This is a genomic window from Auraticoccus cholistanensis (genome assembly GCF_009742705.1).
Lineage (GTDB): Bacteria > Actinomycetota > Actinomycetes > Propionibacteriales > Propionibacteriaceae > Auraticoccus > Auraticoccus cholistanensis.
Genome location: NZ_WPCU01000004.1, coordinates 218383 through 275776, shown reverse-complemented (window position 1 = coordinate 275776; position 57394 = coordinate 218383). Strand labels below are relative to the sequence as shown.

The window sequence follows — 57394 nt, the reverse complement described above, 5'->3', positions numbered from 1 at the left end:
TGATTGTCTTTCCAGGGAGTGGTCATGGTGGCGTACACGAAGCCCTGGCTCCCCATCGAGGACCAGGCCGCGAAGCTGGCCGCGCGGGGCATCGAACTCGGCTCTCTCGAGAGTGCCCACGCACTCCTGCGGCTGTCGGCTACTACCGGCTGACGGGTTACCTCTACCCGTTCCGCCAGTCGGAGCCCTGCAAGGACGAAGAGGGACGGACCCGCTCGGCGGGTCCTCAGCGACTACCAGTCGGGAACCACGCTGGAGCACGCCCGCCAAGTCATCGACTTCGACCGACGGCTCAGTATGCTCGTCATGGACGGTGTAGAGCGCATCGAGGTCGCTGTGCGAATGCAGGTCGGCTACGTACTTGGCCGCAGCCCGGTATTCGCGCACGAAGACCCTGGTCTTCACCGACACGTTCACCGCACCGCAGGAAGACCCCAGACCGGAGACGCGGCACCCAGCCAACACGCCGAGTGGCTCCGGCGGGTGCTAGAGCGCCGTGACGGCTCCGACGAAGGGTTCGTGGCACACTTCCGCGACAAGCACGACGGCCAGATGCCGATCTGGGCGCTCACCGAGGTCATGGAGATGGAGCACCTCGCGCGCCTCTACCGCGGACTGCACCAGCAGTACGCGGAGGAGATCGCACGCTCATTCGCTGTTCCGACCAAGACGCTAATGGTCAGCTGGCTGGCCAGCCTGAATTACATGCGCCAAGTTGCCGCACACCAAGCCCGGTTGTTCAACCGCAAGCTGCAATACGCCCCAGGACGTCCGAAGAAGGGGCAACTGCCCCTGCTCGACCATCTCCGCGACGAGGCCACGGCCAAAGGCGTCTTCGGCACCTACAACACGCTCGCCGTCATCGCCTACCTGCTGAGGTCGATCGAGGATGACCCCGGGTGGTGTCGGTGGCTCGTCGACCTGATCGAGGAGTTTCCATCGTCCCACGCACTGTCGCCGGCCTCCATGGGTGTCCCAGAAGACTGGGCCGAGTTCGAGCTATGGTCCAGGAGCTGACCCAGCGCCGATCCGAGACATCGGTCTGCGACCGTACTCGTCCGTGACCTGCGATCTCCAAGCGAGCGAAGTCTCGCGCGGGTCCATACTTTGACGGATTCTGCAGATCGGGGCGGCTTCGTCAAAGTTCCACGCCTGCGGTTCGGCAATCTTGGCTGCATCTCGACAGCCGGGCCGTCGGCGCGTCTTGACCCTGTGGTGGGAACAGGGTCTGGGATGGCTCCGTCCCGGGAACCGGCCGGGAGAGGAGGCGCGCGATGGTCTGGAGCACGCGGGAGCTGGCCGACCTCGCCGGCACGACGGTGAACACGGTGCGCCACTACCACCGGGTGGATCTGCTCGAGGAGCCCGGGCGGATGACCAACGGCTACAAGCAGTACGAGGTCCGCCACCTGGTCCGGCTGCTGCAGATCCGCCGGCTGCGCGACCTCGGGGTGCCGCTGGACCAGATCGAGCAGGTGGGTTCGAGCGGCGACACCGCCACGGCGGCGCTGCGGGCCGTCGACGCCGACCTGGCCGCCAGCATCGAGCGGCTGCAGCGCGCCCGCGCCGAGATCCAGGCCATCCTGCAGGGGTCCACGGTGACCGACCTGCCCGCCGGTTTCGAGGCGCTCGCCTCGCGGCTGTCGCCGTCGGAGCGGTCGCTGATGCTGATCTACTCCCAGCTCTACGACGAGTCGGCCATGGCCGACCTGCGTCAGATGCTGGAGTCCGAGCCCGACGACGTGAGCCAGGAGTTCGACGGGCTCGCCGCCGACGCCGACGAGGCGACGCGGCAGGCGCTCGCCGAGCGGTACGCGGTGACCCTGGCCCAGCACCTGGCCGACTACCCGTGGCTGAGGGACCCGGGCGAGCACCCGTCCAAGGGCGAGCGGGTCACCCGGGAGACCTTCCTGGAGTCGGTGGTCGCGCTGTACAACCCCGCCCAGCTCGACGTGCTGGGCCGGGCCAGCGTGATCGCCAGCGGGCTCGTCGACGGGGACCCGGCACCGCCGGAGCCCGGACGCCGGTGAGCGGTCCGACGCCCGCCGAGGACGTCCTGCTGCTGCTCGCCCACCTCCGGTCGCGATGAGCCCGGGCTGCCGGCCTGGTCCACACGGCTGACACCCTCGGCACGACGAGATCCCGGGGACGAGGAGAGGACACCCGCGTGGCAGCACCGGACCCGACCACCGACGGCGACCTGCCGCCCGCCATGGGCCGACCCGCGCTCGGCGCCCTCCGGGCGGCCGGCATCCGCAGCCTGGACGAGGCCGCGGGCTGGTCCGACGCCGACCTGCTCCGGCTCCACGGCCTCGGGCCCAAGGCGCTGCGCGTGCTCCGCGACGCCCTCGCCGCCCGCGGCGCTCCTCCCCGCTGACCGACCCTCCCCGCTGATCGGCCCTCCCGGCTGACCGACCCTTCCAACTGACCGGCCCCGCGCCGGGACGCTCCCCGTGGGCGCGCGGCGGGTGCGAGCATGAGCCGGTGATCAGCACCGTCCTGCTCGACCTCGACGACACCCTGGTCGACCAGGTCCGCGCCGCCGACGCGGCGGTGGTGGCCTGGGCACCGACCCTCGGCGTGACGGGTGAGCCCGCCGAGCTGGCCCGCCGGTGGGCCGAGCTGAGCGAACCCCACTACCGGCGCTACCAGGCCCGGGAGATCAGCTTCGCCGAGCAGCGCCGGGCCCGGGTCCGTGAGCTGGCCCCGCACCTGGACCTCAGCGACGACGCCGAGGCCGACCGGCGGTTCGCCGGCTACCTGGAGCACTACCGGGCCGGCTGGTGCTGCTTCGACGACGCCGTGCCCACGCTGAGACGGCTGCGGCGGCAGGGGCTGCGGGTCGGCGTGCTCACCAACGGCGACGAGGCGCAGCAGCGGGACAAGCTGGACGTCGTCGGGCTCACCGCCGAGATCGACGTGCTCATCGCCTCCTCCACCCTGCCCTTCGGCAAGCCGCACCCGCTCGCCTTCGCCGCGGCCGTCGAGCGGCTGGGCGTCCGGGCCGAGGAGGTGCTGATGGTGGGCGACTCGCTGGAGAACGACGTCCGCGGGGCGCTGGCCGCCGGGATGTCGGCGGTGCTGCTGGACCGCACCGACGCCCACGCCGGGGTCGACGTCCCCCGCATCCGCGGCCTCGACGAGCTCGAGCTGCCCGAGCAGGGTCCGGCGCGCCGCTGAGACGGTGGGCCGCGGCCGGAACTCCGTCGCGGTGCGGTTCGTGCACTGGATGTTGAAGCATCAACTTCCGAGGAGCCCGCCGTGAGAACCCCCCGCCCCCGCACCCTGCTCGTCGTCGCCGCCGTGGCCGTCGTGGTCGTGCTGGCCGTCGTGCTCGGTCCGATCCTGTACGCCCGCAGCCAGGACGCCGCGCCCGCACCGCTGTCGGTCGACGACCTCGCCACCTCCCCGTCCGCCCCGGAGAGCGTTGATCCGCCGACGCCGGGGAGCGAAACCGCCGGCACCGGGACATCCGACCCGCAGAACCCGGGCACCGGCGACCTGGACGGCCGCTGGACCGTCTCCGACGGCTCCCAGGCCGGGTACCGGGTCGACGAGGTGCTCAACGGCGAGGACGTCACCGTGGTGGGCCGGACCGACGACGTCACCGGCACCGCGGAGGTGGCCGACGGCGCCCTGACCAGCGCCGTGGTCGAGGTGGACGTCGCCACCGTGGCCACCGACTCCGACCGCCGCGACAGCTACTTCACCGGCACCGCGATGCGGGTCTCGGAGCACCCCACCGCCACCTTCAGGCTCACCGAGCCGGTGAGCGTGCCGGCGCTGGGCGAGGAGCCGGTCGAGGTGCAGGCCCGCGGCGAGCTGGAGCTGGTCGGGGTGTCCCGCGAGGTGGTCGCCGACATCCAGGTGGTGCGCGACGGGGAGGCGGTGGCCGCCTCCGGCAGCGTGGACGTCACCTTCGCCAACTGGGGCATCGACGCACCCGACCTGGGCTTCGTCCAGGTCGAGGAGTCCGGCCAGGTCGAGTTCCTGGTCCGGCTGACCCGCTGACCCCTGCGAGCACCGGTGTGCACTTCTGTTCACCTTCTCGCCCCCCTCGCGCAGCCCTCCCTAGCCTCGGCCGCACCCCCACCACCTCCCCAGCGGTGGTGGGGCCCGACGGACGGAGGACCATGCGACACCGCACCACCAGCCCAGCAGCACCACGACGGGCGCGTCGCCTGCCGGTGGTGCTGCTGGCGGCCCTGCTCGCCCTGGCCTCCCTCACCGTGGCCGTGCCGGCCGCGGCCGCGGTCCCGGCGCTGACCAACCCCACCTTCGCCCAGGTCGACGCGAACGGCTTCCCCGTCGGGTGGTCCCGCTGGGCCCCGGCGGGCACGGCGCGGGTGACGGTCCACCAGACGGGTGGGCCCGACGGCGGCCCGGCGCTGGCCATCAGCTCGGTGTCCGGCGCCGACGCCCGGCTGGCGCTCACCCAGCGCCTGCCGGTGGCCGCCGGCACGCCGCGGGAGCTGACCGTCACCGCCCGGGTCCGCGGCGACGGGCTCAGCGGCGGGTTCAGCATGATCCGGGTGCAGGCCTGGGCCGCGGACGGCCGCAACGTGCTGCCGGCGGCCCGCGGGCCCTACCTGAGCGGCACCTTCGACTGGCGCACCTACTCGGCCTCGGTCGTGCTACCCGCCGAGGCGACCCAGATCTCGGTGGAGCCGATGCTGGACCGCGCCGCCGGCACCCTGTGGTTCGCCGACCTGGAGCTGGCCGAGACCGTCGAGGGCCCCACCCTCACCGCCTCGGCCACCGGCACCGGCACCACCGAGCTGTTCTGGTCGCTCGGCGAGCGGGCGCCCCGGGTGGCCCGCTACGCCGTGCACCGGGTGCCGGGCTCGGCCGAGGTCGTGCCCGCACCGGCCAACCTGCTCGACCACGCCCAGGCCGCGACGACGGCCGACGAGGACGTCCTGCCGGGCACCACCTACAGCTACCGGGTGGTCGGTCTCGACGCCGCCGGGCAGCCGGTGGCCAGCACGCCGTCGGCCACGGTCACCACCCCGGAGCAGTTCACCATCCAGCAGCGGGTGGTCACGCTGACCGCCCTGCAGCGCGACGACGGCGCCCACGTCTCCTGGTCGCTGCCGCCGCAGCTGGACCACGGCGGCCTCAGCCTGGTCGTCGGGTCGAGCACCACGCCGCTGCCCGGACGCCGAGGAGCCACCACGCTCGCCGCCGGCCCGGGCACGCTGGTGCGGATGGTCCGCGGCGAGGAGCTGCTGGCCAGCGCGGTGGTCGGTCGTTCGGAGCACCCCCGCGCGGTGATGGACACCGACACCGTGCAGGACGTCCGCGACCGGCTGGCCGCCGGCGACCCCACCGCCACCGGCGCCTGGCAGGCGCTGCTCGACCGGCTGGCGCGCGGTGACGCCGCCTACCCGACCAACGGCAGCGCCGGGCTGTACCGGGGACGCGACGCCGCCTTCGCCTACGTCGTCACCGGGGACCGCGGGTACGCCCAGCAGGCGCACGCGGCGGTGATGTCGGCCGAGGGCTTCGTGGTCGCCCGCGAGATCAACACCGGGCTCGAGCTGGGCCGGGCCAACCTGCTGCTCGCGCCGGTGTACGACTGGGCCTACCAGGGCTGGGACGAGGAGCAGCGCCGGCAGGTGCGCGACCTGATGACCCGTTCGGTCGACCTGCTCTCCACCTACCACCACGACGGCCTCGACGACGTCGAGAAGACCAGCAACTGGGTCGGCGTGGCCCGCACCACCGAGCTGGCGCTGCTGCTGTCGGCCCGCGGCGACGGCGATTTCGGCCTGCACGACCGCCGGATCGCCTACCTGACCGACCAGGTGGCCCAGCACCTCGACCAGGGCTACTCCGGCACCGGCTGGACGCAGGAGGGCTGGGACTACCTGCACTACACCGCGCTGTACATGCTGCCCTCGCTCTACTTCGCCCAGGGGACCGGGCTGCAGGTGCTGGACGAGCACCTGGCCCGGCCCCGGTTCTGGGAGCTGGCGCTGCACGTGGCCTCCAGCCGCGAGGACGGCGACGTGGCCCAGTTCGGGGTCAGCGGCCCCTCCGGCCAGGTCAGCGGCATCTTCCCGCTGCTGTTCCCCCTGACCCCCGGTGGTGCGCTGCCCGCCCTCCAGCACACCTACGACGCCGTGCAGGGGACGGCCGCGCCCTCGCCCCGCTTCGACGACGTCCACTCGCTGTGGTCGGTGCTCTACCACCCCGGCGGCAGCGGTGACCCCGACGAGGCGACCGAGCCCTCCCTGGGGCGGGCGCTGCTGGACGACGAGCCCGGCTTCTTCGCCTTCCGCAACCGCATCGCCGACGCCGACGACACCCTGGTCGTCACCTCCAACCGCGGCACCCAGCACCGCGGCTGGTCGGCGGCGGAGACCTTCTCGCTGTCGTGGATGAGCCACGACACCACCTGGGCCCAGCAGGGCGGCAAGGCCAGCACCGACCCGTCGCTGTGGAGCAAGCCGCTGGTGGACGGCCGGCTGGAGCCGTACCGCAACCAGTACGAGACGGTGACCGGCGCCGGCCGGACCCTCTCCTCGACCGCCTTCGCCGGCCAGGGCGGCGGGCACCTGGAGCTCGACGGCTCGGCCAACTTCGGCGTGGACGTCGCCCGCCGCGAGCAGGTGGTGGACCTGGCCGCCGGTCACCGGGCCGACGCCCTGGTGGTGGTCCACGACCGGTTCGCCGACGACACCTCCCACCGCTGGGACTGGCAGCTGCGGCCCGAGCCGGGGGTCGAGATCGGCGTCCCCGCCGAGCCCGGACCCAACCAGCCGGACTTCACCTTCACCTCCGCCGGCGGCGCCGTGCTCAGCGGGTTCGTGGTGAGCCCGGCGGGGCTGCGCCCCCAGGTGGTCGACGGCGCGCTGCGGCTCTCCACCACCGGCACCAGCGCCGACTTCCGCGTCGTGCTGGCGACCTCCGCCGAGGGTCCGCTGACCTCGACCACCACCGCCGGCGGCGAGCTGGTGGTGGACGGGCGGGTGGTCGACTTCGAGGCGCTGGGCACCGGCGACCCGCTGCCGCTGACCGTGCCCGAGGACGACGCCACCGCCGCCCCGGGCGAGGGCCGGCTCTCCGCCGACGAGGGCTGGGACACCGGTCTCTCCGACGGGTCCTACACCGTCACCATGGACCTGTGGCGGGGCGAGCCGGGCAGCCTGCTGCGGCTCTACGAGAACGGTGCGCTGCTGGCGGCCCGGCGGCTGGACCCGGAGCAGGCCGTGCCGCAGCGGGTGCGGGTGGCGGTGGCCGGACGTCCCGACGGCCGCTACACCTACACCGCCGAGCTGGTGAACGGCGCCGGCCGGACGCCCACCCGCCCGGTCACCGTCGAGGTCGCCGACGCCGCCCCCGGGCGCCCGGACCTGCGCACCGACCACCGTCGCGGCGCCAGCTCCCACACCCTCACCGCGGACCTGTGGTGGGGCACCAACGGGGAGGACTGGCGGCTGCGGGAGGACGGGGTGGTGATCCGCAGCGGACGGCTCACCGCCGACAGCCCCCGCGCCCAGCGGGTGCAGGTCGCCCTGGACGGTCTGGCCCCCGGCCGGCACGTGTACCGCTTCGAGCTGCTCAACGCGGCCGGCGTCACCAGCAGCGAGCCGCTGACGGTCGAGGTGGCAGGCTGAGCCGGGCGGCGGCGGACCCCTTCCCCGCGGCGCCGCCGGCTGGCTTGGATGGGCCCATGATCCCCGCCGAGCGGCAGGCCCGCATCCTGCACGAGCTCGAGCTGCGCGGGACGCTGGCGGTGGCCGACTTCGCCCGCCGCTGGCGGGTCTCGGGGATGACGGTGCGCCGCGACCTGGTGCAGCTCGCCGAGCGGGGTCTGCTCGAGCGGGTGCACGGCGGCGCCGTGGCCGTCCGCCCCCGCGAGCCGCGCTCCCGCAGCCGCGAGCCGGTGGCCACCCTGGGGCTCGTGGTCCCCTCGGCCAGCTACTACTACGCCGACGTGGTCCGCGGGGCCCGGGCCGCCGCCGCCGAGCTGGGGGTCCGGCTGGTGCTGGCGATCTCGGAGTACTCCCCGCGGCTGGAGGTCGAGCAGGTCGACCGGCTGGTGGCCTCCGCCGTCGACGGCCTGCTGGTCACCCCCAGCCTCGACCTGGGCCAGGACACCTCGACCTACCGGGTGCTGGAGCAGGCGCCGGTGCCGGTGGTGGTGGTCGAGCGGCGGGTGGAGGAGGGCGGACCCGAGGTGGTGGTGGGCGGTGTCCGCAGCGACCACCAGCACGGCGGGGCGCTCGCGGTGCACCACCTGGCCGACCTCGGCCACCGTCGGCTGGTGCTGGCCTGGCGGGAGAGCACGACCGCCACCCAGGTCCGCGAGGGGGTGGCCCGGGCGATGGCCGCGCGGTGCCCCGAGGGGCTGCTGGTGGAGGTGCCGATCGCGCTGGCCGGGGTGGCGCCGGAGGAGTCGGCGGCCCGGCTGCAGGCCGTCCTGGACACCGCGCGGGACGTCGCCGCGCAGGCGGTGATGGTGCTCCCCGACGAGGCGGCGATCAGCCTGGTCGGGCTCGCCCAGGACCGGGGCCTGCGGGTGCCGGAGGACCTGTCGGTGGTGGCCTACGACGACGAGGTGGCCGCCCTGGCCGCGATCCCGCTCACGGCCGTCTGCCCGCCGAAGAGCGACGTCGGGGCAGCAGCCGTGCGCGCCTGCCTGGACCTGGTGCGCCACGCCGGCCGGCCCGGCACCACCCTGACCCGCACCACGCTGCTGCCCCGGCTGAACGTCCGCGCCTCCACGGCCCCGCCGTCCCGCTGAGCGCCCCGCGGCCTTCCCGTCGGTGTCCGGGCGGTGACCGGCAGCACCGGTGTGCCGTCGCCTCGGGGGTAGCGACGGCACACCGGGCGCGGCGCACCTCGCGGGTGCGCCGGTCGACGGACCTCCCCCGGCCGGGTCAGCCCGTCGACGTCCTCGGCGACCGGCACCGCCCCGGCGCCGGCACGCCCACGTGCCGGGCCCGGAGGCTGCGCGTCGTGGCAGCAGCCTCCGGGGTCACAGCGACGCGCTGCACGGGCGTGTCCGGCCACCCTGGTGGCTCGGCGTCCGTGCGCGCCCGTACCCGGCCCGGTCGCCCGGGACGGGGGCCTGCTGCCGCGGGGCGGGCCGGCGCGGGCGGGCCGGGCGGCGGCGTCCTGCGCCCCTGGCCGGCTGGCCCGCTCATCGGCAACCCCTCTCCCCACGGTGGTTGGGAAGGACGGTAGCCACGCGACGTTGCAACGACGTTGCGGACGAGCGGGATCAGCCGAGCTCGGCGTCCAGTGCGGCGACGTGGGCCGCGACCTCCGCGGCACGCGGGGAACCGGCGGGCAGGCACTCCAGCGCGCGCTGCCACACCTCCAGGTCGTCGCGGCCGTGCTCGGTGTCGGCGAAGGACAGCAGCGCGTCGGGGTCGTCGCCGGCGAGCAGGGCCGATCGCAGCTGGCGGTGCAGGTCGCGCCGCAGCCGCACCACCGCGGGAGCCTCGGAGTCGGGCAGCACGGGCCCCCGGTAGGCGGCGACGGCGCGCCGCAGCGCGCCGGCGGCCAGGTGCCGGCGCACCCGGCGGACGTCCAGCTCCAGCGACCCCGCCAGCCGGTAGGGCCGCGACCGCAGGGCCAGGTCGCCCAGCACGGTCCGCAGCCGCGACATCTCGGCGCGGATGGTGACGTCGGCCTGCTCCTCCTCGCTGAGCGCCACCGCGAGCTGGCTGGCGGTGAGCCCCTCCGGCGCGGTGGCCACCAGCAGCAGCAGCTCGGAGTGGCGCAGGCTGAGCCGGGTGGTGCTGCTGCCGTGGTGCAGGGTGGCGGCACGGCAGCCCAGGACGTCCAGCCGCGCCGGCCGCGGGCCGGGCCGCGCGGGCGGGCGGCGACCCGGCGGGCTGAGCCGCTCGATCCGCAGCTCCGCCTCCACCGCGGCCACGGTGGCCCACACCAGGCCCAGGCTCTGCGCGCTGGCGACCTCCGGCCCGCCCGTGACGTCCAGCACGCCGAGCACCGCGCCGGTGTCGGGGTCGTGGATCGGGGCCGCCGAGCAGCTCCACGGGGTGACCGGGCGCACCAGGTGCTCGGGCCCCAGCAGCTGCACCGGACGCCCCAGCGCCAGCGCCGTGCCCGGAGCGTTGGTGCCGGCGCTGCACTCGGACCAGTCCGCCCCCGCGACGAAGTTCACCCGCTCGGCCCGCGAGCGCAGGTGCGGGGCGCCCTCGACCCACAGCAGCTGCCCGACGGCGTCGCTCACCGCCACCAGCAGCCCGGCCTCGGTGGCGCTGTCGACCAGCAGCCGGCGGATCACCGGCATCGCGGTGCGCAGCGGGTGGGCGGCCCGGATCTCGGCCAGGGCGTCCTCGTCCAGGCGCAGCGGGGGCAGGTCGCGCTCGGGGTCGAGCCCCTCGGCGATGCTGCGGCGCCACGAGTCCAGCACCACCGGGCGGATCGTCGGGCAGACGGCGCCGGTGGCCAGGAACGCGTCGTGGGCGTCCAGCAGCGCCCGCGCCAGACGCGCGGCGTCCACTCCGGCGGGGACCGCGACGTCGTGACCCATGGGCGCAGGGTACGCGCCCTCTGCGGACTCCGGGCAGGCTGTCTAGACTCCCGGCATGGAGCTGCGGTGTCCCAAGTGCGAGTCCCCGATGCGCCAGTACGAGCGGAGCGGGGTCACCATCGACCAGTGCACCGGCTGCCGCGGGGTGTTCCTCGACCGCGGTGAGCTGGAGCGGCTGGCGGACGCGGAGAGCGCGTACTACGCCGGGCAGGCGACCTACTCCGGGCAGGCGACGCCGCCGCCCGCGGCCGGCTACCGCCCGCCCCAGCAGCAGGCGGCGATGCCGCCGCACGGGCGCTGGGGCAGCCCCGGGTCACCCGACTCCCCCGACCGGTACGGCTCCCCGAACCGGTACGGGCACTCCCGGCACCGCCGCGGCGGCTTCCTGGGCGAGCTCTTCGGCTGAGCCCGGGTCGGCCCGGCCGGTTCAGGCGGGCGCGGCCTCGACGTGGTCGCGCCAGCTGTGCCGGGGCTCGTAGCCCAGCAGCCGGCGTGCCTTGTCGATCGAGAGCAGGGTGTCGTTCGGTCCGGCCGTGGGCCGGTACTCCACCCCCGGGAAGACCTCCTGCACGAGCTCGGCGTTGGGCCGGCTCATCACCGTGTCGGCGTTGGCGACGACGTAGCGCTCGAACCCCTGCGGCGCACGCCGCAGCGCGCACTCCACGGCGTGCGCGCCGTCCCGGGCGTCGATGTAGCCCCACAGGTTCCAGCTGCGGGCCCGGGCGTCGGCGTCGAAGGCCGGGAAGGCGGCGTAGTCCGCCGGCTCCATCACGTTGGAGAAGCGGAAGGCGCTGATCGAGAGCTCGGGGTACCACCGGCAGAGCTCCACCGCCATGGTCTCCTCCAGGTGCTTGACCAGCGAGTACACCGACTCGGGCCGGGCCGGGTACTCCTCGTCGACCGGGATGTAGGGCGGCGGCGTGTCGAAGGGCAGCCCCAGCACCGTCTCGCTGGAGGCGTAGACGATCTTCGTGATGCCCAGCCGGACGGCGGCCCAGAACACGTTGAAGGTGCCCACCAGGTTGTGGCTGAAGGTGGCGGCGTCGGTGGCCAGCCCGGGCGCGGGGATGGCTGCCAGGTGCACCAGCGCCTCCACCGGCTCGCTCCGGTTCACCCCGGCCAGCGCGTCCACCACCTGCCCGAGGTCGGTGATGTCGACCGGCAGGTAGCCGGGCCCGCGGGCGCCCTGGCGGTCGAGGTTGACCACCTCGTGCCCGTTCCGCTGCAGCTCGCGGACGACCGTCCGCCCGAGCTTGCCCGACCCTCCGGTGACCGCGATGCGCATGCCAGGAGTCTGCCCCACCCCGGCGGGGCGCCCGACCCCGACCGTGATCAACCAGACGGTTGACAACCAGGCGATGTGGTGGTGTGATCAACCCATCGGTTGATCACGACGGAGGAGCAGGGTGGACGAGACGGCGGATCAGCAGCTCGACCGGGCCTTCCTGGCCCTGGCCGACCCGGTGCGCCGGGCGGTGGTGGCCCGCCTGAGCAGGGGCCCGGCCACGGTCAACGAGCTGGCCGAGCTGTTCCCGATCACCAAGCAGGCGACGTCGAAGCACATCGCCGTGCTCGAGCGGGCGGGGCTGGTGACCCGCACCCGCGAGGCGCAACGACGTCCGGTCCACCTCGCGCCCGCCCGGCTCGAGCAGCTCACCGCCTGGATCGACCGCTACCGCCTCGTCGCCGAGGCCCGCTACCGCTCGCTCGACGACGTCCTGGCCTCGATGGCCGAGGAGGACCGGGACGGGCCGGCACAGCACCCCCCGCACGACGACACGCAGCACGACGACACGCAGCACGACGACACGCAGCACGACGACAGCGACCACAACCACACCGAGCAGGAGGACCAGACATGACCAACCCCGTGACCATCTCCGCCCCCGAGGGCCTGCCCTTCATCGACATCGTGCGCGAGTTCGAGGCGCCGGTGGAGAAGGTGTTCCAGGCCCACGCCGACCCCGAGCTGTACGCCCGCTGGATCGGCCCCCACGGCTACGAGACGGACCTGCAGCGCCACGACTTCACCACCGGGGGCGGCTACCGCTTCGTCCAGCGCACCCCGACGGGCGAGGAGTACGCCTTCAACGGCGTCTTCCACGTCGTCCGCCGCGACGAGCTGGCCGTGCAGACCTTCGAGTTCGAGGGCGCTCCCGACCAGATCAGCCTGGAGTACCTCACCTTCGAGCGGCTCGAGGGAGGGCGGACCCGTCTCGTCGGCCACGCCGTCTACCCCAGCGTCGAGACCCGCGACGCGATGGTGGCCAGCGGCATGCAGACCGGTGTCGAGGAGGGCTACCAGCGCCTGGACGACATCCTCGACGCCGGCTGACCACGCACCGGACGACCACACCACAAGGAAGGAGACTCCCGTGGACTGGACCCTCGAGGTCGTCGTCGTCCCCGTCAGCGACGTGGACCGGGCGATCGAGTTCTACCGCGACCGGGTCGGGTTCGCTCTCGACCACGACACCCGGGCCGGGGAGCACCGCTTCGCCCAGCTGACGCCCACCGGCTCCGGCTGCTCGATCGTCGTCGGCACCCTGCCCGCCCAGCAGGAGATGGCTCCGGGCTCGCTGCGCGGGCTGCAGCTCTGCGTGGCCGACGCCGGGGCCGCGCGCGCCGAGCTGCTGTCCCGCGGCGTCGAGGCGGGCGAGGTCGTCGTCCTCGACGAGCGCGACGGCGGCACCTTCTTCGGCTTCAGCGACCCCGACGGCAACACCTGGGCCGTGCAGCAGCTGCGGGTCCGGGGCGAGAAGCCGCTGATCCCGCACGAGCACCGCATCGGCTCCGGAGGGAGCTGAGCCAGCAGCACAGGGGGCGGACCGGGCACCCACCAGGGCTCTCCCTGGCGGGTGCCCGGCCGGGCCCGCCCCGGTCCTAGGGTGGGCCGTGTGTGGATCGGCTGGATCGAGTTCGACCTGCTGCTCGGCGACGTGCACTCCCTGAAGGAGAAGCGCTCGGTGGTGCGGCCGCTGGTGGCCGAGCTCCGGCGGCGCTTCGAGCTGTCGGTGGCCGAGTGCGGCCACCTGGACCTGCACCGGCGGGCCGCGGTGGGGGCCAGCGTGGTCGCCGCCGACCGGGCCCACGTGGTGGACGTGCTGGACCGGGTCGAGCGGGCGGTGGCCGGACGTCCGGAGGTCGAGCTGCTGTCGGCCCACCGCGGGCTGCACTCCAGCGACGACTGAGGCCGCTTAGGTGAGCCTGCGCTCAGGCTTCTGAGTCTTCCCTGACCGCGGGGGTGCGGTCGTAGCGTGGCGAGCAGGACGCACCACGACCAGGAGGCACCATGACCGTCACCGACCTCCCACCCGTGCACGAGTGCACCGTGGAGGGCTGCTCCTACAACCACGACACCGCCTGCCACGCCGGTGCCATCAGCGTCACCGGGGCCAACGCCGGCTGCGGGACCTTCATCCAGCTCGGCACCGACGGCGGGCTCACCCAGAACGTGGCCTTCGTCGGGGCCTGCCACCGCGCCGACTGCATCCACAACCAGGACCTGGAGTGCCACGCGGAGTTCATCCGGGTGGGCGCCGGGGCCGACCCGGCCGACTGCCTCACCTTCCAGCGCGCCTGACCGGACCGGGAACCGTCGGACGCGGGGCCCGTCCGCCGGGCCGGACCCGGTCGCGCCCTGGATAGGGTGAGGGCGTGCGCACCCCGTCCAGTCCGGCGGAGGTCTTCCCCGGCCACGCCCTGCCGGGCCGGCGCCGGTGAGCCCGCTGCTGCTGGTCCTGGACCTGGCCGGCATCTTCGTGTTCTCGCTGTCCGGCGGGCTGGCCGGCGTGCGGAACCGGCTGGACGTCTTCGGGGTGCTGGTGCTGGCCGCCCTCACCGGGCTGGGCGGCGGGATCCTGCGCGACCTGCTGATCGGCGCGGTGCCGCCGGCGTCGCTGGCCGACTGGCGCTACCTGGTGGTGCCCGTCGTGGCCGGGCTGGTCGCCTTCCGCTTCCACCCGCGGCTGAGCCGCATCGAGCGGCACATCGCCCGCTTCGACGCCCTCGGGCTCGGGCTGTTCTGCGTCACCGGGGCGGTCAAGGCGCTGCAGTTCGGCCTCAACCCCTTCGCCGCCGCCCTGCTGGGGATGCTGACCGGGGTGGGCGGGGGCGTGCTGCGTGACCTGATGGCCGGGCGCACCCCGCTGGTGCTCCGCGAGGAGATCTACGCCCTGGCGGCGCTGGCCGGCGCGAGCGTCGCCGTGGTCGCCTGGGCGGGCGGCTGGTACGCCCCCTGGGTGGCGGTGCTGGCCGCCGCGGTGTGCATCGTCATCCGGCTGCTGGCCCTCCACCACCACTGGCAGATGCCGCACGCGGGCAACCTCGACTGACGCGCCCCGGGCAGCCGCGTGGCCTAGCGTGGACGGCATGGACACCGACGTGCTGGTGGTGGGCGCCGGCCCCACCGGTCTGGCGCTCGCGACCTGGCTGGCCCGGCTCGGGGTGGACCACCTGCTGGTCGACGACGGGGACGGCCCCACCCGGGAGTCGCGGGCCATCGTCGTGCAGGCGCGCTCGATGGAGCACTACGCCCAGCTGGGCATGATCGACGCCGTCCGGGACCGGACGACGTGGGTGTCGGGTCTGCGTCCCGGGTGGGGTCGCCGCCCCGCCCCGGGGGTGGTGCCGCTGGCGCGGCTGATGCGCTCGCAGTCCCCGTTCCCGGGCGCGCACGTGCTCGAGCAGTCGGCGAACGAGGCGCTGCTGGTGCAGCGGCTGACCGAGCTGGGATCGGGGGTGCGCTGGGGCCACCGGCTGCTGTCGCTGACCGACCGCGGCGACGCGGTGACCGCGGAGCTGGCCGGACCCGACGGGCCGCGGAGCGTCACCGCGCGCTGGTGCGTGGGCGCCGACGGCAGCGGGTCGCTGGTGCGGCGGGAGGCCGGGATCGAGTTCGTCGGGCACACCGCACCGCAGACCTTCTTCGTGGCCGACGCCGACGTGGTGACCGGGCTGGAGGACGGCCGGATCACGTTGCGCTCGGGCACCGACCGGTTCCTGCTCACCTTCCCGCTGGGACCGGGCCGGCACCGGGTGATCGGGCTGGTCGGCGACGGCGACGAACCGGGACCGGAGCGGGCCCGCGCCGACCTGGCCGAGCACTTCGCCGTCGAGCTCGGCGAGGTTCGCTGGTTCTCCTCCTACCGGGTGCACCACCGGCTGGCCGAGCGGTTCCGCGCGGGCCGGGTGCTGCTGGCCGGGGACGCCGCGCACGTGCACTCCCCCGTGGGCGGGCAGGGCATGAACACCGGGCTGCAGGACGCCGCCAACCTGGCGGTGAAGCTCGCCGCCGTGCTCCGCGGGGACGCCGGCGAGGAGCACCTCGACCACTACGAGCAGGAGCGCCGGCCGGTCGCGCAGCGGCTGGTCCGCACCACCGACGCCGTCTTCAGCCGGGTGGTCTCGCAGACGCCGGCCGCGGTGCTGACCCGCCGGGTGCTGGTGCCCTGGCTCGCCCCGGTGGCCTCGGTCGTCGTCGGCCGGCTCCCCCTCGGGCGCCGGATGGCGGGCTACGTCGGCCAGCTGCGCATCCACTACTGGATGTCCCCCCAGGCGCGGGCCCGCAGCGGCGGGCGGCGCGACCCGGTGGTCGGACGTCGGCTGCCCTGGACCGGGGCCAACCACGAGGTGCTGGACCACCTCAGCTGGCAGGTCCACGGGTACGGGCCCGTCCTGCCCGAGCTGACCGGCCTGCCGCGCCTCGTCACCGAGGCGCACCGGTTCGACCCGCGCCCCGACCTGGGTCTGGCACCCGGCCGCTGGTTCCTGGTGCGTCCCGACGGCTTCGTGGCCGCCGCGGCCGAACCGGACCGGGTCGGAGTTCACCCGCACCCTGCGCGAGCTGGGCTTCACCGCGTCCGTCCTCGAACCGCGCTGACCCCCGCCCCCGCCTCCCTCCACCGCCTCACAGCCGTCCCCCACCCTCATAGCCGCCCGCGCCCGACTTCACAGCCGTCCCCTCACCTTCACAGCCGCCCCCGCCCCGCTCCACAGCCACCCGCTCACCTTCACAGCCGTTGCAGCGGCTGTGAGGCGCACATACCGGCTGTGAACCCCCCCGGACCGCACCCAGCCAGGACCGGCGCACACCAGCTCGCCCTCACAGCCGTCCCAGCGACTTCACAGCCGCCCCCGCCCAGCTCCACAGCCGTCCGCTCACCTTCACAGCCGTTGCAGCGGCTGTGAGGCGCACCCACCGGCTGTGAACCCCGACGGACCGGACCCGAGCCAGGACCGGCGCACACCAGCTCGCCTCACAGCCGTCTCAGCGACTTCACAGCCGTTGCAGCGGCTGTGAAGCGTGCGGACGGGCTGTGAAGCGGGGGTGGGGCGGACCCGTGGGGCGGACGGGTCGTGGAGCGGGGGTGGGCCCGTGGGGCGGACGGGCTGTGAAGCGTGCGGACGGGCTCTGAAGCGGGGGTGGGGGCGGGCCGGGTGGGGCGGGCCGGTCGCGGTGGCGCAGCGGCGGCGGAGGTGGGCGGAGGGCGGGGCGTTACGGGCCGGCCGCTACGATCACGCGGCATGGGTGATCCTCCTAGTCCTGACCCCCTGACGGGGGTCCCCCACACCACCGCCCGGCCGCCACGGCGCGCCGGTGCCCGCCCGACCGGGTCGAGGTGACATGACCTTCGACCTGCTGATGCTGGCCGTCGGACTGGTCCTCACCGTCGGCACCGGCGTCTTCGTCGCCTCGGAGTTCTCGCTGGTCAACCTGGACCGCAGCGAGCTCGAGGCCCGCCAGGAGCGCGGCGAGAAGGGCCTCGGCCCGACCATCGGCGCCCTGAAGACCACCTCGACCCACCTCTCCAGCGCCCAGCTCGGCATCACGCTGACCACGCTGCTCACCGGCTACACCTTCGAGCCGGCGTTCAGCCGGCTGCTCGAGGGCCCGCTCGGTGCGCTCGGGCTGCCCTCGGCGCTGGTGAGCGCGGTGGGCACCGTGCTCGGCGTGGCGCTGGCCACCCTGCTGTCGATGCTCATCGGCGAGCTGGTGCCCAAGAACTTCGCGCTGGCCCTGCCGCTGCAGACCGCCCGGGTGGTGGTGCCGCTGCAGGTCGCCTTCACCACGGTGTTCAAGCCGCTGGTGCTGCTGTTCAACAACACCGCCAACGCGGTCATCCGCGCCATGGGAATCGAGCCCAAGGAGGAGCTGTCCGGGGCCCGCAGCGCCGAGGAGCTGTCCTCGCTGGTGCGGCGCTCGGCGATGGAGGGCATCCTCGACGCCGACCACGCCACCCTGCTCAACCGCACGCTGCGCTTCAGCAGCCACTCCGCCGGCGACGTGATGACGCCGCGGGTGAGGATGGCCAAGCTGGACGACGACGACCCGGCCGGGGACATCATCGAGCTGGCCCGCCGCACCGGGTTCTCCCGCTTCCCGGTCACCGGGGAGGACGTCGACGACATCGTGGGCGTGGTGCACGTCAAGGCCGCCTTCGCCCTGGACGCCGAGGAGCTCGCCCGCCGCACGGTGCGCGACCTGATGGTCGAACCGCTGCGGGTGCCGGAGCTGATGGGCGTCGAGCGGCTGCTCGGGCTGCTGCGCACCGCCGGCTTCCAGATCGCGGTGGTGACCGACGAGTACGGCGGCACCGCCGGCATCGTGACCCTGGAGGACCTGGTCGAGGAGCTGGTCGGCGAGCTGGAAGACGAGCACGACCGCTCCCGCGTCGGCCTGGTCCGCCACGGCGACGACTCCATCGTGTTCAACGCCGGGCTGCGTCCCGACGAGCTGCTGGAGCGCACCGGCGTCCGGGTCCCCGACGACGACGAGTACGACACCGTCGGCGGGTTCGTGATCGACCAGCTCGACCGGCTGCCCGAGGTCGGCGACGAGGTCGCCGTCGACCAGGGCGTGCTCCGGGTGGAGCGCATCGACGGCGCCCGGATCGAGCGGCTGCGCTTCACCCCGACCCCGCCCGAGCCCACCGACGAGCAGCTCGCGACAGGAGCCGACCATGGCTGAGTACGTGCCCGGCATCGCGGCCCTGTTCGTGCTGCTGGCCCTCAACGCCTTCTTCGTGGGGGCCGAGTTCGCGGTCATCTCCGCCAAGCGCTCGCAGGTCGAGCCGCGGGCCGAGGCGGGCAGCCGCGCCGCCCAGACCACGCTGTGGGCGATGGAGCACGCCACCTTGATGCTGGCCACCAGCCAGCTGGGCATCACCGTCTGCTCGCTGCTGATCCTCAACGTCTCCGAGCCGGCCATCCACCACCTGCTGGAGTACCCGCTGGAGGCGACGCCGCTGCCGGTGGAGGCCATCGGCGGGGTGGCCTTCGTGATCGCCCTGGTGCTGGTCACCTTCCTGCACGTGGTGTTCGGGGAGATGGTGCCCAAGAACCTGGCCTTCTCGCTGCCCACCCGGGCGGCGCTGCTGCTGGCGCCCCCGCTGGTGATGGTGTCGCGCATCTTCCGGCCGGTGATCTGGACCCTCAACGCCGCCGCGAACGCGGTGCTCCGGCTGTTCAGGGTCGAGCCGAAGGACGAGGCGACCAGCACCTTCACGCTGGACGAGGTGGCCACCATCGTCGAGCAGTCCACCCGCGAGGGCACGCTGAGCGACAACACCGGCGCGCTGACCGCCGCCTTCGAGTTCACCGAGAAGAAGGTGTCCGACGTGGAGGTGCCGCTGGCGGAGATGGTGGTGCTGCCGCACCGCTCCACCCCGGCGCAGGTGCAGCAGGCGGTGGCCGAGCACGGGTTCTCCCGCTACATCCTCACCGGGCCGGACGGCGCCCCGGCCGGCTACCTGCACCTCAAGGACGTCCTCGACGCCACCGGCCCCGACGACCGGGACGAGCCGGTGGCGGCCAAGCGGATCCGCACCCTCAGCTCGGTGTCCCGCGACGCCGACCTGGAGGACGCGCTGGCCTCGATGCGCCAGGCCGGCTCGCACGTGGCCACCAGCTACGACAGCGAGGGCAACCCCACCGGCGTGCTGTTCCTGGAGGACATCATCGAGGAGCTGGTCGGCGAGGTGGAGGACGCCACCAGCGGCGGCCCGACCAGCTGACGGGCCCGGTCTCCCGGTTCCGCCCCGGCGCGGCCCGCCGGCGGGCTAGCGTCCTGCCATGTCGCGGACGTGGCCGGACTGGGCGCTGGCTCTGCACACCTGGGTGGTCGGAGCGGTCGTGCTCGGCACCGTCTGGGGGCTCGGCTCCGCCAGCGTCGTGGCCGGGGTCGTCGGCGGCGTGGTGTTCGGCACCTTCGGCGGGGTCGGCGTGGTCGTGCTCCTGCGGAGCCTGCGCTCCGAGCCGGTGCGCGGCGAGCGGGTGCGGGCGGCGCTGCCCCTGGCCGTGCTGGTCGGGACGCTGGCCGGCGGTGCGGTGATGGCCCTCCTGCTGTGGCTCGCCCTCCGCGGTTGACCCCCGCCCGGGCCGCACGCGCCCCTCAGCGCGCGGCGCCGAACCACCGCGACAGCCGGCTCTCCAGGTCGGGCTGGTCCTCCCCGACCCAGGCGACGTGGCCGTCGGGGCGCAGCAGCGCGGCGGGCAGATCCAGCTCCTCGACGGACCCGACCAGCGGCGCCACGGGCTCGACGACGTGGTCCACCCGGTCGGCCCAGCCCGCCACCGAGAGGTGCCCGGTCGGGTCGAGCAGCAGCCCGCGTCCGCGGTGCATCCGCTCGTAGAGCCGCCCGGACCCCACCGCCAGGTCGGGCAGCCGGCGACCGACCAGCGGGTGCCCGGGGCCGAGGTCGTAGCGGACGCCGGTCGCGATCACCTTCTCGGTCAGGTACCGGTTCACCTCCTCGAAGTCCAGCAGCTGGGCGAGCAGCCGGCGCACCGCCTGCGCCCCGGGTTCGGTGGACAGCAGCTCCATCTGCGCGCGGGTGCTGTCCAGCACGTCCGCCGCGACCGGGTGGCGCTCGGCGCAGTAGCTGTCGAGCAGGTCCGTCGGCGCCCAGCCGGCCACCTCGGCGGCCAGCTTCCAGCCGAGGTTGAACGCGTCCTGGAGGCCCAGGTTGAGCCCCTGCCCGCCCACCGGCGGGTGGACGTGCGCCGCGTCCCCGGCCAGCAGCACCCGCCCGACCCGGTAGCGCTCGACCAGCCGGGTGGCGTCGCCGAAGCGGGACAGCCAGCGCGGTGAGTGGACTCCGAAGTCGGTGCCGGCGGTCGTCTGCAGCTGCTCCCGGAACTCCTCCAGCGTCGGCGGCACCGAGCGGTCCCGGGCCACGCCCGCCGCGGGCACCACCACCCGGTACACCCCGCCGCCCACGGGACCCAGGCCGAAGCGTTTCTCGGTCCGGCGGACCTCGGCCACCACGGCGGCCACCTCCTCGGCCGTCGCCGTCACCTCCATCTCGCCCAGCAGCGTGTCGACCCGGGACGGCTCGCCGGGGAAGCCGACGCCGAGCAGCCGGCGCACGGTGCTCCGGCCGCCGTCGCAGCCGACCAGGTAGCGCGCCCGCACCTGGCTGCCGTCGGCCAGCTCGGCGGTGACCGCGTCCTCGTCCTGGTTGAGCCCGACCAGCGCGCAGCCGCGGCGGATCTCCGTGCCCACCTCGACGGCGTGCTCGACCAGCAGCCGGTCGGTGACCGGCTGCGGCAGGGCGAGGACGTAGGCGTGGGCGCTGTCCAGCCCGGTCGGGGCCGGCTTCTCGATGCCGGCGAAGTAGCCGCCGAGGGGGAAGGTGCGGCCGGCGGCCAGGAAGCGCTCCAGCAGGCCGCGCGAGTCGAGCACCTCGATGCTGCGCGCGTGCAGCCCGAGCGAGCGGACGAAGGTCGGCGGCTCCTCGTCCTTCTCGAGCACCAGCACCGACACCTCGTGCAGCCGCAGCTCGGCGGCGAGCAGGGAGCCGGTGGGGCCGGCGCCCACGATGACCACGTCGTGCACGTCCATCTCCTCGGGGTGTGGTGGCCCCGGGCTGGGGTGGTTGCGGGGCCGAGGCGCCCGATTCTCCGGCAGCACCGGGGCCTTGCCGCAAGAGCGGGGGTGCGCTATAGCTTGGGTGTGGCGAGGGGTTGGTCCCCTCGCCGTCGTCGTCCCCGGGGGACGTCTGGACTCAGGGCTCGACCAGACCGGTGCGGTAGGCGATCACCACGGCCTGGGTGCGGTCCCGCGCGCCGAGCTTGGCCAGCACCGAGGCGACGTGGGTCCGCACGGTCTCGACGCCCAGCACGAGCTCCGCGGCGATCTCGGCGTTGGTCATCCCCTGCCCGACGAGGGCCAGCACCTGCTGCTCCCGCGGCGTCAGCGGCGGCCCGTCGTGGCGGGCGGTGCGCCGGCGGGGACGCAGCAGCGCCCGGACCGCCTCGGGGAACAGCAGGCTCTGCCCCGTCGCGACGGTGCGCACCGCCTGCACCATCTCCTCCGCGCGGGCCCGCTTGAGCAGGAACCCCGATGCCCCTGCGGCGAGCGCGTCGACGACGTGGTCGTCGCTGGCGAAGGTGGTGATCACCAGCACCTTGGGCGGTGCGGGCTGACGCAGCACCAGCTCGGTGGCCCGGATGCCGTCCACCTCGGGCATCCGGACGTCCATGCACACCACGTCGGGGCGGAGCCGGCGCACCAGCGCCACCGCCTCCGCGCCGTCGCCGGCCTCGCCGACCACCTCCAGGTCGGGTTCGGCGTCGAGGATCAGCGCGAGCCCGCGTCGCACCAGCGGCTCGTCGTCGACCAGCACGACCCGGACCGGTCGGCCGGGGACGGGGACGTCAGGCACGGTCGCTCCTCTCCGGCAGCGGCAGCGTGGCCCGCAGCACCCAGTGCTCGCCCTCCGGCCCGGCCTCGACCGTGCCGCCGAAGAGCGCCACCCGCTCGCGGACGCCGGCGAGCCCCCGGCCGCCGCCGCGCCGGGACGTCCGGCCGCCGCGCGGGTTGCTGACCTCGACGGTGAGCACGCCGGCGCCGGCGGACACCACCAGCCGCACCGGGCCGGTGCCGTGGCGGTGGGCGTTGGTGAGCGCCTCGGCGGTGATCCGCTGCACGGTGCGCTGCAGCAGCGGCGGGAGCCCGGCCGGCAGGTCGAGCCGGGCGTCGACCACCAGACCGGCACGGCGGTGGGTCTCGACGACACCGGCCAGGTCGACCGGCGCCACCGCTCCCGGCCGGTCCTCGCGCAGCACGGCGAGCAGCTCGTCGAGCTCGGCCAGGGCGTCGCGGGCGGTGTCCTCGATGGTGGCGAAGGCGGCCGCCGCGGCGGCGGGGTCCTGGCCGCCGACCCGGCGACCGGCCGCGGCCTGCACGCTGACGATGGTCAGCGCGTGCCCGATGCCGTCGTGCAGCTCGCGGGCGAGGCGGGTGTGCTCGGCCTCCCGGGCGGCCCGCGAGGTGGCGAGCTCCAGCCGGTCCGAGGCGGTCGGGCCGAGGAACCGGCCGGCCCAGCGGGCCGCCACCGCACCGACCGGCCAGCAGGCCGCCAGCCCGGCCAGCCCGACGACGACCGCGGCGGCGGCCAGGGCGGCGCGGGCCGCGGGCGCGGCGGGGACGTCGACCACCGTGCCGGCGCGCCCGGTGACGGTCTCGACCAGCACCAGCCCGGCTGCCGGGACGGCCGCGAACAGCCCCACCCCGACCAGCACGCCCGCCAGCTGGTGCAGCACCACCCAGGCCATGGTCTGGCGCCGGTGCGCCCACCGCGGCCTGCGCGGCACCACCAGCTCCGCGTCGGCGTCCAGCATCGTGCGGGCGGCGGTCACCTCCAGCTCCCGCGCGCCGGGGACGAGCCCCAGGCCGGCGCCGGCGAGCACGGTGACGAGCACCACCACCTCCCGCGGCAGCCCGGGCGCGACGACGGCGAGCAGGCTGACCACGAGCAGTGCCGTGGCCAGCCCGATCGCGGCGCCCAGCATGAGCCAGGCGAACCGCCGCAGGAGACGCCGGGTCATGTGCTCATCCTGCCGACACCGCGGTGCTCGTGGTGCCGGCGTCGCCCGCAGGGGCGTCGGGGGCAGCGGGGGTGGATGCGGCGGCGTCCTGGCGGCGGTGCCCGACGTAGCCCCACACCGCGAGCGCCAGCGCCGGACCCCACAGCCAGCAGGGGAACACCAGCGCCAGGGTGGTCACCTGCACGACGGTGCCCTCGGGCAGCCCGAAGAGCATCGGCACGGCGGTGAAGCACAGCACGGCGGCGACGAGCCCGCCGGGGACGGCCGCCGCGGCGACCGGCACGGGCCGGCCGGCCAGCCCGGGCACCCAGCGGGGGAAGACCTCGCCCCACGGCCGGACCAGGCCGAGGGTGAGCACGGACCCGAGCCACGCGCCGCTGGACAGCAGCAGCCCCCAGATCCGCATGGACAGGTCCAGACCCTCGGGCGCGAGCGCCGGCGGCACCAGCGAGGAGGGCAGCAGCCAGCTGAGCCGCAGCACGGCGTAGGGCAGCGGGCCGCAGGCCGCGACGACGGTGAGCACGGTGCGGTGCCGGGTCACCCAGGCGGTGGCGCGGGCGGCACCCGGCGTCCCGGCGAGCGCGGCGGCGACGGCCGCGGCCCAGCTGGTGCCGACCAGCAGGAGCAGCAGGGCGACCAGCATCCGCGGCGCCTGGGCGGCGAGCCCGGCGCCGAGGGTGGCGGCCAGCGCGGCCAGCGCCTCCCGGCCGAGCACCACGCCGACGACGGCCGCGACCAGCGCCGGGACCCCGACCAGCCAGCGGGCGACGGGGTAGCGGCGCACCACCTGCACCAGCAGGACGGCGAGCACCACCGGCATCGCCATCGCCACCAGGTAGCCGGCGATGGACAGCGTCCCCATGCTCTGCAGCAGCACGCCGAAGCACAGCAGCTGCACCACGCCGCCGGCGACGACGACGTGGCGGCGCACCGCGCGGGCCAGCGCGGCGAGCCCCACCGCCACCCCGGTCAGGGCGGCGACGGTGTGGACGACCGTGGTCGGCAGCGGCCCGGCGAGCGCCGACAGCCAGGCGCTGGAGGGCTGGCTGTAGAAGAAGCTCGTGGCCGGCAGCAGCAGCCAGCCCAGCCCGAGCAGGGCGGCGACGGCACTGGTCGCGGTCGCGCCGGCGAGGGCGGTCCGGGAGGTGCCGGTGAGGCGGTTCATGGGTGTCCTTCCGTGGCAGGTTCGCGGTGGTTCCCACGGTTCCGGACGCCGGCCGCCGCCTCCTCCCCCGCGCGGGTGATCCGGGCCGTCGCACGGGTGAGGCGGTCCCGCCGCCCGGGACCTTGACATGCAAGTCGCTACTTGCCTAACGTTCCGGACGTGGCCGACGTCTTCCGTGCGCTGTCCGACCCCACGCGGCGGGCGATCCTCGACGAGCTGTCGGCGCGCGACGGCCAGACGCTGTTCGAGCTGTGCGGCCGGCTGGCGACCAACCACGACCTGACGTCGTCGCGGCAGGCCGTCTCGCAGCACCTGGAGGTGCTGCAGGACGTCGGCCTGGTCCGGGCCCGACGGGACGGCCGCTACAAGATCCACCACCTCGACACGGCTCCGCTGGAGCCGCTCGTCGGACGCTGGCTGGACCGCCCCGCGGCCACCCGCCCGACGGCTGCCGAGGACACCGGCACGAGCGAGGAGAAGGGGTCCGGCTTGCGGATCGCGCTGATGAGCGTGCTCGTCGACGACCAGCAGAAGGCGGTGCGGTTCTACACCGAGGTGCTGGGCTTCCGGGTCAAGCACGACGTGCCGGTCGGCGAGGCCCGGTGGATCACCCTGGTGTCGCCCGCCGACCCGGACGGCACCGAGCTCGTGCTCGAGACCAGCGACCTGCCGGCCGCCGAGGCGTACCGGGACGCGCTGGTGGCCGACGGCATCCCCTTCACCTCCTTCGCCGTCGACGACGTCGACGCCGAGCACCGGCGGCTGCGCGCTCTCGGGGTGCACTTCACCCAGCCGCCCACCGTGATGGGGGACACGACCACGGCCGTGCTCGACGACACCTGCGGCAACCTCGTGCAGATCCACCAGTGGGCACCGCCCGCCGAGCCCGGCCCGGCCCCGTCGCCCACCCCCTGAGGCCCTCCCCCAGCCCCCCGGCCCCTCCCCCGAGCCCACCACCACCCCACCCGAAGCACCCGACGAAGGAGACAGCAGTGGACGAGACCATCCGCGAGGACGAGAGCCTGGCGGCCGTGCAGCGCCGCCTGGTCGACCGCGAGCTCCCCCAGGGCCCCGGCCGGGCGGCCGTGCTGCGGCGCCGCCTGGACGCCCCGGTCGAGCAGGTCTGGTCGGCCCTCACCACCCCCGACAAGATCGACCGGTTCTTCCTGCCGGTCGGCGGCGACCTCCGCGAGGGCGGGTCCTACGCCTTCGAGGGGCAGGCCAGCGGCCGGATCCTGGTCTGCCGCGCCCCCGACCTGCTGCGGGTGGAGTGGCTGCCGCCGGACCGCGACGAGGTGGACCAGGTGGAGCTCCGGCTGAGCGCCGACGGGCCGGACGCCACCTGGCTGGAGCTCGAGCACGCCTCCGTCGCCGACGTCTTCACCACCGACCTCTCCGGCGACAAGTTCAGCCCGGCCATCGGCTGGGAGAGCCCGCTGCACTACCTCGTCGAGTACCTGCGCGGGGCGCTGCCGGACCGGCCCAGCGCCGAGTGGTACGTCTTCGACGAGGCCGAGGAGATCCGCCTGGCCAGGCTCCGCGCGGTGGAGTGGGCCGAGGCCGAGGCGCGCTACGCCGCCTCCCGGTCGGCCGGGCAGGGATGAGCGGGGTCCGGGAGGACGGCGCCCCGCCGCCGTCCGGCGACCGGCCCGTCCCGGAGCGGGGGTTCCGCACCTTCCTGCACGTGCTGGTCAACACCGCGGTGGCCAACGTCACCACGAGCTTCCTCTGGTTCGCGCTGACCTTCTGGATCTACGCCGAGACCCGCAACGTCATCGCCACCGGCGTGATCGGCGGGGTGTACATGCTGTTCGTCTCGCTGTTCAGCATGTTCTTCGGCACGCTCGTCGACCGCTTCCGCAAGAAGTCGGTGATGGTGTGGTCCACCTCGGCCACCCTCGCGGTCTTCCTGGCCGACGCCCTGTTCTTCGTGGTCGTGGGCGAGCAGGCCATCACCGACCTCCGCCAGCCGTGGTTCTGGGTCTTCGCGGTCGTCATGCTCGCGGGGGCCGTGGTCGAGCAGCTGCGCAACATCGCCCTGTCGACCACCGTCACGCTGCTGGTGCCCGAGGAGCGCCACGCCAACGCCAACGGCCTCGTCGGCGCCGTGCAGGGGCTGGCCATGCTGGTCACCAGCGTCTTCAGCGGTCTGTCGGTGGGCTTCCTCGGCATGGGCTGGACGCTCGTGCTGGGCATCACCGCCCTGGCGCTGACCATGGTGCACCTGCTCGCGCTGCGGATCCCCGAGCGTCCCGTCCCCGCGCCGCAGCAGCCCAGCCGCTGGGTCGACCTGCGCGGCGGGTGGGCGGCCGTGCTGGCCGTGCCCGGGCTGCTGGCCCTGGTGGCGTTCACCACGCTCAACAACCTCTTCAGCGGCGCCTCGATGGCCCTGATGGACCCGTACGGCATCGAGCTGTTCGGCGTGCAGGGCTGGGGCATCTGGTTCGCGGTCGCCTCCACCGGCTTCATCGCGGGCGGGGCGCTGGTGGCGAGCACGGGGCTCGGGCGCAACCCCGTCCGCACCATGCTGCTGGTGGCCGGGTGCGTCGGCGTGGTGGGCGCGGTGTTCACGCTGCGCGAGTGGGGGTGGCTGTTCGTCGCGGGCACCTGGCTGACCATGGCGCTGTACCCCGCGATCGAGGCCGCCGAGCAGACCGTCATCCAGCGGGTGGTGCCCTACGAGAAGCAGGGCCGGGTGTTCGGCTTCGCGATGACCTTCGAGGCCGCGGCCGCGCCGGTCACCGCGCTGCTGGTCGCCCCGCTGGCCCAGCTGTGGGTGATCCCGCACCTGCGCTCCGAGGTTGGGCAGCGGCAGTGGCAGTGGCTGCTGGGCACCGGCGACACCCGAGGCATCGCCCTGGTCCTCGTCGTCACCGGGACCTGCTGCGCCCTGCTGGCCGTCGCCGCGCTCTGCAGCCCGCAGTACCGCCGGCTCTCACGCCGGTACCGGGCCACCGCCCCCGACGACACCGCGGACGAGCAGCAGCCCGGCGACCCGGGGACCTCCTCCGCGACCACCCGGCAGCCGCAGCCGGGCACCTCCTCCTAGCCGTGCGCCTCCTGCTGGCCGTGCCCTCCTGCTGGCCGTGCACTCCTGCTGACGGGGCACCTCGTGGCCGACCGCGCCAAGGGGGGAACCCGGGCTCACCGGCGGTGGCGGTCGACGTGCTCCTGGGCGACCTCGCGCAGCTTGACGTTGCGGTGCTGCGACTCCTCGGCCAGCAGCGCGAAGGCGCGCTCGGCGTCCACCCCGAGCCGGACCATGAGCATCCCCACCGCCTGGCCGATCAGCCGCTGCGAGCGCATCGCCACCCGGAAGTGCTCCACGTCCGCGCTGGCGTCCATCCACGCCGCGTGGAGCTCCTGCGCCCGGGCGTACAGGTCGCTGTCGGCCTCGTCGAGGGCGGGTTCGGCCTCCAGCTGACGCTGCGACCGGGCCCTCATCCACTCGGTCACCTCGGTCACCCGGTGCATCAGCAGGACGACCTCGCCGTCCTCGTCGAGGACCGGCACGTTGACCGGGCTCCACCACCGCTCGGTGAAGGTCTCGGTCGCCGGGTCGACCAGGTCGTACTTCTGCACCGGCATGGTGTCGGGCTGCCTGGTCCGCAGCACCCGCTCCAGCGACGCGCGCAGGTTCTGCACGCCGGTGGCGGCCGGGTCGTCGGGGTTGTCGGGGAAGGCCTCGAACAGCGGACGGCCGAGGACGTCCTCGCGGCGGATCCCGGTGGCCTGCTCCCGCGCCCGGTTCACGCCGACGATCACGAGGTCCGGCGTCAGCACCAGGTACGGGGTCGGGGCGGCGTCGAACAACGCCTGGTAGTCCACCGTAAACTCTTCCATGGTCCCTCCTGAGGCCGCCCGCGACACCATCATGGGGCCGGGTCCATCATGGCGGCAGACACGGCGCCGCGCTGCCGTGTCCGCTCAGTCCAACCGCGCCCGCAGGAAGCGCAGCGGGTGACGACGACGCCCGCCCGACTCCGCCGTGTCGGCCAGCACCTCGACCAGCACCTCCGGCTCGGCGTGGGTGATGGCCACCGGGTCGCCGCCGAAGTGGGCCGAGCGGATCCGGTCGGGCCACGGGTGCGGGCTGCGGGGCGCGGAGAGCAGCGGTGCCACCTGCTCGGCCTGGCGGGGCGTCAGCGGGGCGCGGCCCAGGATGGTGAGCTCGCCGTCGTCCCAGCGGCCCACCACCAGCGCCTCCGGCCGCTCGAGCGGGCCGACGACGGCGCCGACCACCCCCTCGAGGGTCTCGCGGTGCTTCACCTTGAGCCAGCTGCCGGCCGCGCCGTAGCGCGCCGCCGCCCGCTTGGCCACCACCCCCTCGATGCCCATCGGCGCCAGCGCCTCCATCCAGGCGGCCGCCTCCTCCACCTCCCGGGCGAAGGGGGTGAGCTGGACCGGTGGCCGCCAGCCGGTCGCCAGCTGCTCCAGCCGCGACCGCCGTCGGGTCCACGGCTCGGCCACGGTGGCGCTGCCGCGCTCGGCGAGCAGGTCGAAGACCATCAGCGTGGCCGGGTCGCTCCTGGCCGAGGCGCCCGCCCGCCGGGGCCCGCCGGCCATCCGCTGCTGCAGGGCGTCGAAGCTGAGCCGCCCGTCGCGGTAGACCACCAGCTCCGCGTCGACCTCGGTGCCGTCGCCGAGCTGCTCGGCCACCGCGCCCGCCACCTCCGGGAACAGCCCGGTCAGCACCGTGCCGCGCCGCGACACCAGCCGGGCGACCCCGCCGGTGACGCCCGCCCGCACCCGGTAGCCGTCGTACTTGGGCTCGAAGACCCAGCCCCCACCGACCGGCAGGCGCTCGGTGGTCTGGGCTCGCATCAGGGGGCCGCTCACCTCGCCAGTCTCACAGCAGGGCCGCGCGCGGCACCGCCGGGCTCCGGCCCGCCGGCCGACACGCCAGGTAACGGCTGTGTCACGAACGGTGACTCCACGCAGCAGGTGCGGCAGGATGCCGGAAAACGCCGGTTCCTCGCACGGAACCGCTGCTACCGGAGGGACACTCGTGAGGATCGCCCGACTCGCCGCAGGATCCGTCGTGCTGGCCCTGGTGGCCACCGGCTGCTCGAGCGGGGGTGACGGCGGGGGCGGCGGCGACCAGGGCGGCGGCGACGCCACGGTCCGGCTGGCGCTGACCCAGGATGTCGACACGCTGCTGCCGATGGACTCCAACGTGGGCGACAACATCGCCGTGCTGGACGTCATCTACGACGGGCTGGTCCGCTACGACCCGCAGACCACCGAGCCGTACAACTACCTGGCCGAGGACATCAGCACCGAGGACAACGTGGTCTGGACGATCGCCATCAAGGAGGGCACCACCTTCCACAACGGCGAGCCGGTGGACGCCGAGGCCTTCGCCCGCGCCTGGAACTACGCCGCCTACGGCCCCAACGCGATGGAGAACAACTACTTCTTCGAGCGCATCGAGGGCTACGACGCGATGCAGGGCGACTACGAGGTGAGCGAGGACGGAGAGGTCACCGTCAACGAGGAGCCGAGCGCCGACACCCTGTCCGGGCTGGAGGTGGTGGACCCCACCACCCTGGAGGTGACCCTCAACGGGCCCTTCGCCGGCTTCGACACGATGCTCGGCTACACCGGCTTCTTCCCCATCGCGCAGGCCTGCCTCGACGACATCGACGCCTGCGCCACCCAGCCGATCGGCAACGGCCCCTTCCAGGTCGAGCAGTGGCAGCAGGGCCAGTCGCTGACCGCCACCAAGTTCGAGGGCTACACCGGCGAGGAGGCCCCGAACTTCGACCGGATCGAGTGGACCGAGTACTCCGGCTCCTCCTCCTGGCCCGACTTCCAGGCCGGCATCCTCGACACCGGCACCCCGCCGCCGGCGGAGTGGCAGCAGGCCAACGCCGACCCCGACCTGTCCACCCGCAAGGTCGAGGTCGCGGGCGCGGCGCTGACCTACCTGGGCTTCCCGCTCTACGAGGGCGAGCCGTGGACCGACGTCGAGTTCCGCAAGGCGATCTCGATGGCCATCGACCGGCAGGCCGTGATCGACGCGGTGCTGCCCGGGCAGGGCGTCCCGGCCGACAGCTGGGTGGTGCCCGAGCGCGTCCCCGGCGGCGTGGCCGGCACCTGCCAGTGGTGCACCTTCGACCCCGACGCCGCCAAGCAGGCCCTGGAGGCCGCCGGCGGCTGGCCCGAGGGCGAGACGCTGACCATCCACCTGGGCACCGACGAGACCCAGCTGGAGTACTTCCAGGCCATCGGCGACCAGATCACCCTCAACCTGGGGATCCCCTACGAGCTGGACCCGAGCCCGGACTACTTCGCCCGCCGCGCCGCCCGCGACTTCAGCGGGCCCTTCCGGGCCAACTGGTTCCCCGACTACCCGCTCAACGAGAACTACCTGGGTCCGGTGTACGGCGGCGGCGAGCCCGACGAGGGCAACACCAGCTTCGGCTACTACAACGAGGAGTTCGAGCAGCTGATCGCCGAGGGCGACCGGGCCGCCGACCTGGACGCCGCCGTGGCCAAGTACGCCGAGGCCGAGAAGGTGCTGGCCGAGGACTTCCCGACCGTGCCGATCAGCTTCAGCCAGGTCACCGTCTTCCACAGCGACCGGGTCTCGAACGTCGTGCTGGACCCGTTCAGCGGCTCGGTGAAGCTGCGTCTGCTCGAGGTGGCCTGAGGACGGCGGGACGGGGAGGGCGAGGACGACCGGGTGGGGCGCTACGTCGCGCGACGGCTGCTGCAGGGCCTGCTGACCCTGTTCCTGGTGATGGTGCTGCTGCACCTGCTGACCACGGCCGCGATCCAGCTCAACGGCAACCCCGCGCTGGCCTTCTTCGGTGACCGGGTGCCGACCGCGGCCCAGCTGCAGGCGGTCTCGGAGCGCTACGGGCTGGGCGACGCCTGCTACAACCAGCTCGGCAACCCCTGCGTGGGGCCGTTCCTGGACCGGCTGGCCGCCTACGCCACCGGCGACTTCGGCACCGACCTGCGCGGCCGCGAGGTGACCGAGATCGTCGCGGTCGCCGCACCCAACACGCTGCGGCTGTTCGCCGTGGTGGGGCTGACCTGGCTGGTGGTCGGGATGACCCTGGGCAGCCTGGCCGCCCGCTACCGCGGCCGGGCCGCCGACCACGGCATCCGGGCCGGGTCGATCCTCGTCGACGCCTTCCCGGTGTTCGTGATGCTGCTGGTCTACAAGTTCGTCGTCACCGTGCCGATGAGCACCTGGGCCCGCGACACCTTCGGCGCGGAGTCGCTGCCCGCGCTGCTGTTCCGCCCGTCCTTCTCCCCCGACCACCCGTGGGCCACCGTGCTGGTGCCGGGGGTGCTGCTCGGGCTGGCCGGGTCGGCGGCCTTCATCCGGCTGGTCCGCGCCGCGCAGCTGGAGAACTACAACGCCGAGCACGTCCGCACCGCCCGCTCCAAGGGCCTGGGCGAGCGGCACGTCACGCTGTTCCACATCGTCCGCAACTCCTCCATCCCGGTGGTGACGGCGATCGGCTTCGTGTTCGCCGAGGCGCTGGCCGGCGCGGTGGTCACCGAGGGCCTGATGAACGTCTACGGGATGGGCGGGGTGCTGTGGAGCGCGGTCCGCGACTCCGACGTCTCCGTGGTGGTCGGCATCGTCACCCTGCTGGCCGTGGTCACGGTCGTGGTGATGATCGTGGTCGACCTGCTCTACGCCGCGCTCGACCCGAGGATCCGCTTTGACTGACCCGACGACCAGCGCCCTGGTGGCCCGCGAGGCCGACGCCTCCGGGCCCGGTGGCCCCGCCCGCCGCGATCCCTCCCGCAGCCTGTGGTCGGAGGCCTTCCGGACCCTGCGGCGGCGCCCGAGCGTCGTCGCGGCCTCCGTGGTGGTGCTGTTCTTCGCCGTGGTGGCCCTCGTCCCCGGGCTGTTCACCGCCAAGGACCCGCGCCGCTGCGACATCGGCGAGTCCCGGCTGACCCCGCAGGGGCTGGGGGCCGAGCACCCGCTGGGCACCAACGTCCGCGGCTGCGACGTCTGGGCGCAGGTGATCCACGGCGCCCAGCCCTCGCTGCTGCTGGCCTTCGTGGTCGTCGGCGCCTCGGTGCTGATCGGGCTCGTGCTGGGCACCCTGTCCGGCTACTACCTGGGCTGGGTCGACGCCCTCACCTCCCGGTTGGTCGAGGTGTTCCTGGTGATCCCGCTGCTGCTGGCGGCGCTGCTGGCCCTGTCGCTGTTCCGCAACGTCGACCTCGGCACCGGGCAGCTGGCCAGCATCCTGCAACCCGCGCTGGTGCTGACCGCCTTCGGCTGGATGGGCTACACCCGCTACGTCCGCGCCAGCGTGCTCGAGGCCAGGAACCTGGACTACGTCACCGCCGCCACCGTCCTCGGCGCCTCCGACCTGCGGGTGATGTTCCGCCACGTGCTGCCCAACGCGATCGGCCCGGTCACCGCGCTGGTCCCCACCGCCATCGCGGGCGTGATCAGCACCGAGGCGGTGCTGGCCTTCCTGGGCATCGGGATCAGCCCGCCGGCGGTGAGCTGGGGGATCATGATCTCCGAGGGCTCGGAGTGGTTCACCCCCGGCACCCGCCACCTGCTGGTGGTGCCGCTGAGCTGCCTGCTGGCCACCGTGCTCTCCTTCGTGGTGCTGGGTGACAGCCTCCGCGACGCCCTCGACCCGAAGCTGAGGTGAGCACCGTGACCGACGACCCGACCGGCGGCGACCGCTCCTCCACCGAGCCGCTGCTCGAGGTGGAGGACCTGGTGGTGGAGTTCGCCACCTCCGACGGGGTGGTGCGCGCCGTCGACGGTCTGTCCTGGAGCGTGTCGGCCGGCGAGACACTGGCCGTGGTGGGCGAGTCCGGCTCGGGCAAGTCGGTCAGCTCGCTGGCCGTGATGGGCCTGCTGCAGACCCCGCCCGCCCGGATCGTCCGCGGCTCCGTGCGCTTCCGCGGCACCGACCTGCTGTCGCTGCCCCGCGCGGAGCACCGCCGCTACTGCGGCGACCACGTGGCCATGGTGTTCCAGGACGCGCTGGCCGCCCTCAACCCCGTCTACACCGTCGGCTTCCAGCTCACCGAGGCGCTGGTGGCCCGCACCGGCACCAGCCGTCGCGAGGCGCGCCGCCGGGCCGTGGAGCTGCTGGACCTGGTCCGGGTGCCGAACGCCGCGCAGCGGGTGCGGGACTACCCGCACCAGTTCTCCGGCGGGATGCGGCAGCGGGTGATGATCGCGATGGCGCTGGCGCTGGACCCGCAGGTGCTGATCGCCGACGAGCCGACCACCGCCCTCGACGTCACCGTGCAGGCCCAGATCATGACCCTGCTGGCCGAGATCCAGGCCGAGCGGCAGATGGCGCTGGTGCTCATCACCCACGACCTGGGCGTGGTGGCCAGCGTGGCCGACCGGGTGACGGTGATGTACGCCGGGCGCGCGGTCGAGCAGGCCCCGGTGCTGGACGCCTTCACCCGCCCGGCCCACCCCTACACGGCCGCCCTGCTGCGCTCGGTCCCCCGGCTGGAGGCGCTGCCGGGCGAGGACGAGGACGCCGAGCTGGCGGTGATCCCGGGCCGTCCGCCCGAGCTGGTGGCGCTGCCGCCCGGCTGCTCCTTCCACCCCCGCTGCCAGCGGTCGGTGGCCGGCTGCCGGGTCGACCCGGGGCCGGCGCTGCGGCTGGTGGCCCCGGGACGGCGGGCGGCCTGCCACCTGGCCGAGGAGCAGCTGGCCGACCCGCCGGTGCCCGTCGCCGCACCGGCGCCGGCGGAGGAGGTGCGCGGTGGCTGACGTGCTGCTGGAGGTCCGCGACGTCGTCAAGCACTACCCGGTGAGGCGCGGGGTCGTGGTGCAGCGCACGGTCGGCTCGGTGCAGGCCGTCGACGGCGTCTCGCTCGCCCTGCGGCGGGGCCGGACGCTGGGTCTGGTGGGCGAGTCCGGCTCGGGCAAGTCGACCCTGGCCCGGCTGCTGGTGGGGGTGGAGAAGCCCACCGCCGGCCAGATCCTGCTCGAGGGCACCGACGTCACCCGGATGGACCGCACCGCCCGGCGGGCGCTGCGGCAGAAGGTGCAGATGATTTTCCAGGACCCCTACACCTCGCTGAACCCGCGGATGTCGGTCGGGGAGATCGTCGGCGAGGCCTTCGAGCTGCACCCGGCCTCGGCCCCGGCGGGGAGCCGGCAGGCGGCGGTGCAGGAGCTGCTGGAGCTGGTGGGTCTCGACCCCGACCACGTGCACCGCTACCCGCACCAGTTCTCGGGCGGGCAGCGGCAGCGGATCGGGATCGCCCGGGCGCTGGCGGTGCGGCCCTCGGTGCTGGTGTGCGACGAGCCGGTGTCGGCGCTGGACGTGTCGGTGCAGGGCCAGGTGATCAACCTGCTGCGACGGCTGCAGCGGGAGCTGGGGCTCAGCTACCTGTTCATCGCCCACGACCTGGCGGTGGTCCGCCACATCGCGCACGAGGTGTCGGTGATGTACCTGGGCCGGGTGGTGGAGACCGGTCCCCGGGCCGGGGTCTACGGCTCCCCGCGCCACCCCTACACGCGGGCGCTGATGTCGGCCGTCCCGCTGCCCGACCCGACGCTGCGCGGGCGTCGTGACGAGATCGTGCTCGAGGGCGACGTCCCCTCCCCCAGCTCCCCGCCGTCGGGCTGCCGGTTCCACACCCGCTGCTGGTGGGCGGGTCGCCAGACCGCCGACGGCAGCGTCCCCGCGCCGTGCCGCGGCGAGGACCCGCGGCTGACCGGCGACGGCGACCACCTGAGCGCCTGCCACTTCCCGGTGGCCGGACCGACCGGGGCGGGCGGCGCCGCGGACGGCCTGCGGACGGTGGCGCGGTGAGCGCCGGACCGCGCGCCCTGGTCGTGCAGAACGCCGCCGGCAGCGGACCCGGCCGGCTGCTGGACTGGCTGGACGAGGACGGACTGACCTGCGAGGTGGTGCAGGCCTGCGACGGGCAGCCGGTGCCGGAGTCCGCGGCCGGGGTGGACGCCGTGGTGCTGCTGGGTGGCGGGCTGCTGCCAGACGAGGACACCGCGGCCCCGTGGCTGGCGGCCGAGCGCGCGCTGACCGCCGACGCGCTGCGCACGGGCGTCCCGCTGCTGGGCATCTGCCTGGGCGGGCAGCTGCTGGCCCACGTGGCCGGCGGGGTGGTGACCGGCCGCTCCGGTGAGACCGAGCGCGGCTCCTGCCCGGTGCGGCTGCTGGAGCCGGCCGGCGACGACCCGGTGTTCGCACCGCTGGCCGGCGAGGACCGGCTGTGGATGATCCAGAACCACCGCGACAGCATCACCACCCCGCCGCCGGCGGGCGTCCTGCTGGCCACCTCCGACGCCTGCCGGGTGCAGGCCTTCCGGGTCGGCCCGCGGGCCTGGGGCCTGCAGTTCCACCCCGAGGTGGACGCTCAGCGGCTGCGCCGCTGGGACGAGTCGGCGCTGGCGGCGCAGGGGCTGGACCGGGCGGAGATGATCGCCGCCGCCGAGGCCGTGGCCGAGACCAACACCCGCCAGGCCCGCCAGCTGGCCGGCGCCTTCGCCCGGGTCGTCGACGACCACCACCGCGCCCGGAGGACGGGCGGACCCGACACCCGCCAGGAGGCGACCCGATGGGACTGAGCTCGGACTACAGCGACGGCACCCCCCGGCTGTCCTACCGGGTGTCGCGGGGCGACGGCACGGTGCTCGCCGACCGCCGCCCCGAGGAGTCCTTCTACGCCGCCAGCACGGTCAAGCTCGCCGTGCTGGCCGCCGTCGCCCGACAGCTGGAGGCCGGCACCGCCGACCTGGCCGAGCGGCTGGTCAGCCGCGACACCTTCTCCAGCCAGGTCCCCGGCGCCCCCGACTACCGACTCACCCCCGACGACGTGGACCACGGGATGGCGCCGCCCGGGCAGACCATGCCGCTGGCCGAGGTGGTCGAGCGGATGGTCGTGGTGTCCTCCAACGAGGCCACCAACCTGCTGGTCGAGCGGTTCGGGCTCGGGCCGGTGGGCGAGGTCCTCCAGGACGCCTGCGCCACCGGGGTGCGGATGGGCCGGCAGTTCGGCGACGTGGCCGCCGCCCGGCGCGACGGGGTGGCGAACGTGGTCACCGCCGGCGGGCTGGCGTCGCTGATGTCGGCGGTGGTCACCGGCCGGCTGTGCGGCCCGGAGTGGACCCGCTACATGACCCAGATGCTGGCCCGCCAGCAGTACCCGAACCTCGCCGCCGACCTGCCCGAGGGGGTTCCCTGGGGCAGCAAGTCCGGCTCGGTGCAGGCGATCCGCCACGACGTGGCCTGGTTCGGCGAGCCCGGCCCGGACTGCCTGGTGGTGGCCGTCTGCACCCGCGGGATGGAGCACGACCAGGCCGGTGAGGCGATCGAGGCGCTGGGACGGCTGGCCCACCAGCTGACCACCCGCTGACTCCGGCGACCGCCGCGGCTGAGAGCGCCCGCGGGCTGGTGCGGGCGGGGATCATGGTCGGGTGAGCAACTCCCCGGTGCTGCTGGCGGTCGACGGCAACTCGCTGCTGCACCGCAGCTTCCACGCGCTCGCCGGCACCGGCGCGCGCAGCGTCACCGGGGAGCCGGTGTGGGCGGTCCGCGGGCTGCTCACCCAGGTGGTGGCGGCCGCGGACCGGGTGGGACCCACCACCGTGGTGGTCGGCTTCGACGACCCTGACCGCAGCGTCCGCCGGGAGCGGTGGCCGCAGTACAAGGCGCAGCGGCTGCCCAAGCCGGCCACCCTGGTCGCCCAGCTGCGGCGTGCCACCGACCAGCTGCGGGAGCTGGGGGTGCACGTGGTCATCCCCGGCGGGCTGGAGGCCGACGACGTGCTGGCCTCGGCGGCCCGGCTGACCGCCGCGCACGGCGGCCGGACCGTGCTGGTGACCTCCGACCGCGACGCCTTCGCCCTCATCGACGAGCGCACCAGCGTGCTGCGGGTGATCAACGGCGGCGTGGACGCCTCCCCGCTGATGACCCCGGACCGGCTCGAGCTGCTGCTCGGCGTTCGTCCCGGGCAGTACCGCGACTTCGCCGCCCTGCGCGGCGACCCGTCGGACAACCTGCCGGGTGTGGCCGGCATCGGCCCGAAGCGGGCGGCCCGGCTGCTGTCCGGGCTCGGCAGCGCGCAGGCGGTGTTCGACGACGTCGCCGACGGCGGCCGGCGGGTGGCCGAGCTGGTCGGCGCCGGCGTCCGGCGGCAGCTGGCCGAGCCGGAGGCCCGGGCCCGTTGGGAGCTCAACTGCGCCGTGATGGCCTTCTCCGACGACGTCGACCTGGGGCTGCACCCCGAGCGGGGGACCGGCCGGATCCCGCTCTCCCCCGACGTGGTGCGTCGGGTGCTCGTCGGCGAGGGCCTGCCCGGCACGGCCCGGGTCGCCGAGCGCTGCCTGGCCGGGCTGGAGCCCCGCGACCCCGAACCCCGCCACGTGGACGTGCTGCCCTGGGACGTGCACGCCGAGTGGCGCTCCCGCCAGGCCTTCCCGCCCCTGAAGCCGGCCCGCCCCGACCCCCAGCCCACCCTGTTCTGAGGTGTCCCGCCGCAGCGGCACCCGATCCGCTGCGACTACGCAGCCGATCGGGCGCCGCCGTGGCGGGTGAGGGCCCTTGCCTGCACGACCCAGTCGAGCCGCCCGGTGTCGTCGGTGCGGGCCAGCTGGTCCGCGCGGGCCGTGTCGACGTCGGTGGCGGCCCCGAGCAGGGGTTCGACCCCGATCGAGCGGTACGGGGCTCCGGCCGGCCAGCCGCCGAGGTTGCGCCACAGCAGCAGCGAGACCGGGCCGCTGCCCCTCTCCAGGCGCCACCGCAGCTCCAGGACGTCCTCGCCGTCGACCAGCCGGACGGTGTCGGTGGCCACCACGGCCAGCCGGGCGCTTCCGTCCACCGGTCCGCAACGCTCCAGCGGCTCCGCACCCGGCCAGCGGCCGGCGACCCAGTCGCTGCCGGCGGCCACGTCCTGCACCCGCAGCGGCGCCCCCGGCGCCACCTCCACCCGCGCCGACGCCGAGAGCGCGTACAGCCCGTGCACAGCGTGCAGCAGGCCGCGTCCGGGCTCGCCGGTCACGGTGCAGCGCACGGTCAGCACCCCGTCGGTGACGTCCATCCGCCGGCGCAGCTCCCAGCCGGACGCCTGCACGTGCGCGTCCTCCGCGGTCCCCGACCAGCGCCGGGCCCACACGTCGCCGTGGTCGAGCCGGCCGGCCACGGTGGGGAAGCACTCCTCGACCCCGCCGGCGTCCACGAAGGCGTCACCGGGCTGCACCGCCTCGCGCTCCGCCCGCACCGACGGACGCTGCCACAGCCACTCCCGCCGCGGTGTCCCCAGCGAGGTCCAGCGGCCGCCGTGCTCGAGGTCGACCTCGACAGTCAGCGGTTCGCGCTGCTCACCCATCGCCCACCCGGTCGAGCACCACCACGTCGCAGTCGCCCATCGACCAGCCGACCCGCACCCGACCGCCGTCCTCGACGACCCCGCCGCGCCGCGACCGCAGCCCCACGCCGGCCGGCAGGTCGCCCAACGCCACCACCAGCTCCGAGGTCCGCCCCGGGCGGGCCCAGGCCAGCACCACCACCGTGTCGTCGGTGGTGTACTGCACCGCGTAGGCGTCCTGCGACGGGTGCCCGTGGCGGCGGACGAGCCCGCCGTGCACCACCGGGCGGATCTCGCGGTACAGCTCCACCAGCTCCCGCGCCCGGGTGACCTGCCCGGGGTCCCAGCTGCGCAGGTCCGCCCCGACGCCGAGCACCCCGGCCATCGCGGTGACGAAGCGGAACTCCAGGCTGGCGGGGTCGGGGTCGCGGACGTCGTCGAGGTGGGTGACCCACGAGCTCATCGTCCAGGCCGGGTAGGCGGACAGGAACCCGTGCTGGATCAGCAGCCGGTCCCTGGGGCCGGTCTCGTCACTGGGCCAGATGACGTCGCTGACCGCCAGCACGGCGTTGTCGATCCGCCCGCCGCCGGCCGCGCAGGCCTCGACGGTGACGTGGGGGAACTCCTCCCGCAGCCGTCGCATGATCCGCAGGTAGGCCTCGGTGTGGCGCACCGACCAGTCCTCGTGGCCCGGCAGCGGCGCCCCGCCGTCGCTGATCGGCCGGTTCATGTCCCACTTGAGGTAGCTGATGTCGTGCTCGGTCAGCAGCCGGGACAGCATGGCCCCGACGAACTCCTCCACCTCGGGCAGTCCCAGGTCGAGGGTGAGCTGGTTGCGGACCGGGAGCTGCGGACGTCCGCCACCGCGGTGCACCCAGTCCGGGTGGGCCCGGTACAGGTCGCTGTCGGGGTTGACGGCCTCCGGCTCGACCCACAGCCCGAAGCGCATCCCCAGCCCGGTGACGTGCTCCACCAGCTCGTCCAGCCCGCGCGGGAACTTGGCGGGGTCGACGTCCCAGTCGCCGAGCCCGGCGCGGTCGCTGGTGCGGCCGCGGAACCAGCCGTCGTCGACCACGAACACCTCGGCGCCGAGCTCGGCGGCGGTGTCGGCCAGCCGCTGCTGCTGCCCGACCTCGACGTCGAAGGTGGTGGCGTACCAGGAGTTGTAGACCACCGGACGGTGCTCGGGGCCGGTGGAGCGGGCGAGCGTCCGCTGGTAGGCGTGCCAGGCCTGCGCCACCTCGGCCGTCCCGCCGGGGACCCACAGCCCGGTCAGCACCGGCGTGGTCAGGCTCTCCCCCGGCGCGAGCACCCGGATGCCGGACTCGTCGTCGGTGCCGCCGGAGACGCGGACGCCGTCGCCGAAGGGGGCGGCCTCCACCTGCAGCCGCCACGACCCGCTCCACGACAGCCCGCAGGCCCAGCTCTGCGTCTCCTCGCCCTCGGCCGCGGTGACCACCAGCGCCGGGCCGGCGTGCAGGGAGGTGATGCCCTCCCGGCTGCCCAGCGAGAAGGTGCCGACCGGCAGGTGCACCGTGTGCTCCTCGAACTCCCGGCTCCAGCCGCCGGTCAGCGTCCGCACCCGGGCGCCCGGGGAGCCGGTGCGCACCGTGAAGGCGCCACCCCAGGCGCGCAGCAGCTCCAGCGGATGGTCGGCCGTGCTGCTCAGCTCGGCCCACTTCTCCACCACGTCGTGCGCGGTGGACGTCCGCACGTGCAGGCGGACCCGCAGGCCCACCAGCTCGTCAGCCAGCTCGGCGCTCAGCTGGTGCACGTCCGCGTCCGGACGTCGCACCGACACCGAGCCGTCCACCAGCTCCAGCCGGGCGCCGCGCAGCCCGTCGGCCCGGCGCACCACGACCTCGGCGGACAGCCGGTTGCGGGTGCCCAGCGCGGTGACCTCCTGCCCGGCCGGGTCCAGGGTGGCCGCCGACCGGCGCGCCACCGGGGCGGGGACCGTCAGCGGGGCGTCCACGGCGCCCCACAGCAGCGTCGTCAGCCCGCACCCGCCGGGGTCGACCCCGAGCACGAGCACGCCGGAGGCGGTCGGCAGCGTCCAGGTCCGGCCGCCGCCTCCGCCGTCCCTCCCCCGGCCGCCGCTCATCGGGCGACGGCCGGGGCGAGCACCCGCCGCACCACGTCCGCGTCCACCGCCGGGGCGGGGCAACCGTCGCCGTCCAGGTAGGCGTCGCCCTCCAGGTAGGCGGTCAGGGCGGCCAGCAGCTGACGGGCGGCGGGACGCGAGCCGGGGTCGGAGTGCAGGTCCATCGAGCAGACGACCAGCCGCCCCTCGCCGACGCGGACCTCCCACAGCAGGCCCAGCCGGCGCGCGGAGAACCAGGTGTCGATGGGCTGCACGATGGGGCGGACCTCCACCGGCAGCTCGTCGAGGACCATCGCCGAGGCGCCGTGCAGCAGCTCCCACCACTGCCAGTCGGTGTGCCCGTCCGAGGGGAACCCGGCGAGTGCCGGGTGCTCCGGGTCGTGGGTGATGCCCAGCGTGTGCGGGGCCTGGTTCCGGGTCCAGGCGGTGTTCCAGAACACCGGCGAGAACCCGAGCGCGACGTCGGTGTGGGGCGGGCCGAGCTCGGGCAGCAGCAGCACCGTCCGGCCCGCGCCGGCGGCCTCGAGGGCCTCCTCCAGGTCGCGGGTGGTCAGCGCGTCCGTGGGGCGCGGCGGCGTCGCCGGCGGGTAGACCCACAGCCGCCAGTCGTTGGCGTACCGCTCCCCTGCGGCGGTGGTGACCGACACCTCCAGGGTGAGCCGGGCGGCCGCCGTCAGCTGCGGCAGGGTCGTCGTCACCTCCCCGTGCCGCTCGCTGTTGCCGAGGGCCACCGTGCTGGCGCCGACCGTCCCCTCGTCGAGCGTCTCGCCGTCGTCGTCCAGCAGCGCCCACGACACGGTCGCCTGCTCCAGCGGGGCCGGGCCGAAGTGCGCGACCTGGACGCCGAAGGTGAGGTCGTCGCCGCCGGTGAACACCCGCTTCGGCAGCCGGGCCAGCGGCACCGTCGGACCGCAGAACCGCGCGAACTCCGCCGCGGTGCAGTAGCCCTTCTCCTCCCAGAACGCGTCCAGCACCCCGACCAGCGCGGTCCCCTGGCCGGGGAAGTCGTTGAGCCCCAGCAGGTGGAAGCCGCCGAACCCCGGCGTGCGGAGCGCGGCCTCGACGTCCTCCTTGTAGCAGAGCTTCTGCAGCTCACCGGAGGCCAGCAGGAACTCCTCGGCCTGGTCGGCCATGCCGCCCTGGGCGAGGAAGTCGGCGAAGATGTCGAAGTTCCGGGCCTGCATCAGCCCGGTGTACTTCTCCCTTTCGGCCAGGTTCGGGTAGGCGCACCACTGCCCGATCTCATGGCTGATGATCGGTCGCGGCGTGGCCCGGACGTACTCGGTGTAGTCGGTCGTGGTCTCCGGCGCGCGGCCGTTGATCCGCGACTCCAGCTCCTCGCCCCAGCGCTGCACCCGGGGCTCGGAGATGCTGTCGACGTCGTTCTCGGGGATGACCGGCCAGCCGGCGCCGCTGGTGTAGAGGTGGCGTGGGTCCAGCCGGCGGACGTGGGCCACCCAGTGGCCGAGGAACTCCGCGTCCCGGCCGGCCGGCTCGTTGCCGTGGGCCATCATCAGGAAGGAGGGGTGGTGGCCGAAGGTGCGCAGGATGGCCGTCGTCTCCTCGTAGACGTAGGCGTCCACCGGCCGAGACTCCCCGATCGCCGCCCCCTGGTTGGCCCAGACCGGCCCCTCCACCTGGACGTAGAAGCCGGCCTGGTCGGCGGCGACGAACGCCGCCTCGGGCGGGCACCAGGAGTGGAAGCGGAGCAGGTTGAGCCCGTGCGCGCGGCAGACGTCGATGATCCGGCGCCAGGAGCCGACGTCGGTGGGCGGGTAGCCGGTCAGCGGGTGCACGCAGGACTCCAGCGTGCCGCGGATGAAGGTGGGACGGCCGTTGACCGTGATCTGCGTCCCCTCGGTGCCCACCTCGCGGAGCCCGAAGGTGAGCGTGCGGACGTCGGTGGAGGTGATCCCGTCCACCGTGGTCTCCAGCTCGACGGTGAGCTCGTACAGCGCCGGGGAGAACTCGTCCCAGGTGGGCGCGTCCTGACCCAGCTCGACGTCGAGGTCGACGTGGCCGCCGCCGGCGACCATGCCGCGCTCGACCAGGTCCCGGCTCTGCTCGGACTCGAAGCGCGCGGTCACCGAGACCGGCGCGGGGTCGCCACCGAGGCGGCGGACGGTCGCGGTGACCGTGCCCGCGCCGACCCCGGCGGTGCCGCTGGCCAGGTCGACCTGGACCCGCACGGCGCGCCGCTCGACGTCGGGCAGCGTCATCACGTGGCTGATCACCACCGGCGGCCGGGCGGTCAGGGTGAGCGCGCCGACGACCCCGTTCCAGTTGCCCTGGGTGTGGTCGGAGATGCTGTGGGCGTTGGGGCCGACGTCGACGACCGTGCGGTTGTCCACCCGCAGGGTCAGCCGGTGCGACCCCGGCTCCAGCTCGCCGAGGTCGTAGCGGTGCGGGGTGCTCAGGCTGCGCCCGCTGCCGACCCGGTCCTCGTCCAGCCACAGCGTGGACTCCCAGTGCACCCGCTCCAGCTCCAGCACCACCCGGTGCCCCCGCCAGGACTCCGGCACCTCGACCACCCGGGAGAACCAGGCCGCGCCCCGGTAGTAGCGCCGCGGCTGCAGCCAGAACGGCACCGACACCGCACCCGGCTCGCGGTAGGGGGCGTAGCGCTCGTCGGTGTAGAACGAGCGGTCGACCACCAGCCCCGTCCAGGGCGTGTCGACGCCCACCTCGTCGCCGAACCCCTGCTCCTGCAGCGAGCCGGGCAGCTCGACCCGGTCCTGCCCGCCGTCGGGGTCCTGGGCGAACCACCGCTCCCGATCCCCCACCCCCTCGGGGTCGAGACGCAGGGACCAGGTGCCGGCCAGGTCCAGCACGGCGTCGTGACCGGCGGCCGGGCGGGAGTCGGTGGTGGGGGATGAGGTCATCGGGTCGAGGCCTTCGGGTCGGGGTCGGTGCGGGGCGTCGCGGGGTGCCGGGGGCTCACTTGTTGCTGCCCACCAGCAGCCCGGAGACGAACTGCTTCTGGAAGATGAAGAAGACGACCGCGGTGGGGACCGCGGCCACCAGGGAGGCGGCGGCGATGACGTTCCACTGGCTGGAGTAGCCGCCCTGCAGGTTGAGCAGCGCCGCGGTGATGGGGAATTTGGTCTCGCTGCGCAGCACCGTCAGCGCCCAGATCAGGTCGTTGAAGATCCAGGTGGTGGCCAGCGCCGCCAGCGCGGCCAGCGACGGCCGCGACAGCGGCAGCACGAGCTGGGCGTAGATCCGCGCCGCTCCCGCGCCGTCGAGCCGGGCCGCCTCGAACATCTCCTCCGGCAGCCCGCGCATGAAGCCGTGCAGCACGAAGGTGTAGAAGCCGATGCCGAAGCCGACCTGCACCAGGGTCAGCGCGAACAGCGTGTCGTAGATGCCGATCGACTGGGTGATCTGGGCCACCGGCACCAGCAGGATCTGCGGCGGCAGCAGGTTGCCCGCCAGCATCACCAGCAGGACCGCCTTGCGCCCGGGGATCCGGTAGCGGCTCAGCGCGTAGGCCGCCCAGGACGACAGCGCGAGCGAGGCCACCACCCCGGCGGCGGTGACCAGCAGGCTGTTGCCGAGGGCGACCAGCAGCCCACCGCCCGCGAAGGCGCCGACGAAGCCGTCCAGCGTCAGCGAGGCCGGCAGGGCGCCCAGCCCGCGTCCGGCGATGTCGTCGAAGGACCGCAGCGCGATCATCAGCACGAACAGGATGGGGCTGACCCAGGCCAGCGTCAGCGGGACCATCACCACGTGCAGCCAGGGCGAACGGCCGCGGCGGCGCCGCCTCTGCGGCCGCGCCCGACCGGCCACCAGCACCGGTGCGCTCATCGCTCAGTCCTCCGCTCTGGCCTGGCGGGCCAGGTAGGTGATGATGAAGCCGATGGCCAGCACGAAGATGACCACGGCGATCGCCGAGGCGTAGCCCAGGTTCCCGGCGGTGAAGGCCTGCTCGAACATGTAGGTGCTGAGCAGCTGGGTGCTGTTGAACGGACCGCCCCGGGTCATCGCCCAGACCAGGTCGAAGGTGCGCAGCGAGTCGATCACGGTCACCGCGAAGACCACCATGTTGACGCCCTTGAGCTGGGGCATCACCACGTGCCAGAAGGTCTGCCACGACGAGGCGCCGTCGACCGAGGCCGCCTCCTCCAGGCTGGCGTCGCAGCCCTTCAGCCCGGCCAGGTAGAGCACCATGATGTAGCCGACCTGCCGCCAGATCCCGGCCACCAGCACCGCGTACAGGGCGAGGTCGGGGTCGGCCAGCCACTGCCGTTCCAGGGACCCCAGCCCCAGCACGTCCAGGCCGGCGCTGATCGGCCCGCCCGGCTGGTACATCACCCGCCAGAACAGGCCGGTGACCGCCATCGAGACCACCATCGGCAGGTAGATGGCGCTGCGGTAGAGGCCGATGCCGCGGCCGGGCTTGTTGAGGGCCACGGCCAGCGCCAGCCCGCCGAGCACCGACAGCCCGCCGAAGCCGACCACCCAGATGACGTTGTTGGTCAGCGCGGTGCGGAAGATCGGGTCGGAGGCCAGGTCGACGAAGTTCTGCGTCCCCACCGGTTCGGCGGCCCCGATGCCGTTCCACCGCGTGAAGGCCAGCGAGAAGGAGTTGGCGGCGGGCCAGAACACCCACGCCAGCTCCACCGCCAGCGGGATGGCCAGGAACAGCCACACCACCAGCGGCACCCGCCGCAGCCGCGACGCCAGCGACGGCGTCGGCGGTCGCGGTGAGGACGCCGGCGGCTGCCCGCGCCGCGACGGCACCGGTCCGCGTCGTCGGCCCGGTGCCGCCGCCGGGTCCCGTGTGCTGGTGCTCACGAGCCGTGGACCCGCTCCGCGGCCGCCTGCCACTCCTGCAGCACCGAGTCGCGCTGCGAGGGGTCGGACAGGAACTTGGTCAGCGCGGCGTCGGCGGTGGTCTGCAGGGCGTCGGAGGAGTCGCGGTTGAAGAACTGCGTGATGCGCTCGGTGCTGTTCAGCAGCTCCAGGCCCTTCTGCACCAGCGGCGAGAACTGCGAGGGGTCGACCTCCGGCGAGGTCGGCAGGTTGGACGAGCCCGCCCCGGTGATGAAGGCCTCCTGCTGCTCGGGCGAGGCCAGGTAGGACAGGAAGGCCTTGGTGCCCTCCGGGTCGTCGGTGCCGGAGGCGGCGAAGAAGCCGTCGGTGGGCGCCTCCTCGGCCGTCGGCACCGCGTCGTTGATCACCGGCACGGAGAAGAAGTCCAGGTCGTCGCGCTGGTCCTCGGGCAGGTACTGCGAGACGAACGCCCCCACCAGGTACATCCCCGCCTCGTCCTGGGCCAGCGGCGTCGCGGCCTGCTGCGCGTCGTAGGAGGCCATGTTGGGGTCGAAGTAGGGGATCAGCCGCTCGTACTGCTCCATCACGTCGACCACCTCGGGGTCGGTGAAGGAGTGCTCGCCGGCCAGCAGCGCGAGGTGGTACTCCGGCCCGTTGATCCGCAGGTCCAGGTAGTCGAACCAGCCCGACGCCATCCACGGGGTGGGGCCGATGCCGTTGGCCAGCGGGATGACGCCCTGCCCCGACAGGTTCTCGCACAGCGCCAGGAACTCGTCCCAGGTGCTCGGCGGCTCCACCCCCCACTTCTCGAAGGCCGAGCGCTTGTAGAACACCGACCACCAGTAGTAGTTGGTGGGGACGAAGATCTGCTTGCCGTCCTCGGCCGTCGACAGCTCCCGCAGCGCCTCGGAGAAGCCGGCGCAGGCCCCGTCGCCGGTCCACAGGTCGGAGACGTCGAGCAGCAGTCCCTCGGCGGCGTAGGCGCGGGCCACGGAGCCGGCGTACCAGCTGATGACGTCCGGCGGGTCGGAGGCCCGCAGGTAGTTGGTGAGCTGGGCGCGGAACTGCTCCGTGGCCACCGAGTTCATGGTGACCTCGCGCTCGTAGCCGGCCACGATCTGCTCCAGGGCCGCCTTGGGTGCGGTGTCCTGGATGGAGTTCTGGAAGACGAGCGGTCCGCCGCCGCCGCTGCTCGCGTCGCCGCCGGCGTCGCCGCCGCCGCCGCTGCCCACGCAGGAGCTGAGCAGTCCGGCGGCCCCGAGTCCGGCGCCGGCTCCGAGCAGGCCGCGCCTGCTGAGGGATGTGGTCATGGTGTCCTCCTGTGCGTCGTCGTTGGCGCTGGTCGGTCCGGTCGCGGCCGGGCGGTCGCCCGGCCGCGGGTCAGTCGTGGGGCGTCGGGGCGCTCACCGCGTCGCCCCCTCGGTCAGCGGGAGCCCGTCCGCCCCGGCCCGGGCCCCGTCGGCGGGCACCGGTCCCGACAGCAGCGTGTCGGCTCCCAGGACGGTGCAGGCGAGCAGCAGGTCGGCGCCGTGACGCGACGCCTGCTCCTGCGCCAGCCGCCGTGCCGCCTGTTGAGGACGTCCGGCCAGGACGTCGAGCTGGGCGTCGAAGAAGGCGACCCGCCGGTCGCGGGCCACCCGCGGGTCCTCGGCGAACAGCAGCAGGTCGGGCAGCGAGGTGGCGAAGTAGTCCACCCGCGGCTCCGTGGCGGCCATCTCGTCGCGGAAGGCGGCCAGCTCGGCCGTCAGCGCCCGGGCCTCGTCGGCGCGGCCGAGGCGGTGCAGCGCCAGCACCGACCAGAAGGTGGTCTCGCTGTGCGGCTGGGTGGCCATCGCCTGGAAGTCCCCGCGCTGCTCGGCGGCCTCGGCCCAGGCGGCCCGCGCCCGGTCCGGACGTCCGGCGGCGGCCTCGGCGTCGCCCAGCAGCAGGTGCAGCTGGGCGGTGGCGACCAGCGGGTGGCGGGTCTCCCCCAGCACCGCCGGGTCGGGCTCGAGCGCGGCGGTCAGGTGCTGCACCGCCTCGACGGCGCGACCGTCCGCGAGCGCGGCCAGGGCCAGCCGGACGTGAGCCCGCTCCCAGGCGGCCAGCACCTGCCCCTCCCCGCCCTCCCAGGGCTGGAAGGTGCGTCCCACCAGCAGGTCCACCGCCTCGGCCGCGGAGCCGGCGGTGACCATCAGGTGGGCCAGCTCGACCGAGGCGTCGTCCCGCTCGGCGGCGAGCTCCCGGTGCTGCTGCCACTCCGCGAGCCGCTGCTCGGGCGCGGTCCCGGCCAGGGCGGCGAGCTGGTCGGCCTCGTAGCGCAGCCGGGCGTCGTGGGGCGCCGCCGCGCAGGCGGCGGCGTACGCGCGGCGGCCGGCCTCGACGTCCCCGCGCTGGTTCACGTCGTACATCCCCAGGTTCCGCCAGGCCAGCACGTCGTCGGGTGCCGCCGCCGTGGCGGCCCGCCACAGCGCCGCGGCCTCGTCGTGGCGCCCCACCGCGTAGGCCCAGGTGCCCAGCAGGGTCGCGGCGCGCGGGTGGTGGGCCGCCCCGGCCGCCAGCGCGGTCAGGTCGTCCAGCAGCGGCGAGGGACGGACGTCCCCGGGCGACGAGCACTCCGAGGGGTGGTCGCCGGCTAGCGCGAGGGCCAGCGCGGCGGCGTCGGCCAGCCGTCCCGGGAAGCACCAGCGGGCGTCGACCTGCCCGGCCCGTGCGGCCGCGGTGGCGGCCTCCTCGTCCCGGCCGAGCCGGTGCAGCAGCACCGCCCGGTGGACGTGCAGCAGCGGCCGGGTCGCGGTCTGCCCCGAGGGGCGGTCCTGCTCGCGCTCCTCGGCGGCGTCGAGGACCGCGAGCGCGTCCTCGAACTCGCCGACCCCGGCCAGCTCGAGGGCGACGTCGAGGCAGGTCTGCGCGTCGCTGCTGGCCGGCTGGCCGTCGAGGTGCCGCAGCCAGGCGTCGAGCGGGTCGAGCTCGCGGGCGGCGCGCAGCACGGTCCCGGCCGACGGGTCGCCGAGGCGACGACGGCAGACCGTCTCCAGGGCCGCGGCCTGCAGGTGCTCCGGCTCCACCCGCCGGACGTCGGCCAGCCGGGCCAGCGCGCTGGCGTGGCGCCCGTGGCGGGCGTCGATGCGGGCCATCCGGTAGCCCGCCGCGCCGCGCCAGGCGCGGGTCCAGCTGGCGCGGCCGTAGGCGTCGTAGGCCTCCGCGTCGCGGCCCTGGCCCTCGCGCAGCAGGCCCAGCAGGTAGAGCACCGTGGTGTCGGCGGGGTTGGGGTGGCGTCGCAGCAGCCGTCCGCGGGCGACCAGCAGGTGCTCCTCGGCGGCGCTCCACCGGCCCGCGCGCAGCGCCCGCAGCGCCAGCCCGGTGCGGGCGGCCAGCTGCTCGCCGTCCCGGCGCAGCGCCTCCTGCCAGTAGGGCTCGGGGGCGCGGGTGGGGTGGCGGTAGAGCTCCAGGTGCTGACCGGTGAGGGCCAGCTCCTCGACGCTGTCGATCAGCTCCGGGGCGGGCGGCTCGGTGGCCGGGCTGACGTCGGTCGTGGCCGCCCGGGCCCCCTGCCCGGGCTCGGTCCAGCTGAGCAGCACCTCGCCGCGGTGGCGCACGGTGAGGGTGAGCGGGCCGGGGGCGGCCCGGTGCCGGCGGGTGTAGGCCGTGCCCGGGTCGAGGTCGGTGACGTCGGAGGCGTGCCAGCCGCGGCCGTCGCCGAGCTCGACCTCCAGGCCCGGCCGGGACCGGGTGACCACCACGCCGACCGTGACCTCGTCGCCGTCGCGCTCGAGGCGGACGGCGGCCTCCGGCCCGGCGCGGTCGACGGGGCCGATGTCGCGCAGCGGGTACCAGGTCTGGGAGAACACCTTAGTCTCGCCGGGGGCGAGGTGGCTGAAGTCGGGCTGGTTGTCGGTGAAGACGCCGGCCATCAGCTCGATGTAGTGGGAGCCGTCGTCGGCCAGGTTGGCGTCCCAGGCGTGGCCGAAGGGCGAGTTGCCCCACGTCCACTGCTTCTTGCCCACCGCGACCTGGTGGTCGGCCACGTGCACGAACCCCAGCCGGGCGGCGTGGTCGTAGCCGCCGAAGAAGTCCTCGGCGCTGTCCAGGCACATGTAGGAGGTGGGCACGGGGATGTTGCGGTACCAGTCGAGCTGGTCGCCCCGGCGCGGGGTCCCGTCGGCGGCGCGGCTGACGTCACCGGCCCGGGCGGCGTAGTCGATGCCGTAGTAGGGACGGTCGGCGTGCGGGAAGGAGGTCACCGCGCGCTTGGCGTGGTCGGCCACGACGGTGACGTCGGAGGGGAAGAAGGACTGGTAGTCGTCGTCGACGCGGGCGGCGACGTTGGCCCACCACAGGAAGGACTGGGTCGTCTCGGAGCGGTTGAACAGCCGGACGTCGACCTGCAGCCGGGAGCTGCCGGGGTGGAGCCGGACGCCGTGCATGCCCTTCATGCGGGTGAAGGGGTCGTGGTCGGAGCACCAGACCACCACCGAGCCGTCGTCGTCGTGGACGATCGTCCAGTCGGTGGGCAGGTAGGTCGCCGGTCGGTGGTGCTGCGGCCAGTTGAACTCCACCCCGCCCGCCAGCCAGGGGCCGGCCAGCCCGACGAGGGCCGGCTTGATCACCGGGTTGGCCCAGAAGATGTCCCGGCCGCTGGCCCGGTCGCGCGCCAGGTGGATGCGCCCACCCAGCTCGGGCAGCACCACCACGTGCAGCCAGGCGTTCTGCAGGTGCACGGCCCGCCACCGGCGGGGCGTCGGCCGCTCCTCGATGCGGTGGTGGAACGGCAGCGGGTAGACCCGGCCGGAGGAGCCCTGGTAGACGCGCCGGTCGAGGTACATCGGCAGCTGCTCCGGGTCGGCCGGGGCGTAGGTCGGCAGGGTGAGCTCCGCCTCCCAGGCCGCGACGGGCGCGTCGGCGAGTTCGGCCGGACGGGCCAGCTGCGGGTCGGACTCGTCGGTGAGCATGCTCCGACGCTAGGTCAGCCGCCGGCCCCTGCTGAAGTGACGATCCTGCCCTTTGACGTGGACGATCCGACGATCCTGCACCGCGGCCGTGGCGTACCCTCGTGGTCGTGCGCATCCGTGACGGCTTCCCCGGGCAGCGGTTGCGGGTGCTGCCCGGGCAGGTGGTCGCCGCCGCGGTCCGGTCGGGACTGACCAGCCGGCTGCTGGTCACCGACGCCGGCTACTTCCCCCGTGCCCGCCACCACGGCCGCCGCCGGGCCCACGGCGCCAGCGGGACGATCATGATCTTCTGCGTGGCCGGGCAGGGCTGGTGCGAGGCCCAGCAGGGACGGCTGCGGGTGGCCGCGGGGCAGGTGCTGCTGATCCCGGCCGGGGTCGGCCACACCTACGGCTCCGACGACGCCGACCCGTGGACGATCTGGTGGTTGCACCTGAAGGGGCCCGACGCCACCGCAGCGGTCGAGGAGCTGTGCGGGTCGCCGGCCCAGCCGCGGGTGCTGGGGGTGCACGACCCCTTCCGGCTGTCGGCGGAGATGGAGCGGGTGGTCGAGCTGCTGGAGACCGACGAGACCACGCCGACGCTCGTCCGCGCGGCCGGCACCGCCTGGTCGGTGCTGGCGCAGGTCAGCGCCGACGCGCTCGCCGGCGACCCGCAGCGGGGCGAGCCGGTGCGGCAGGCCCAGGAGCTGCTGCGCGAGAACCTGGCCGCACCGGTCTCGGTGCGCGGGCTGGCGCGCACCGCCGGGCTGTCCCCCTCGCACTTCGCCGCCCTGTTCCGCGCTGCCACCGGTGGCGGGGTGGTCGAGTACAGCAAGCGGCTGCGGATGGCCCGCGCCTGCGAGCTGCTGATCACCACCGCGACGCCGGTGGGCGACGTCGGCCGCACCGTGGGCTACGCCGACCCGCAGTACTTCGCGCGCCAGTTCCGCAGCGTGCACGGCTGCAGCCCGAGCGACTTCCGCCGCCGGCACCGCGAGGTGGAGGCCACCGGCGCCTGAGCCCCCCTCCGCGTCCAGCGGCGCCCGATCGGCTGCGACTGCGCAGCGGATCGGGCGCCACCGTGGTCAGGTCGGGGGGCGCGGGGTGATCAGGGGGCGGGGTAGGGCTTCGGGAGGGGCAGGCCCTTGTCGGCCATCACCTGGCGGAGCCGGTCGGGGTAGTCGGTGATGATGCCGTCGACGCCGAGGTCGATCAGCCAGGCCATGGTCTCGGGGTCGTCGACCGTCCAGGGGATCACGTCGAGGCCCCGCTCGTGGGCGTCCCGGACCATCTCGGCGGTGACGAAGGGGACGAAGTCGGGGTCGCCGATGGCCCCGCCCTGCGGGTTCCCCTGCACCGGGGAGACCGCGGTCACCCCCGGGATGGTGTCGGCGGCGGCCACCCAGTTCCCGTCGAAGTCGTCGACGTCCAGCCCGCCGAGCCAGCGGGAACGGCCGGGCTGGCCGACCTCGAGGAAGCTGCCGTTGGTCAGCGCCACCAGCGGCAGCTCGGGTGCCACCCGGTGCATCACCTGCAGCGCGCCCCAGTCGAAGGACTGGATGGTGACCTGGTCGGCCATCCCGGAGCGCTGCACCTCGCGGGCCACCGCCCGGACGAAGCGGCCGCGCGGCGCCGTCTCCCGTGGCGCTCCGGCCTCGACCTTGGTCTCGATGTTGAGCCGCACCCCCTCGGCCCCGTGGGCACGGACCACGTCGAACACCTCGCGCAGCTCCACGATGCGCGCCCCCTCCACCACCTCCTGGTCGGGGTGACCGGGGGCCTGGATGCCGCAGTCGACGCTCTGCACCTGCTCCAGGGTCAGGTCGACCACGTACCTGCCGACGTAGGGGTACTGCGGGTCGTCCGCGGTGACGGGGCCGGTGTCGCGGCACTTCGTGGCCGAGATCTGGCGGTCGTGGGTCACCACGACGTGGCCGTCGGCGGTGAGCTGGGTGTCCAGCTCGAGGGTGCTGACCCCGAGCTCGAGCGCCTTGGCGAAGGCCTCCGGCGTGCTCTCGGTGGTCAGCCCGACGCCGCCGCGGTGCGCCTGCAGGTCGAACTCGGGGCCGGCGGCGGCCGCGGGCAGCGAGGGGACGGCCAGCACCAGCAGGGCCGTGGCGGCGCCGATCATCCGCAGCGACGCACGGCGACGTCCGGCGGCGAGGTCGGGGACGGGGTGGACGGGACGGGAGGAGGTGGGGATCACCCCTCCACACCAGCAGCGGCGGACGCACCGACGCCAGCGGTGTCGACCGACGTGCGTCCGCTGTTCGGCGGCTGTTCACCGCCCCGAGGACGGGCGTCCACCCTGCAGCCCGCGCTGTTTGGCCGCACCGGGTGCGGGCACAGTAGGCAGCATGAGCGCATCTCCCAAGACCGTGGCCTTCCTGGTCGCCGGTGAGGGCATCGAGTCCGCCGAGCTGACCGAGCCCTGGCAGGCGGTCACCGACGCCGGGCACCAGGCCGTCCTGATCAGCCCCGAGCCGGGGACCGTGCAGCTGTTCGAGCACCTCGACAAGGCCGGCACCCACCCGGTGGACGTCACCGTGGCCGAGGCCGCCGTCGACGACTACGACGCCCTCGTCCTGCCCGGCGGCGTGGCGAACCCCGACGCCCTGCGGATGGACGCCGCCGCGGTGGCGCTGGCCCGTCAGTTCGTCGAGTCCGGCAAGCCGGTGGCCGCGATCTGCCACGCCCCCTGGACCCTGGTCGAGGCCGACGTGCTGCGCGGCCGGCGGCTCACCTCCTGGCCGAGCCTGCAGACCGACGTCCGCAACGCCGGCGGGGAGTGGGTGGACGAGCCGGTGGTGATCAGCGGCAACCTGATCACCAGCCGGAACCCCGGCGACATCCCCGCGTTCAACGACGCCCTGCTCGAGGCCCTGCACCACGGCTCGGCGCAGAGCCCCGGCCCGGTGTCGGCCGCGTGAGCGCCACGCAGCAGGAGCGCTCCGCCGAGCCCGTCACCCTGGTGGTGCTGGGCGCCTCCGGCGACCTGTTCGCGCGGCTGCTGATGCCCGGGCTCGCCGACCTGCTGGCCGAGCAGCCCGAGCGGCGGATCAAGCTCGTCGGAAGCGGCCGCTCCGAGCGCTCCGACGAGCAGTGGCGCGCCGCGGTCGGCGAGGCGATCGACGAGGAGGCCCGGAGCCGGGAGGCCGAGGCCTACCTGCTCGACCGCACGGAGTACGTGCAGGCCGACCCCACCGACAAGGAGCAGCTGGAGCAGCTGATCGGCCGCGCCGAGGGACGGCTGGTGCTCTACTTCGCGCTGCCGCCGGCGGTCACGATCGCCGTCTGCGAGCGCCTGCACGAGCTCGACCTGCCCGAGGGCCTCAAGATCGTGGCCGAGAAGCCCTTCGGCACCGACGCCGACAGCGCCCGCGAGCTCAACGCCGCGCTGCACACGCTGGTCGGCGAGGAGGACGTGCACCGCGTCGACCACTTCCTGGGGATGTCGTCCACGCTGGACCTGCTCGGGCTGCGGCTGAGCAACCGGGTGTTCTCGCAGGTGTGGAGCAACGCCCACGTCGAGCGGGTGGACGTCGTCTTCGACGAGACGCTGGGCCTGGAGGGCCGGGCCGGCTTCTACGACGGCACGGGCGCCCTCGTGGACATGATCCAGAGCCACCTGCTGCAGGTGCTGGCACTGGTGGCCATGGAGCCGCCGGCCCGGATCGACGACCTGGACCTGCGCGACCAGATCGCCCACGTGCTGCGCTCGACCAGCATCTGGGACGACGACCCGGTCGGCTCCAGCCGGCGCGGCCGCTACACCGCCGGGACGGTGGGTGACAGGGAGCTGCCCTCCTACGTCGACGAGGAGGACGTCGACCCCTCGCTGGAGACCGAGACCTACGCCGAGATCACCTGCCAGGTGGCGACCGAGCGGTGGGCGGGGGTACCGTTCCGGCTGCGGTCGGGGAAGGCGCTGGCGCAGAACCGGCGCGAGCTGCGGCTGACCTTCCGACCGCCGGCGCACGTCCCGCCGGGGCTGGACGGCCCGGCGTTGCCCGAGGTGATGGTGATCGACCTCAAGACCGGCGACCTGCACCTGCAGCTGAGCACCAACGCCAGCGGCGACCCCTTCCGGCTGGAGCGCAGCACGCTGGCCGCCGAGGTCGGCAGTGCGCGGATGTCGCCCTACGGCGAGGTGCTGCGGGCCGCGCTCGACGGCGACGCGCGGCTGTCGGTGCGCGGGGACGTGGCGGTGCGCTGCTGGGAGATCATCGCCCCGGTGCAGCGGGCGTGGGCCGACGGCGAGGTGCCGCTGCTGGACTACCCGGCCGGCTCGGAGGGCCCGGAGGACTGAGCCCGGGCTCGCCGCGGCGGCGGCGGTGGTGCCGCCGCCCGAGCCGGGCTCAGAGCTCGAGCTTGAGACCCAGGTGGGAGTCGACGAAGCCGAACCGGGCGTAGAACTCGTGCGCCTCGTCGCGGCGGCGGTCGGTGGTGAGCTGCACCAGGGTGGCGCCGTGGTCGCGGCAGTAGTCGATCACCCACTGCATCAGCGCCGTCCCGACACCGGTGCCCCGCAGCGGCTCGGCGACCCGGATGCCCTCCAGCTGGGCCCGCAGCGCGCCGCGGCGGGACAGCCCGGGGATGAAGCTGATCTGCAGCATGGCCACCGGCTCCTCGGCCAGCAGCCCGACCACCAGCACCTGCTGGGGATCGGCGTCCACGGCCGCGAAGGCCCGGGCGTAGGCGAGGTCGTCGGCGGTGACCTCACGGGTGGCCCCGATCTCGTCGTCGCTGAGCAGCCGGACCAGACCCGGCAGGTGCTCTCGTCGGGCCCGGGCGAGGGTGATGTCGCCGGCCACCGAGTGGATCCGGCCGGTGACGTCGTCGTTCTGGACGGTGGGTGGAACCTCGATCATGGTGCTCCCGCGCTCACCGTGACCGGGGGCTGTCGCGGTGACCGGCGCCGTGGCGCCACGGAGTGGGCGAGGACCAGCAGGCTCGCTGGGCTCGTGTCGACCGGACGGGCCGACCCCCTGCTCGAGACCCTATGCCGGTCCTCGCCGCACGGGAACCGGGCAGGGCGGAATGTGACCGAACCGATGCCGGTTGCCGCAGCCATGAGCGAACTCGACCCCGCCCTGCTGGCGCTGTTCGGCGAGCAGCGGACGTCCGTGCTGGCCACGCTGCGCCGCAACGGGCGCCCACAGCTGTCGAACGTGCTGCACGCCTGGGATCCCCGGACCGCCACGGCGCGGATCTCGGTGACCGCGGACCGGGCCAAGACCCGCAACGCCGCCCGGGACCCGCGGGCGTCGCTGCACGTCACCTCCTCCGACTTCTGGAGCTACGCCGTGCTCGAGGGCGACGCCGAGCTGGGCCCGGTGGCCACCGAGCCCGGCGACGAGGGCGTGCGCCAGCTGGTGGAGCTGTACCGGACGCTGCGCGGCGAGCACCCGGACTGGGAGGACTACACCCGGGCGATGATCGCGGAGCGGCGTCAGGTGCTGAGCGTCCGCGCCCAGCACGTCTACGGCTCCGTCCGCTGAGGCGCTCCTCCCGTCCGCCGAGAGGGGCCGGGCGGGCTGGGAACGCGAAGTTCCCCCGAGAGGCACCGGTTGGGTGACGGTGCTCTCGGGGGAACCGTTGTCGCGTCGCCGGGGCCCCGTCGCTAGGACGCGGGCGGTCCGGCGCGCCTGCCGAGCCCCGTCGCTGGGGGGCGGGGGGCGCGGCGCCTCACCCGCCGGTGACGGCTGACGGTGGATGAGGTCGTCAGCGCGTCACCGGCAGGGTGCTTACGGGATCAGCCCCCGATCCGGTGGGCCAGCAGCCGGCGACGGCGCAGGACCACCGCGGCTCCGGTCAGGACCAGCAGCAGACCACCGACCAGCGGGGCCAGCACGTCCGGAGCACCGGTGCTGGGCAGCTGACCGCCGTTCCCGCCCGGAACCAGCCCGCCACCGCCGACACCACCGTCCTCCTTCGGGTGCTCGGTCTGGCAGCCCACGGCCTCGTCGCAGGCGCCACGCGGGTCCTCGCTGGTGACCACGTTGGCCAGCCGGTCGTCCCCGCTGTCGGTCACCGTCACCGAGTAGGTGATGGTCACGACCTCGCCGATCTCCAGGTCACCGCTCCAGTCCAGGCTGTCGCCGGAGACGCTGACCTCACCGTCGGAGGCCGCGGCGTCGCCGTTGTAGCGGGCGTCGTCGACCACGTCGGACAGGTCGTCCACCAGCGAGGCACCCACGACCTCGGCCTGACCCTGGTGGGTCACGGTGATGGTGTACTCCACCACCTCACCCACCTCCACCGTCGAGCCCGAGGCCGGGTCGGAGGTCTTGGAGTAGAGGAAGCGGCCCTTCAGGTGCTGCTCCTCGCACCCCACGGCCTCGTCGCAGGAACCGCGCGGGTCGTCGCTGGTGACGGCGTTGGTGACGTCGTCATCACCGGTGTCGGTCACCGTGACCGAGTAGGTGATGGTCTCCACCGCGCCGACCTCGAGGTCACCGGTCCAGGACAGGGTGTCCCCGTCCACGGTGGCCTCACCGACCGAGGCCTCCACGTCACCGTTGTAGCTGGCGTCGTCGAGCACGTCGGCCATGTCGTCGACCAGCCGCGCCCCGGGCACCTCGCCCGGACCGTCCTGGGTCACCGTCACGGTGTAGGTGATCACGTCACCCGGCACCACGGTGAACCCGGTCTCGGGGTCGGAGACCTTGGAGTAGACGTACTTCCCGATCGGGTGGACCGTCTTGCAGTCGGGGTTCTCATCCGGGGCCGGCACACACGGGGTGTTGTCCCCCAGGACGTTGTCCAGCTGCATGTCACCGGCGCCGGTCACCGTC

The 57394-nt window shown here is 74.4% G+C and carries 50 protein-coding genes and 1 pseudogene; 33 read left to right on the top strand and 18 right to left on the bottom strand.

Annotated features, from left to right (window positions below):
• Positions 1–240: 240 nt before the first annotated feature.
• The 7 genes and pseudogenes from GC722_RS03775 to GC722_RS03745 form a co-directional block, all read left to right on the top strand.
• Positions 241–1017, top strand: a pseudogene (locus GC722_RS03775) (Abi family protein); the annotation flags it as partial.
• 257 nt (positions 1018–1274) lie between these two features.
• Positions 1275–2030, top strand: coding sequence for a MerR family transcriptional regulator (locus GC722_RS03770; protein ID WP_156608094.1), 756 nt, complete (start codon positions 1275–1277; stop codon positions 2028–2030).
• 137 nt (positions 2031–2167) lie between these two features.
• Entirely contained in the window at positions 2168–2377 is a 210-nt protein-coding gene (locus GC722_RS03765) for a helix-hairpin-helix domain-containing protein (protein WP_156608093.1), read from the top strand.
• 107 nt (positions 2378–2484) lie between these two features.
• On the top strand, positions 2485–3180 hold the full coding sequence (locus GC722_RS03760) for an HAD family hydrolase (protein WP_197429758.1): 696 nt from the start codon (positions 2485–2487) through the stop codon (positions 3178–3180).
• 81 nt (positions 3181–3261) lie between these two features.
• Positions 3262–4011: a YceI family protein gene (locus GC722_RS03755; RefSeq protein ID WP_331714356.1), complete on the top strand. Its 750-nt coding sequence runs from the start codon at positions 3262–3264 to the stop codon at positions 4009–4011.
• Between the two features lie 122 nt (positions 4012–4133).
• Positions 4134–7622: a hypothetical protein gene (locus GC722_RS03750; RefSeq protein WP_156608089.1), complete on the top strand. Its 3489-nt coding sequence runs from the start codon at positions 4134–4136 to the stop codon at positions 7620–7622.
• 56 nt (positions 7623–7678) lie between these two features.
• A complete protein-coding gene (locus GC722_RS03745; RefSeq protein ID WP_156608087.1) occupies positions 7679–8752 on the top strand; it encodes a substrate-binding domain-containing protein in 1074 nt (357 codons plus the stop codon).
• 480 nt (positions 8753–9232) lie between these two features.
• Here GC722_RS03745 and GC722_RS03740 read toward each other — a convergent pair whose 3' ends face one another.
• Positions 9233–10513 carry a sigma-54-dependent transcriptional regulator family protein gene (locus GC722_RS03740; protein ID WP_156608085.1) on the bottom strand — a complete coding sequence of 427 codons (1281 nt, stop codon included), beginning with the start codon at positions 10511–10513 and terminating at the stop codon, positions 9233–9235.
• A gap of 55 nt (positions 10514–10568) precedes the next feature.
• On the opposite strand from GC722_RS03740, the gene GC722_RS03735 reads away from it, so the two are divergent.
• Positions 10569–10919, top strand: coding sequence for a TFIIB-type zinc ribbon-containing protein (locus tag GC722_RS03735; RefSeq protein WP_156608083.1), 351 nt, complete (start codon positions 10569–10571; stop codon positions 10917–10919).
• A 21-nt stretch (positions 10920–10940) separates the two neighbouring features.
• Here GC722_RS03735 and GC722_RS03730 read toward each other — a convergent pair whose 3' ends face one another.
• On the bottom strand, positions 10941–11798 hold the full coding sequence (locus tag GC722_RS03730; protein ID WP_156608081.1) for an NAD-dependent epimerase/dehydratase family protein: 858 nt from the start codon (positions 11796–11798) through the stop codon (positions 10941–10943).
• A 121-nt stretch (positions 11799–11919) separates the two neighbouring features.
• On the opposite strand from GC722_RS03730, the gene GC722_RS03725 reads away from it, so the two are divergent.
• From GC722_RS03725 to GC722_RS03680, 10 genes are all read left to right on the top strand, one after another.
• Entirely contained in the window at positions 11920–12375 is a 456-nt protein-coding gene (locus tag GC722_RS03725) for an ArsR/SmtB family transcription factor (RefSeq protein ID WP_331714355.1), read from the top strand.
• A complete protein-coding gene (locus GC722_RS03720) occupies positions 12372–12848 on the top strand; it encodes an SRPBCC family protein (RefSeq protein ID WP_156608079.1) in 477 nt (158 codons plus the stop codon). Before GC722_RS03725 ends, GC722_RS03720 begins: the two co-directional genes overlap by 4 nt.
• A 40-nt stretch (positions 12849–12888) precedes the next feature.
• Positions 12889–13320 (top strand): VOC family protein, encoded by a 432-nt coding sequence (locus tag GC722_RS03715; protein WP_331714354.1) that lies wholly within the window; start codon positions 12889–12891, stop codon positions 13318–13320.
• Positions 13321–13410: 90 nt separating this feature from the next.
• Complete coding sequence (locus tag GC722_RS03710) at positions 13411–13704, top strand: DUF503 domain-containing protein (RefSeq protein ID WP_331714353.1); 294 nt, start codon at positions 13411–13413, stop codon at positions 13702–13704.
• A 101-nt stretch (positions 13705–13805) separates the two neighbouring features.
• Complete coding sequence (locus GC722_RS03705) at positions 13806–14096, top strand: DUF1540 domain-containing protein (protein ID WP_156608077.1); 291 nt, start codon at positions 13806–13808, stop codon at positions 14094–14096.
• Positions 14097–14232: 136 nt separating this feature from the next.
• Positions 14233–14847, top strand: coding sequence for a trimeric intracellular cation channel family protein (locus tag GC722_RS03700; RefSeq protein WP_331714352.1), 615 nt, complete (start codon positions 14233–14235; stop codon positions 14845–14847).
• Between the two features lie 37 nt (positions 14848–14884).
• Positions 14885–16702, top strand: a complete 1818-nt coding sequence (locus GC722_RS03695) for an FAD-dependent monooxygenase (RefSeq protein ID WP_156608075.1) — start codon at positions 14885–14887, stop codon at positions 16700–16702.
• Between the two features lie 436 nt (positions 16703–17138).
• Positions 17139–18482: a hemolysin family protein gene (locus GC722_RS03690; RefSeq protein ID WP_156608073.1), complete on the top strand. Its 1344-nt coding sequence runs from the start codon at positions 17139–17141 to the stop codon at positions 18480–18482.
• Positions 18475–19527 (top strand): hemolysin family protein, encoded by a 1053-nt coding sequence (locus GC722_RS03685; RefSeq protein WP_156608070.1) that lies wholly within the window; start codon positions 18475–18477, stop codon positions 19525–19527. The genes GC722_RS03690 and GC722_RS03685 overlap by 8 nt, the downstream gene beginning before the upstream one ends.
• Before the next feature lie 58 nt (positions 19528–19585).
• The gene (locus GC722_RS03680; protein ID WP_156608068.1) at positions 19586–19879 is read left to right on the top strand and encodes a hypothetical protein; all 294 of its coding nucleotides are present in this window, start codon (positions 19586–19588) and stop codon (positions 19877–19879) included.
• Positions 19880–19904: 25 nt separating this feature from the next.
• Here GC722_RS03680 and rox read toward each other — a convergent pair whose 3' ends face one another.
• From rox to GC722_RS03660, 4 genes are all read right to left on the bottom strand, one after another.
• Positions 19905–21350 (bottom strand): rifampin monooxygenase, encoded by a 1446-nt coding sequence (rox, locus tag GC722_RS03675; protein WP_456298109.1) that lies wholly within the window; start codon positions 21348–21350, stop codon positions 19905–19907.
• Positions 21351–21519: 169 nt separating this feature from the next.
• Positions 21520–22179: a response regulator transcription factor gene (locus tag GC722_RS03670; RefSeq protein WP_331714351.1), complete on the bottom strand. Its 660-nt coding sequence runs from the start codon at positions 22177–22179 to the stop codon at positions 21520–21522.
• On the bottom strand, positions 22172–23344 hold the full coding sequence (locus tag GC722_RS03665) for a sensor histidine kinase (protein ID WP_156608064.1): 1173 nt from the start codon (positions 23342–23344) through the stop codon (positions 22172–22174). Before GC722_RS03665 ends, GC722_RS03670 begins: the two co-directional genes overlap by 8 nt.
• A 4-nt stretch (positions 23345–23348) precedes the next feature.
• The gene (locus tag GC722_RS03660; protein ID WP_156608062.1) at positions 23349–24509 is read right to left on the bottom strand and encodes a hypothetical protein; all 1161 of its coding nucleotides are present in this window, start codon (positions 24507–24509) and stop codon (positions 23349–23351) included.
• 159 nt (positions 24510–24668) lie between these two features.
• Between GC722_RS03660 and GC722_RS18830 the strand changes: the two genes are divergently transcribed.
• The 3 genes from GC722_RS18830 to GC722_RS03645 all read left to right on the top strand — a co-directional run bounded on the left by GC722_RS18830 (position 24669) and on the right by GC722_RS03645 (position 27558).
• On the top strand, positions 24669–25424 hold the full coding sequence (locus tag GC722_RS18830) for a metalloregulator ArsR/SmtB family transcription factor (protein WP_331714350.1): 756 nt from the start codon (positions 24669–24671) through the stop codon (positions 25422–25424).
• 77 nt (positions 25425–25501) lie between these two features.
• Positions 25502–26113 (top strand): SRPBCC domain-containing protein, encoded by a 612-nt coding sequence (locus GC722_RS03650; RefSeq protein ID WP_197429757.1) that lies wholly within the window; start codon positions 25502–25504, stop codon positions 26111–26113.
• Complete coding sequence (locus GC722_RS03645; protein ID WP_156608057.1) at positions 26110–27558, top strand: MFS transporter; 1449 nt, start codon at positions 26110–26112, stop codon at positions 27556–27558. The genes GC722_RS03650 and GC722_RS03645 overlap by 4 nt, the downstream gene beginning before the upstream one ends.
• Before the next feature lie 95 nt (positions 27559–27653).
• Here the strand turns inward: GC722_RS03645 and GC722_RS17570 are convergent, their stop codons facing one another.
• The gene (locus GC722_RS17570; protein WP_197429756.1) at positions 27654–28352 is read right to left on the bottom strand and encodes an ANTAR domain-containing protein; all 699 of its coding nucleotides are present in this window, start codon (positions 28350–28352) and stop codon (positions 27654–27656) included.
• 84 nt (positions 28353–28436) lie between these two features.
• Positions 28437–29348, bottom strand: coding sequence for an ATP-dependent DNA ligase (locus tag GC722_RS03635; RefSeq protein WP_197429755.1), 912 nt, complete (start codon positions 29346–29348; stop codon positions 28437–28439).
• 169 nt (positions 29349–29517) lie between these two features.
• On the opposite strand from GC722_RS03635, the gene GC722_RS03630 reads away from it, so the two are divergent.
• The 8 genes from GC722_RS03630 to GC722_RS03595 all read left to right on the top strand — a co-directional run bounded on the left by GC722_RS03630 (position 29518) and on the right by GC722_RS03595 (position 37968).
• Positions 29518–31164 (top strand): peptide ABC transporter substrate-binding protein, encoded by a 1647-nt coding sequence (locus GC722_RS03630; protein WP_197429754.1) that lies wholly within the window; start codon positions 29518–29520, stop codon positions 31162–31164.
• Positions 31165–31197: 33 nt separating this feature from the next.
• Complete coding sequence (locus tag GC722_RS19140) at positions 31198–32202, top strand: ABC transporter permease (protein ID WP_197429753.1); 1005 nt, start codon at positions 31198–31200, stop codon at positions 32200–32202.
• Entirely contained in the window at positions 32195–33154 is a 960-nt protein-coding gene (locus GC722_RS03620; RefSeq protein WP_197429752.1) for an ABC transporter permease, read from the top strand. The genes GC722_RS19140 and GC722_RS03620 overlap by 8 nt, the downstream gene beginning before the upstream one ends.
• A gap of 5 nt (positions 33155–33159) precedes the next feature.
• Positions 33160–34245 (top strand): ABC transporter ATP-binding protein, encoded by a 1086-nt coding sequence (locus GC722_RS03615; RefSeq protein ID WP_331714349.1) that lies wholly within the window; start codon positions 33160–33162, stop codon positions 34243–34245.
• Complete coding sequence (locus GC722_RS03610; RefSeq protein ID WP_331714348.1) at positions 34238–35296, top strand: ABC transporter ATP-binding protein; 1059 nt, start codon at positions 34238–34240, stop codon at positions 35294–35296. The genes GC722_RS03615 and GC722_RS03610 overlap by 8 nt, the downstream gene beginning before the upstream one ends.
• Positions 35293–36069, top strand: a complete 777-nt coding sequence (locus GC722_RS03605; protein WP_197429751.1) for a type 1 glutamine amidotransferase — start codon at positions 35293–35295, stop codon at positions 36067–36069. The genes GC722_RS03610 and GC722_RS03605 overlap by 4 nt, the downstream gene beginning before the upstream one ends.
• The gene (locus tag GC722_RS03600) at positions 36060–36857 is read left to right on the top strand and encodes a serine hydrolase (protein ID WP_156608051.1); all 798 of its coding nucleotides are present in this window, start codon (positions 36060–36062) and stop codon (positions 36855–36857) included. Before GC722_RS03605 ends, GC722_RS03600 begins: the two co-directional genes overlap by 10 nt.
• Before the next feature lie 61 nt (positions 36858–36918).
• On the top strand, positions 36919–37968 hold the full coding sequence (locus GC722_RS03595) for a 5'-3' exonuclease (RefSeq protein ID WP_331714347.1): 1050 nt from the start codon (positions 36919–36921) through the stop codon (positions 37966–37968).
• A gap of 35 nt (positions 37969–38003) precedes the next feature.
• Here GC722_RS03595 and GC722_RS03590 read toward each other — a convergent pair whose 3' ends face one another.
• The 7 genes from GC722_RS03590 to GC722_RS03560 all read right to left on the bottom strand — a co-directional run bounded on the left by GC722_RS03590 (position 38004) and on the right by GC722_RS03560 (position 50618).
• Entirely contained in the window at positions 38004–38828 is an 825-nt protein-coding gene (locus tag GC722_RS03590; RefSeq protein WP_156608049.1) for a hypothetical protein, read from the bottom strand.
• Complete coding sequence (locus tag GC722_RS03585) at positions 38821–40911, bottom strand: alpha-galactosidase (protein WP_156608047.1); 2091 nt, start codon at positions 40909–40911, stop codon at positions 38821–38823. The genes GC722_RS03590 and GC722_RS03585 overlap by 8 nt, the downstream gene beginning before the upstream one ends.
• On the bottom strand, positions 40908–43793 hold the full coding sequence (locus tag GC722_RS03580; RefSeq protein ID WP_156608045.1) for a sugar-binding domain-containing protein: 2886 nt from the start codon (positions 43791–43793) through the stop codon (positions 40908–40910). The genes GC722_RS03585 and GC722_RS03580 overlap by 4 nt, the downstream gene beginning before the upstream one ends.
• 55 nt (positions 43794–43848) lie before the next feature.
• A complete protein-coding gene (locus GC722_RS03575; RefSeq protein WP_197429750.1) occupies positions 43849–44718 on the bottom strand; it encodes a carbohydrate ABC transporter permease in 870 nt (289 codons plus the stop codon).
• A 3-nt stretch (positions 44719–44721) separates the two neighbouring features.
• Positions 44722–45708 (bottom strand): carbohydrate ABC transporter permease, encoded by a 987-nt coding sequence (locus GC722_RS03570; RefSeq protein WP_331714346.1) that lies wholly within the window; start codon positions 45706–45708, stop codon positions 44722–44724.
• A complete protein-coding gene (locus GC722_RS03565; RefSeq protein WP_156608043.1) occupies positions 45705–46997 on the bottom strand; it encodes an ABC transporter substrate-binding protein in 1293 nt (430 codons plus the stop codon). The genes GC722_RS03570 and GC722_RS03565 overlap by 4 nt, the downstream gene beginning before the upstream one ends.
• Before the next feature lie 93 nt (positions 46998–47090).
• Positions 47091–50618, bottom strand: coding sequence for a DUF5107 domain-containing protein (locus GC722_RS03560; protein WP_156608041.1), 3528 nt, complete (start codon positions 50616–50618; stop codon positions 47091–47093).
• Between the two features lie 107 nt (positions 50619–50725).
• On the opposite strand from GC722_RS03560, the gene GC722_RS03555 reads away from it, so the two are divergent.
• A complete protein-coding gene (locus GC722_RS03555) occupies positions 50726–51616 on the top strand; it encodes a helix-turn-helix domain-containing protein (RefSeq protein WP_197429749.1) in 891 nt (296 codons plus the stop codon).
• Positions 51617–51705: 89 nt separating this feature from the next.
• On the opposite strand, the gene GC722_RS03550 is transcribed toward GC722_RS03555, so the two are convergent.
• Positions 51706–52803 carry a glycerophosphodiester phosphodiesterase family protein gene (locus tag GC722_RS03550; RefSeq protein ID WP_331714345.1) on the bottom strand — a complete coding sequence of 366 codons (1098 nt, stop codon included), beginning with the start codon at positions 52801–52803 and terminating at the stop codon, positions 51706–51708.
• 151 nt (positions 52804–52954) lie between these two features.
• Between GC722_RS03550 and GC722_RS03545 the strand changes: the two genes are divergently transcribed.
• Both GC722_RS03545 and GC722_RS03540 read left to right on the top strand, forming a co-directional pair.
• Positions 52955–53527 carry a type 1 glutamine amidotransferase domain-containing protein gene (locus GC722_RS03545; protein WP_156608032.1) on the top strand — a complete coding sequence of 191 codons (573 nt, stop codon included), beginning with the start codon at positions 52955–52957 and terminating at the stop codon, positions 53525–53527.
• On the top strand, positions 53524–54906 hold the full coding sequence (locus GC722_RS03540) for a glucose-6-phosphate dehydrogenase (RefSeq protein ID WP_197429748.1): 1383 nt from the start codon (positions 53524–53526) through the stop codon (positions 54904–54906). The genes GC722_RS03545 and GC722_RS03540 overlap by 4 nt, the downstream gene beginning before the upstream one ends.
• 49 nt (positions 54907–54955) lie before the next feature.
• On the opposite strand, the gene GC722_RS03535 is transcribed toward GC722_RS03540, so the two are convergent.
• Positions 54956–55468, bottom strand: coding sequence for a GNAT family N-acetyltransferase (locus tag GC722_RS03535; RefSeq protein WP_156608030.1), 513 nt, complete (start codon positions 55466–55468; stop codon positions 54956–54958).
• 201 nt (positions 55469–55669) lie between these two features.
• On the opposite strand from GC722_RS03535, the gene GC722_RS03530 reads away from it, so the two are divergent.
• Positions 55670–56098 carry a PPOX class F420-dependent oxidoreductase gene (locus GC722_RS03530; protein ID WP_156608028.1) on the top strand — a complete coding sequence of 143 codons (429 nt, stop codon included), beginning with the start codon at positions 55670–55672 and terminating at the stop codon, positions 56096–56098.
• 254 nt (positions 56099–56352) lie between these two features.
• Here the strand turns inward: GC722_RS03530 and GC722_RS03525 are convergent.
• A partial coding sequence (locus GC722_RS03525; protein ID WP_197429747.1) for a DUF7927 domain-containing protein occupies positions 56353–57394 on the bottom strand: 1042 nt, incomplete at its 5' end.

Bases quoted from the DNA above. Each gene is read 5' to 3' on its own strand.
- GC722_RS03770 (WP_156608094.1), top strand. From the start codon at position 1,275: ATGGTCTGGAGCACGCGGGAGCTGGCCGACCTCGCCGGCACGACGGTG.
- GC722_RS03750 (WP_156608089.1), top strand. From the start codon at position 4,134: ATGCGACACCGCACCACCAGCCCAGCAGCACCACGACGGGCGCGTCGC.
- GC722_RS03745 (WP_156608087.1), top strand. From the start codon at position 7,679: ATGATCCCCGCCGAGCGGCAGGCCCGCATCCTGCACGAGCTCGAGCTG.
- GC722_RS03740 (WP_156608085.1), bottom strand. From the start codon at position 10,513: ATGGGTCACGACGTCGCGGTCCCCGCCGGAGTGGACGCCGCGCGTCTG.
- GC722_RS03735 (WP_156608083.1), top strand. From the start codon at position 10,569: ATGGAGCTGCGGTGTCCCAAGTGCGAGTCCCCGATGCGCCAGTACGAG.
- GC722_RS03730 (WP_156608081.1), bottom strand. From the start codon at position 11,798: ATGCGCATCGCGGTCACCGGAGGGTCGGGCAAGCTCGGGCGGACGGTC.
- GC722_RS03720 (WP_156608079.1), top strand. From the start codon at position 12,372: ATGACCAACCCCGTGACCATCTCCGCCCCCGAGGGCCTGCCCTTCATC.
- GC722_RS03705 (WP_156608077.1), top strand. From the start codon at position 13,806: ATGACCGTCACCGACCTCCCACCCGTGCACGAGTGCACCGTGGAGGGC.
- GC722_RS03695 (WP_156608075.1), top strand. From the start codon at position 14,885: ATGGACACCGACGTGCTGGTGGTGGGCGCCGGCCCCACCGGTCTGGCG.
- GC722_RS03690 (WP_156608073.1), top strand. From the start codon at position 17,139: ATGACCTTCGACCTGCTGATGCTGGCCGTCGGACTGGTCCTCACCGTC.
- GC722_RS03685 (WP_156608070.1), top strand. From the start codon at position 18,475: ATGGCTGAGTACGTGCCCGGCATCGCGGCCCTGTTCGTGCTGCTGGCC.
- GC722_RS03680 (WP_156608068.1), top strand. From the start codon at position 19,586: ATGTCGCGGACGTGGCCGGACTGGGCGCTGGCTCTGCACACCTGGGTG.
- GC722_RS03665 (WP_156608064.1), bottom strand. From the start codon at position 23,344: ATGACCCGGCGTCTCCTGCGGCGGTTCGCCTGGCTCATGCTGGGCGCC.
- GC722_RS03660 (WP_156608062.1), bottom strand. From the start codon at position 24,509: ATGAACCGCCTCACCGGCACCTCCCGGACCGCCCTCGCCGGCGCGACC.
- GC722_RS03645 (WP_156608057.1), top strand. From the start codon at position 26,110: ATGAGCGGGGTCCGGGAGGACGGCGCCCCGCCGCCGTCCGGCGACCGG.
- GC722_RS17570 (WP_197429756.1), bottom strand. From the start codon at position 28,352: ATGGAAGAGTTTACGGTGGACTACCAGGCGTTGTTCGACGCCGCCCCG.
- GC722_RS03600 (WP_156608051.1), top strand. From the start codon at position 36,060: ATGGGACTGAGCTCGGACTACAGCGACGGCACCCCCCGGCTGTCCTAC.
- GC722_RS03590 (WP_156608049.1), bottom strand. From the start codon at position 38,828: ATGGGTGAGCAGCGCGAACCGCTGACTGTCGAGGTCGACCTCGAGCAC.
- GC722_RS03585 (WP_156608047.1), bottom strand. From the start codon at position 40,911: ATGAGCGGCGGCCGGGGGAGGGACGGCGGAGGCGGCGGCCGGACCTGG.
- GC722_RS03580 (WP_156608045.1), bottom strand. From the start codon at position 43,793: ATGACCTCATCCCCCACCACCGACTCCCGCCCGGCCGCCGGTCACGAC.
- GC722_RS03575 (WP_197429750.1), bottom strand. From the start codon at position 44,718: ATGAGCGCACCGGTGCTGGTGGCCGGTCGGGCGCGGCCGCAGAGGCGG.
- GC722_RS03565 (WP_156608043.1), bottom strand. From the start codon at position 46,997: ATGACCACATCCCTCAGCAGGCGCGGCCTGCTCGGAGCCGGCGCCGGA.
- GC722_RS03560 (WP_156608041.1), bottom strand. From the start codon at position 50,618: ATGCTCACCGACGAGTCCGACCCGCAGCTGGCCCGTCCGGCCGAACTC.
- GC722_RS03545 (WP_156608032.1), top strand. From the start codon at position 52,955: ATGAGCGCATCTCCCAAGACCGTGGCCTTCCTGGTCGCCGGTGAGGGC.
- GC722_RS03535 (WP_156608030.1), bottom strand. From the start codon at position 55,468: ATGATCGAGGTTCCACCCACCGTCCAGAACGACGACGTCACCGGCCGG.
- GC722_RS03530 (WP_156608028.1), top strand. From the start codon at position 55,670: ATGAGCGAACTCGACCCCGCCCTGCTGGCGCTGTTCGGCGAGCAGCGG.